Here is a 57,671-nt window from a genome sequence, read left to right on the forward strand (position 1 = left end):
CGCTTTTGAACAAACAGATTGAATAAAGAAGGATCAATTATGAAACGCTTTTCTATTGCAACGACGTTACTTGCACTGTGTGGAATGACAACGACGATGGCGCAAGCAGAGACCACATCCGATCCGGACAGCTACAAGATCTACACCGGCCTGGGTTATGGCCAATACTCTTTCCAGTGGGAAGACAGAGAAAATGACACGTCGTTTGACGAAGATGCCTCCATGCTCAAAGCTTATGTAGGTACGAAAATCAATCCATACTGGAGCTTTGAACTGGCTTACGAAAACTTTGATGAAGCCAGTGACATAGACAGCAGCGCGGAAATAGACGGCGTCTCTTTGTCTACCCTCTTGTCGGCTCCTATCAATGAATACTTTTCTTTGTACGCCAAAGGCGGCTGGCTGGAGTGGGACGCTGAGCTCTATACCGACATCCCGGCTATTGGCCGGATAACCTCTGAGCTCGAAGGAGGCGACTGGCTATATGGTGCGGGTGCAGCATTTCATGTCAGCGACAACGTCAATCTGCGTCTGGAATACGTGCGCTATGAGCTGGAAAACAACATTGAACCGGATATGGATGTGGCTTCCGTTTCAGTAGAGTATCAATTTTAACATAACTGAGAAACGCACTGCACAGTAGTGTAGTCCGAAGCGCTTTAGTGAGCACATAGGCTGTGCCGCTACAGCCAAACACCGGACCAAACTGCGACATAACGAAGATACCGGCCCTGAGCCGGTATCACTATTTCACCTTACGTAAAGGCCAAGCTAAAGCTTGACTTTACACGATAGCTGCGAAGCGTTGCTTCGGTCTTTATTATGCTACGAGTGGACACACATCCATGTGGGGGGCTTCCGGCTACCAAAGTGACCAGAGCCAGGATCTCTAAAATAGCTCATTTCACCTTGCGTAAAGACCAGGCTAAAGCTTGATTTTACACCACAGTTCGCCAAAAAGAGATACTTAATCTCTGGTACGGGTGGGCACACATCCTTGTGGAGGGCTTCCGGCTACCAAAGTAAACAGGGCCAGGATCTCTAAAATGGCTTATTTCACCTTGCGTAAAGACCAAGCTAAAGCTTGACTTTACACGATAGCTGCGAAGCGTAGCTTCGGTCTTTATTAAGCTACGAGTGGACACACATCCATGTGGGGGGCTTCCGGTGACCAAAGTGACCAGGGCCTGGATCTCTAAAAAGGCTTATTTCACCTTGCGCAAAGACCAAGCTAAAGCTTGACTTTACACCACCGTTCGCCAAAAAAGAGATACTTAATCTCTGGTACGAGTGGGCACACCTCCTTGTGGAGGGCTTCCGGCTCACCCGTCCATGGGTGAGCGTTCAGCAAGCTGCGAAGCGTTGCTTCGGTCTTAACTAAGCTACGAGTGGGCACACCTCCTTGTGGAGGGCTTCCGGCTCACCCGTCCATGGGTGAGCGTTCAGCAAGCTGCGAAGCGTAGCTTCGGTCTTGCTGAACCCAAACATCTTTGTGTAAGTAGCCTTGGTAGTTTACTTTGCTTGGGTCGAAGTGGATTTTTTTCGCTGACTTGCGCTGGCTCTGGTAGTCTTTTGTCAGGTTCATAATTGTCGGGGTGAGTTGGATGATGGCGTAGATGTTCACTAGTGTCATCAGGCCCAGGGCCATGTCGGCCAGGCTCCAGACTTGCTGCAAGGTGGCGCTGGCGCCCCATAACACCATGGCCAGGTAAACGCTTGTGTAACCGAGGCGTCCGGCTTTGTTGTCCAGCTTGAACAAGTGCAGGTTGCTTTCTGCATACGCGTAGTTGGCAACCACAGAGGTAAAGGCAAACAAGGTGATGGCGGCGGCTATCAGGTAGTCGCCCACCTCACCAAAATGTGCCTGCATGGCATTCTGGGTCAGGCTGATACCGGCCATTTCGCCACTAACAGGTAGCCCGGATAGCAATACCACCACGGCAGTACAGCTGCACAGTACCAGGGTATCAATAAAAACTCCCAGCATTTGTACATAGCCCTGGGCCACCGGGTGATTGGGCACCGGCGTTGCGCCGGCTGCCGCATGGGGCACACTGCCCGCACCCGCTTCGTTGGAATACAAACCGCGCTGAATGCCATTTTTAATGGCGGCCCCCAAAGCACCAGCACCGGCTTCTGTGAGGCCAAATGCGGACTGGAAAATATCCAGCAACATGGCTGGCACCTGAGTAATATTGAGGACCAGAATCAACAGTGCAGTTGCCACAAACGCCAGGCCCATAAAAGGCACGATCAGCTCGGCAAAACGCGCGATACTGCGCAGGCCACCATACACTATCGAGCCTGCCAGCACGGCGATCACCAGGCCCGTGTAGAGCGGATTAATAGCAAAGGTATTGTTCAGCGCTTCGGCAATGGTATTGGCCTGCATGGCACTGAAACTAAAGCCATAACCGAGGAATAAACACAACGCAAACACCACGGCCAGTTTAGGCTTGCCAAGCCCCGCGCGGATATAATACGCCGGGCCGCCGCGAAATTCGCGATGTTTATCGCGCACTTTATAGAGCTGACCGAGCACACTCTCAGCGAAGCCGGTTGCCATACCCAGCAGGGCTATCACCCACATCCAGAACACCGCGCCGCTGCCACCCAGCGAAATGGCCATCGCCACCCCCGCCAGGTTACCTGTGCCGACTCGCGCTGACAGGCCAGTGCATAATGCGGCAAAAGAGCTGATCCCCGAGCTGTCGCCGCTCATGCTGCCTTTCATCACACTAAACATATGGCCAAAGTGACGAAACTGCACCCATTTCAGCCGCCAGGTAAACCAGCAACCGGCGATCAGCAGCAGGTAAATGAGGATCTGACCCTGCCCCCACAAAAGATTGTTAATCGGGTCAACGATAAATGCCATCATAGTCACCTGCCTGTTGTTATTGTTGTTGTGTTTATTATGTTTATTCAGCCGCTTGCGTTAACGCCGGGACAAGTGCACACCCGCCAGCATACAGCGTACCGAGCCACCCGCCAGCTCAATGGCAGAAACCTCCAGCGGCAGCAAAGTGACACAGGACTCCAGCACCGCAATTTGCTCAGCCGTTAGCGCATCATAGGCTGTTTGCGACAGCGCCAGCACCCGCCCTTCACTTGCGCTCAGTTCCAGTGCATTACCACAAAAAGCGTTGATCTGGGCTTCACTCAGCGCTATCAGTTTTTTACCAGCCAGCTGCAAGCGGTGTTTGATTTCTGCGCGCCGCGCGGGGTCAACTATCATATCGAACCCGCCCAACGCATAGTCACTGCCCACACACAGCAGCACATTGGTGTGATAGACCGGTACGCCGCCCTCACTAAGCGCCTCGAACACCATAGGCTCAAAATTAAAATGACTACAGAACCGCTCCAGCACGTGGGAATCCGTACGTTTTGAGCGGGCGGTGTAGGCAACTCGCTCAATGTGATCCAGCACCATAGCGCCGGTACCTTCCAAAAACAGGTTGTCATATTCCAGGCCAGAGTAATCAATCACATCCTGCACCCGGTACTCGCGCTTTAACAGCTCAATGATGTCGGTGCGTCGCTCGCGGCGGCGGTTTTTCGCGTACATGGGATAGATGGCAATTTGCCCACCCGCATGGGTGGAAAACCAGTTGTTTGGAAACACCGAGTCAGGCGTATCTGTGCCTAAGTCTTCGAACAAATGCACCCGCACGCCGGCCTGCTCCAGCTGCTCAGCCGCCCGCGTTACTTGTTCGTAGGCCAGCTGGCTAACCCCGCCATCGAACTGCTGTGCCTGAGACTGAAAACTGTTGTCGGCGCGGGTTTCTTCATTGGGCAAAAAATGGTGTGGCCGGATCATCACCACGGCACTGGGCGCTTGTGGAAACATAACTGAATACCTCTAATACAAATACGGATAACACGCGCCGTCATGCCGGGCAAGATGGCGTCATTCATACACCTAAACTTGGCTGGTGCACAGGCTAGACGTGCGCGCGCCTGGAATATTTTTTCATCTACCATCGCTCATAAAGAAAACAAACGCAAAAACTATTGCAGTGATTTACTCACTTACCCAAAGCCAATACACTATGCGCTGGATTTACAAACTCAGGAAGTAGTGATGATCACGGTAGGTATCGACTTAGGCACAACCAATAGCGCAATCAGTTACTGGGATGGTGAACAAAGTGTGTTAATTCCCAATTCACTGGGCGACGCTCTAACCCCATCAGTGGTTGGGGTTGACAATAGCGGCGAGGTATTAGTGGGCAAAGCAGCTAAAGAGCGGCTGATCTCGCATCCGCTACACACCACCGCCTTGTTTAAACGTTACATGGGTACCCAACGTACCGTGACTCTGGGTAAGCAACACTATAGCGCCGCCGAGTTATCCTCCCTGGTACTGAAATCGCTTAAAGCAGATGCCGAAGCGCAGCTCGCGCAACCCGTTACACAAGCCGTGATCAGCGTACCGGCCTACTTTAACGACTATCAGCGTAAGGCCACGAAACTGGCCGCAGAGCTGGCCGGATTGGAAGTGCTGCGCCTGATCAACGAACCCACCGCGGCGGCACTGGCCTATGGCCTGCAATCTCAAGAAGACGACACCCATTACCTGATCCTGGATTTGGGCGGCGGGACGTTTGATGTAACCATTTTGGAATACTTCGACAGGGTAATGGAAGTCAAAGCTTCGGCAGGCGACAACCATCTTGGCGGCGAAGATTTTACCGGCTTGCTGATCTCGGATTTTCTGCGCCAGCACCAGCTGCAACCGCAGCAACTCAATGAGCATCAGCAGCAAAACTTAACCCGACTGATTGACGAGTGTAAATGCCGCTTAAGCGGCGAAAAACAACCGCACTTTGAGATAGAGCTGGCCGAGCAAACTCTGCGCTATGAGCTAAGCGAAGACAAAATGCGCGAGATCTGCCAGCCACTGCTCAACCGTTTACTCACGCCCATTGAACGGGCATTTAACGATGCCGGACTAACCCCCTCAGACATTGACCACATTGTCATGGTCGGTGGAGCATCGCGCATGAATATTTATAAGCAGTGCCTTATCAAAGCACTCAAATGCTTTCCGACTACTCAACTTGACCCGGACTTGGTGGTGGCGATGGGCGCCGGCATACAGGCGGGCCTGGTAGACAAAAACGAAGCCCTGGATGACGTAGTACTGACCGATGTCTCGGCGTTTAGCCTGGGGACAGGTACCCACAATGAGCACGACAACGATGGTAAGGTTGGCGACTACTTTACGCCCATTATTGAACGCAATACCGTTTTGCCGTGCAGTAAAGAGCAAGTATTTTATCCTATCCATAAAGCGCAAAAACGCCTGTTGATGACCATTTATCAGGGTGAAAGCCGCTATGTGAAAAACAACATCAAGCTGGGTGAAATTGATGTGCCGCTGCCCAAATCCGACAGCATCGACGACAAAATGGTCCGCGTACGCTTTACTTACGATATCAGCGGCCTGCTGGATGTAGACATTACGGTGGAGCAAACCCAGCACACCATCAGCCAGACCTTTGAACAGTCTTCTTCAATGCTGTCAGACAAAGAAAAGGCCCAGCTGAAAGAGAAAATGCAAAAGCTCAAAGTACACCCCAGAGATCAGCAGCATAACCGCCTGCTAATGGCCAAACTGGAGCGTATTTACGAGCAAAGCCGCGCTCAGTATCGTGAGCAGATAGCCGAGCTCATCAGCGTCTGGGAAGCGGCACTCGCAAGCCAGGACAGCCAACGTATTGAGCAAACATATCAGGAAATTACCCAATTTTTAAAAGAGTTAGGTGAATAAAGTGACAGACAATCCCTGGGACGTACTGGGCATTGAGCCCGGTGCAGACAAAAAGACCATCAAGCGTGCCTATACGAGCAAGCTCAAACAATGTAAACCCGATGAAGATCCTGAAGGGTTTCAGCGACTACGGGCAGCCTATGACGAAGCTTTGGCCCAACTGGAAGAACAACCACAGCAGCGCGTAAAGCTGGGTGCAGAGGAGGCGCCACCGGTTCAGGCCATCGAACAGGTCACCCCACAAAACAACCCACCGGAAGTTTTACCTGATATAACTGTGCAACCTCATAGTGAACCTGTGCAGACACACGTTTCAGCACCCGATGAAGGTGTTCAGCAGATGCAGGCGTTCAAAAAAGAACTGACGGAGCTGCTGGATAATTCCTACCGGCGCAACCAGCAAGGTGCCTGGCAACTGCTGATTGAGCACCCGGCCTGTGTAGATATGCAAAACCGCCGCACGGCCTCTCATCGGGTATTTCATGCCGTGCTGGATTTTCAAAAATCAGCGCGCGCGGAAGTCACCCCGCTGGATATTGAGATCCTGGTGTTTCTGAACCAGCATTTTGACTGGGCTGAAGATCAAGCGCTGGAGCAGCAGGTGGGCCATCCTGACTTTTACAATATGACCCACAAAGAAATGCCAGAGCCAGAAGTACGCATAGAGCCGGTGGGCGACACCAGCAACATCGCCAACCTGTTTATTGGCCTGACCATACTCTGTGCGCTGGGCCTGATCATGATTTCGCTCTAAGCGTCTGGCACCTCATGTGACGACGCAGCTGGCTGAGACGGATCTTCGCTGCTGCGTTTACGCCACCAGCTTGCCAGCACAGAGCCGCTGACATTGTGCCACACAGAAAATAAGGTGCCGGCCAGCGCACTGGCCGGGGCAAAGAACTTCATTGCCAGGGCAACCGCCAGCCCGGAGTTTTGCAGCCCCACTTCCAGCGCAATTGTGCGGCAGCTTTTCTCTGGTAACCCCAATTGCCTGGCCACCAGGTAGCCAAGCGCTAACCCCGTCGTATTATGCAGCACCACAGCCAGCGCCACGGTTGGCCCTATGGTCGGTAAGGTCGCCGCATTCAGTGCCACCACAATGGCGATAATCAGTACAATAGCCGCGACTGAAAACAAAGGCAAAAGTGGCGCCAGGCGTTGTATCGGGGCGCGAAAAAAATGGTTCAGCAGCACACCCAGTACCACCGGGATCAGGACAATTTTAAACAGATTCAGCATCATACCGGTGAGCGGAATATCCACCACCTGACCGGCCAGCAATTCAACCAGTAACGGAGTCAGTACTACGCCAGCAAGGGTGCTGATGGCCGTCATGGAAATAGACAAGGCGACATCGCCTTTAGCCAGAAAACACATTACGTTGCTGGCCGTGCCGCCAGCCACACAGCCCACCAGCACCATGCCTAAGGTCAAATCGGCGTCAAACTGCAACAAGGTGGCTACCAGCAAAGCCACCAGCGGCATCACGCTAAACTGCAACACTAGGCCAACCAGCACCGCTTTGGGTTGTGTTAGTACATGACGAAAGTCCGCCGGGGTCAGAGTCAGCCCCATGGTCAGCATAATAAAGGCAAGTAAAGGAATGATGCAGGCTTTGAGCGCCACAAACGGCTCGGGCGTAAATAGGGCAAAGGCACTGAGCAAAATCGCCCAGAGCGGAAACAGTTGTATGGTTAAACGCAACATATAAGGCGCTCGGTCTGGCAGTTAAGGTGGCTCAGTTATACCGCAATTACCGCGCAAAACAAATCCTGCCTCTGCGCTCGTATTTTTTACCCTGTGTGATAGAGTTAGGTCCAGTATCGTGGATTTATGCGAAGGACTGACATGGCCGAGTACCGCTTTTTATCTTACCGTTTTGATTGCCAGACACACACGCTAAAGCAAGGCAAACAGCCACTGGAGCTGCGCCCGAAAGCCGCCAAAGTGCTGTGTTACCTGCTACAAAATGCCAACACTGTGGTGACCAAACAGGAGATCATCGAAGCCGTCTGGGGCCATACACAGGTTCAGGACCATCGTTTATTTCAGCTGATCAGCGAGCTCAGAAAACTCGCCCCCGAGCAGGATATGATCCGCACCTTCCCTAATCAGGGTTACTGCTGGCAAATCAAAACGACCGTGATTTCATCGTCCTCTTCACGTTCACTGGTTACTATGGCGGCTTCGGTCACGCTTATACTGGGCGCTGTTACCACCGCTTATCTGGGCAACCTGAACCCGCCTGCTGCCACATCGGCCATGCTGCCGGCATTGTCGGCCTATCACAAGGCCATTGTCGCCTTTGAGCAGCAGGATTATGACCATGCACAACAATGGCTAACGTTCAGCCTGCAAGAAAATCCGGATTCCGTTGAAGCACAACTGCTGATGGCCGAAACCTTGCTGCAATTAGATGAAACCGCACAAGCACAGCATTATGCCAGCCAGGTTGTCCAACAAAGCCCCGTTAACAGTTATTACTTTTCGCAGGCAGCTGACGTGCTGAGCCGCCTTTATGCCAGCCAGGCCCGCTTTACCGAAGCGCTGGACTTTGCCATTCAGGGGCAACAAGCAATCGATGAGCAGGCGATTTGCAGCGCGGTGGTCATGCAACAGCGCATAGCCGATTTGATCTTAGCGCAGCCGGCACCTTTGCACTCCCCCACATTGCAAAATACCAGAGTGCAGCTGCTCACAACGCCCGACACACACTCAAAGCAGGCCACGCTGTGCAAGCAGCTGACCCAGCCGGGCCCGACTTCGATGCGCCTATGCCCTGCAAGCCACGAGGTTCAAATCGCTCGAGAGAAGCTAGCTTAACCCACTGATTTTATTGCTTTGATAGAAGATTATAGATAGCTTAAGACGAATTTATAAGCCCTATTTAACAGCACGCGTTATAACCGGTGTAACTTAATCACAACCGGAATAATCACCATGACTTTGTCCTGTACATTTTCTACTTTGCTGCTTGGTACAGCCCTGCTAAGCGCCTCTCCCCTGGCAGCTGACCCCGAGCACCGAACCTCTGCAACACCCGCCAGCCCGATGGAACAAGCAAAAACTAAATTGCGGGCGCTGACGGGCACAGACATTGACTTTGAACTGCACCCCTACTCGGATGACTTTTATCGCCTCAATCTGGGTAATGAACACTTATTGTTATCAAAAGATGGCAATTACCTGTTCAGCGGCCGTGTTATCGATGTGCGCAGCCGGGTGGATCATATTGCTAAAATACAGCAAATCGCCAACCAGCAGAGCATGGCCAACATCCCTTATGAGCAACTGCTTACTTACCCGGCAAACAACGAGCAGTATAGCATTACCGTGTTTACCGATATCGACTGCCCTTATTGTCGTAAGTTTCACAAAGAATTGCCCGCGCTCAATCAGCTCGGCGTCACCGTTCATTATGTGATGCTCCCCAGAGGCCGTGCTGGCAGTCCGGCTTATGAAAAAACGGCGGCAACACTGTGCGCCGAGCGGCCTAATCAGGCCATGGATGCCGCCATGCGCAGCTCGCCTGCACCGCTGCAAAATGCCCAGTGTCAACACTCACTGGATACCCAGGTTGCACTGGCCAGGCAATTTGGCTTTCAGTCCACGCCAACCATTTTGCTGCCAAATGGAGAGGCCTTACCAGGCTACATACCGGCCAGGGAGCTGGTTGCACGACTGGAAAAGCTTTAGCTATTGAGAGCGCAGGATAAATCGGGTTAGTATGACAGCATAACTGGTTTGCACCTTCGCGTGTTGCTCTGAGGATACCATGCTGGATAGTTGTCATACTCGTCGTAAATTTGGCTCTTGTTGTCCGCTGGCAGGGCTGCGTGCAGGCACGTTAATACTGCTGTTGACACTGTCCGGCATGTCGCCTGTGCAGGCTCAAAACAGCTCAGCAACCCCGCCCTCAGACGCAGTGCTGGTCGCACGCCAGCAACTCGCCCATGCTCAAACACTCAGTAAACAAGCAGCCATAGACGCCTATTTGTCACTGCTCGACATGCCCGTGCCCGAAGCGCCCGATATACATCTTCAGGCCCTTGAAGCTTTGTTTTTTTTGTATATACGGCAAGGGGGTTATGAGGCGGCAAAGGCCACCGTAACCCAGTATGCAGAACGTGCGCAGGTCGATAATGGTGCCTATTATCGTATTCAGGCCATACTGATGCGTGGATTTTTAGCCGATCAACAAAGCCATTTTTCTACTGCCGAGCAGCTTTACCGGGACGCTTTGGAGGAAGCTCAGTCAATTGGTCACAACGAACTGATGGCACGAGCCTATGAGCGGATCTCCTCCGTGCTTAGGCGTCAGGATAAATATATCGAGGCACTGCAAATCGCTCAGCGCTCAACCAATGTGTTACGAGATCTAGGTGAAGACTTACTCTACCTCAGTGCTTTACAAAACTTGGGGATTATCCAGGCCATTTTAGGAGATTACACCACCGCTCTGGCGACTTTGACTCAGGTCTTTGAGCTGGCCACTAAACTGGACAACCAGCCGAGCATTGCCGATGCCTTATACGAAACGGGCGAAGTGTATCGAAAAATGGGCAACTTTGAGCAAGCTCTGCCGCATTTTCAGCAAGCACACGAAATAGACATCAGGTTTGGGAACAAACTATACATTGGCAACAGTGCCATGAAGATTGGCTATATCGAACTGGAACGTCAGGAATATGAGACTGCGCTACACTATGCACGCAAAGCGTACGGACTCTACCTGGAAGTTGACTCAAAAACCGGCCAGGCCAGAGTGCTCAACCTGCAAGGTCTAATTGCACTAAAGCAAAATAACCTCACTGAAGCACAAACACATCTGGCGCAGGGGCTGGCACTGGCCAGCCAGCACCAGTTTGAGTCAATCGTGGTCCTGTTGCAGATCAGCACTATCAAGTTGGCGCAGGCACAACAACGCCATGAAGATGCCATCGCACTGAGCGACACGGCACTGGCTGCCGCCACTTCAATGCAGGACAAAAAACATCGACTTGAACTCCATGAGTTGCGCGCAACCTCTTTTGAGGCGCTCGAGTTACATCAGCAGGCACTGGCCGAAACTCAGGCTTACCACACACTGAGCGATGCCCTGGGGCAGAACCAGCATAATCTCACTCTGGCAGCCCTGCAAAGCAAAGTTGAGTTTATGCGCAAGCAGCAGGAAATTGAAAGCCTGAACCTGGACAGAGCGCTTCATCAGGCAGAGCTCAGCCAGAGAGAGTGGCAGCTGCGCGCCTGGTGGTTGGCGTCTGCTGCCTTGTTTATTCTGATTTCGGCACTTGCCTATCGGCAGGTTAAAAAGCGCAAACTGGCGGCGGAGCGGGCAACCCTATTACAAGAAGTCGTGGATAAAAAGAATGCGATGCTGGCGGATGTGTCCCATGAGATCCGCACACCACTGACCGCGTTACAGTTACAGGTTGAGGCATTACAATTCAACATCGCTCAGGATGTAGACGCCTCTTACAACACCATCAATCGTAAGCTGTCGGATATCAACCGCCTTATCTCGGATATTCACCAGCTGGCGATGGCCGACTCACAAAGTTTGCACCTGAATCTGGTGCAATGTAACCTGACCGAAGTGATGGCACTATGGGAGCAGGAATTTGCTCAGTTTACGCACGGCAAAGGCTTTGGCTGGGAAGCACAGATTCAGCTCACTGGTGAAGTCACAGTCAGCTGGGATGTCGATCGCATCAAGCAAGTGCTCACGAACTTGATTGCCAACAGTACGCTATATACGGATAAACCAGGTAAACAGCGGCTAACGGTTTGCCAGCAACGCCAGCACATCCACATTACCCTGGAAGATACCGCACCGGGCGTTGCAGATGAGCACCTGAGCGACATATTCGAACGGCTATTTCGGGTCGAAAAATCTCGCAGCCGACGCACCGGCGGCTCAGGCTTGGGCCTGGCTATTTGCAAAAGCCTGATTGAAGCACATCAGGGCACCATTTGTGCCCAACACAGTGAACTGGGCGGGCTGAAAATGGTGATTGAGTTGCCTATTCAGGTGATAGATTAAAACGCCCTGAGTGGCATAAGAGACATAAGTTAAGGACGATGGCTGAAACTTTTTACTACTATTTAAACGGACTAATCGATTACTTTTTATCTGACTTCAGTCTTCACCCTGAGCCACTATTTGCCTCTTTGCTGGTAAGTCTTATCGTATTATCGGATGCAAAGTATGCTCGAATTAATAAAATAAAGTATTTGTTCAGTGCCCGTATCTGGTTAAGTGACTCAACCCGGCTTGATGTTAAAGTCATGCTACTCAACACCCTGATAGTCTTTTCTTGTGCAAATTTATTATATTATTTTGCCACGCAAATCAGTGTACCTTTGAGCAATTATATGCAAATTCCTGATAGTAAGAGCACTCAGCCTCTTAGTTTATCCAATGCTATCTTGCTTAGCTTATTTGTAGCCTTGTATTTGGACCTGGTCCAATATACCGTACACAGAGCAATGCATACGATCCCTTTACTATGGCGTTTTCATAAACATCATCACTCAGCTACCACACTGACACCGCTAACCACACAACGCTCCCACCCTGTTGCATTAATGATAAACCATGGTGCCAATGCAATCGCAATATACATACTGGGTGTCGCCTGCTTCTATAGTGGTATAGATATCAATGATTTGATCACAGTTATGGAGGTCAATTTATTTTTCTGGATAATTACAATGGCAGGAGGGTTACTGACACATTCACATGTCTGGGTGGACTGGACATGGGGGCTCAATAAATTGGTTGTGAGCCCCGCTTATCATCAAGTCCACCATAGTTGTGCGCAACATCATGTAAACAAAAACTACGCAAATTTTTTTCCAATTTGGGATATTGTTTTTCGCTCAGCCTACTTCCCCCAAGCCAGAGAAAAGCTGGTATTTGGCATCAAAGCAAACACACAACACACAATACGAGAGTTTTATTGTCGCTAGCTGATTGAGCTACTTAGCTTTCTCGGTACGAGGTTGAGTATCGGGCCGTGGCTTGATCACCGCTCCCCATTTTTGAGAGCGATTGGACATCGCGTTTTTCACAGTAGCAGGTTTAGCCTCCGTCGTTTGCTGATTGTTGGTGAGTCTGTTGTCATTCGCAGCGAAGAAAGTTATCCCGATAGTCGCTAACAATAAAACCGTCAAGCCAGTGCGTTTAACCTGCATCATTATTTCCTTTTAAAATGTATTTTATGCATCGTTCAAAATGATTATGCCGAAGTTATTGCCTCTATGTGGACTAACCAGTAAGGCTTCCTCTTTAAGCTTTACTGGGTTGAAAATGGTGATTAAGTTGCCTCAGCCGGTTAGCTAAGGCACCTGCGCCCGGTCATGGCTGCCATAATCGCGCGCCACCGCAGCTACGCGAATGCGATAATGCTCAAAGATGTGCTCCCGCCCCTGTTGCTGGGCTGCTCGATGTTCTTCCTGCGTTCGCCATTGCTGCACCGCCGTCTCATCCCGCCAGAACGAGAGTGACAGTAACCGACCGGAGTCGCTCAGGCTTTGATACCTTTCTATGGATATAAATCCGTCTATTTCTTGTAGCCTGGATTTAAGATCCGCCGCAACATCCAGATAAACCTGCCGCTTGTCTCTGTGCGGGGTCACTTCAAAAATAACGGCTATCACTGTGCGTTCACTCCCTGCAAAAACGTCTGCGGCACACAAGATAAAAAGCTGCGTTTTTCCTGCAAAATAAAGTGCTCTTTAAGCGCAAAGTTAAAATTATCCCGGCCTTGCTGATCTGCCTTGAGCCGAACCCGATACGCCTCATATTCGGCCAGGCTGGCAAAATTGATCAAGCCATAAGCCACAAAATTGGTGCCTTCGTGTGGCAAAAAGTAGCCAATCAGCTCTCCTCCACACCTTGGGATGATCTCCCCTCAATTGCGGGCATATTGCTCAAACAGCGCCAGTTTGCTCGGGTCTAACTGATATTCGATAAAACAAGTGATCATAGTACATTGTCTCCGTTAGTGTTTTTAGGCACTATACAGACCACCCAATAGCTATGCTTCGGCCTGTATCGAACTATTCCTATGCACGAACCCGACATCACCCTGATTGCCAGCTTAATTGGCGAGCCCGCCAGAGCCCGTATGCTCATCGCTCTCATGTCGGGTAAAGCGCTGACAGCAACGGAGCTGTCATTAGAAGCGGATATTACCGCTCAGACTGCCAGCAGCCATTTGGCGAAATTGGTTGAAGGCTCGCTACTGTCGGTCAGAAAACAAGGCAGGCACAAATACTTCCAGCTTAAAAGCCAGAAGGTTGCAGGGTTAATCGAGCAACTCCTGACGCTCAGTAGTGAAATAACACTGAAAACACATACAGGGCCAGCGGACCCCTACTTACGACAAGCACGCGTCTGTTATGACCATATTGCAGGTGAGCTGGGTATACAGCTTTATGACGCGCTGGCTGAAGCTAACTACATAGAAGACAAACAAGCTGAAACCCTGCTGACTCCAAAGGGGATCGCCTTTTTTGAGCAACTGGGTGTCTGCGTTCAAACGCTTAGGAAAAAAAAGCGCCCGCTCTGTAAATCGTGCCTGGACTGGAGTGAACGGCGCAACCATCTGGCAGGTAGCCTGGGACACTGGATTTTAAATGATGCACTTGAGCGAGGGTGGCTGCAAAGAGTACCGGACTCCCGGGCACTTATCCTGGATAAAACCCGCGGCAACCTCTTTGCAAAAACCTATGGTATTGCGTTTACAGGCAATACTGAGAAATGATTTTATACACCTGATTGATGTTATCGCCCGCTTTAAACTCTTTGGTCAGCGGCTCGGGCTCTGAGCCAATCCAAATTTTCAGCTCCGCGTCGAGATCGAAATGACCCGCCGACTCTTTGCTAAATTTGGTGATTTTACCGTACGGAATGCTCAGCATTTCGACTTTCGAGCCGGTGACTCCCTGCTTGTCTATCAGGATCAGGCGTTTGTTCGTAAACACAAACATATCCCGGATCACTTTGTACGCCTGCGCTACACTTTCCCCTTCAATCAGGGTGTCGTTGAGTAGCTTATCCAGCTCATCGCTGTCTACTTCGCTGGCATTGCCTAGTAACCCACTTAATAGTCCCATCTGGTTGCTCCTTTTTATTTAATCAGCCACAAGCTTAGTAATATAACCGCTGTTTGTCGAAAGCCTTATCTTATTGCTCGCCTAAGCTGCCATAAGGTAAGGCTCTCGGCCCTGGTGTTTGTCCTTACGACGGTAGCTGCCTTTGCCTTTTTTGCTTTTCTCTACTTTGCTTCTAAACAGTGGGCTGGTTACCAATGCTTTTAAAGCGTTGTCTTTTATGTCGCCCCGTAAATGTTCGTGGGACTGGCTGCGTTTGCTTGCCATACTCTTTTTGCTCCTGAATTTAGTTTAAATAACCACCAGTTGTGGCGCGCTGATTATTGATGTATTCCCCCTCGTACGCAAGTCAATTTTTTACTTTTTTCGTAAAAATTTTCTTGTTCATTTCGCCTTCAGCTCAAGATTGTAACTCTCTATGCGCTATACTTTTTTCTTAACCGTAGAGTCGCACTAAAAAACCCTATGCGCAGCATTAAAACCTCAAACGGCATTACCCTGAGCTATCAGGATTGTGGTAACCGACATGCACCCGCCATTATTTTGATCATGGGGCTGGGCGCACAAATGACGGTGTGGCCCGATGAGCTGTATTTTGGTCTGGTAGACAAAGGCTTCAGAGTGATCCGCTTCGATAACCGCGACAGCGGCTTGTCGAGCCATCTGGACGACTACGGCACCCCTAACCTGTTTAAAACCTGGTTACGCCGCAAGGTCCCCTTTGGTATGCAAGCGCCCTACTCGCTCGAAGATATGGCAGACGATGTACTGGCACTGATGAAGGCACTGAAAATTAAAAAAGCTCACCTGGTTGGCGCGTCTATGGGTGGCATGATAGCGCAGACTTTGGCCGCCAAGCAGCGCAAAAAAGTGCTCAGCCTGACCTCGATTATGTCTAATTCCAACAGCCAGTTAATTTCAGGAAAAAGCCTGGGTGTGCTGATCAAACTGGCACGTATCACGCCCCGCGATAACTGTCGACAGGCCGCGATTTCATATAATGTCAGACTTAATCAGCTGATTGGCAGCCCCGCCTATCCGCGAGACGAACACACTCTGCGAGAGCAGGCCACCATGCATATCAGCCGGGCCCATAATCCGGCTGGGTTTAAACGCCAGCTGGCCGCCATCACCGCGAGCGGCGACCGACGCCACCTGTTAACCCGGATCAAGGCGCCAACCTTAGTGATCCACGGCACCCACGACCCGATTTTTCCGCTTACAGCAGGTGAGCAAACCGCCGCCGAGATCCGCAAGGCACGGCTAAAAGTGGTAGAGGGCCTGGGGCACGACTTTCCGCCCATACTGATGGGCAAAATGGCCAAGTGGATTGCCAAACACGTAAAAAAGGCCGAACTCAAACGACTAAAAAAGAAGCGTAAGAAAAAAGCCGATACACAAAAAGATGTACAACTATCCGTGCAAGAGAAAACGCCCTAACCATTGAATGTGCGCTTTGGTGCAATATTCACTTTTCTTCTGAGCGATTTTCCCGGTATGCTTACAACACATCAGACCAGTTAAAATCATCAACATGAAAACACCTATTACCGACTTACTGGGCATAGAAAAACCCATCATTTTACCCGGCATGAGCTGGATCTCAGTTCCTGAACTGGTTGCAGCGGTATCCAATGCCGGCGGCCTGGGGATCTTAGCCACCGGACCGTTAACGCAGGAACAAACCCGTCAGGCCATAGCCAAAATTCGCACCCTCACCGACAAGCCCTTTGGCGTTGGGATCACCCTGCTGATGCCTGGCGCAAAAGAAAACGCCAAAGTCGCGCTGGCTGAGCAAGTGCCAGTGATTAACTTTTCGCTGGGTAAAGGCGACTGGATAGTGGAAGGCGTAAAACGTTACGGCGGCAAAACCATCGCCACAGTCGTGACCGAAAAACATGCGCTGGCCGCGCAAAAAAGTGGCGCTGATGCCCTGCTGGTGACCGGCCACGAAGCCGCCGCACATGGCGGAGAGGTCACATCCCTGTGCTTAGTGCCCAACATTGTTGAGCTGGTCGACATTCCAGTGATTGCGGCAGGTGGATTTTCCGATGGCAAAGGCCTGCTGGCGGCACTGGCGCTGGGGGCCGATGCCGTTGCCATGGGCTCTCGTCTGGCAACCAGCACACAAAGCCCGGTCCACCAGAATGTAAAGCAGGCGGTGGTCGATAAAAAGGTCGCCGACACCATTTATTCTAAGAACTTCGATGGCCTCTACGCTCGGGTAATGAAGACTCCGATGGCAGAGAAAGCCACCCGCCGCCCGATGAATCCCATCGTGGCCGTTTTTAAGTCCTTTAAAGCTTCAAAAATGGTCGATATGCCGCTGTGGAAATTACTGCTGGGCTTACTGGCTCAGTTCGACAAAATCCGTATGCTGACCCTCTTTGGCGCCGCTACCGAAAAACTGGAAGCCGCCACCATCAGAGGCGACCTGGAACACGGCGTCCAGTTTATTGGCCAGTCACAGGGGATGATCCGCGACATCGAACCCGTAGAGGTCTTGATCGACCGAATCATGGCTGAAGCGAAAGCCGAGCACGCCCGGGTAAGCAAGCTACTGGCAGAATGATTTGCAATAACTGCGCGTATCGTGGTTTTAGCAAGCAAAGTCACAGGGTGATTTTAAATGGCTGTCTGTGTAATAATCGACTGTAATTAAAACACTTATATAAACCAGGCACCGAGATGCAACAGGTAATCGACATCCAGTGGTGGCAGCTGGGCTTGTTTAGCCTGACCCTGCTGCTGCCCTTTGCTATCAACGCGCTGTATCAGCTCAATATTGGTAAAGAAGCCGTGATTGGGCTGATCCGCATGGTCGTACAGTTATTACTGGTCGGCCTGTATCTGGAATATCTGTTTACCCTCAATAATCTCTGGGTGAACCTCGCCTGGTTATTGGTGATGCTACTCATCGGCAGTAGCGCTATTCTCAGTAAAGCCCGCCTGCCCAGGCGTCCGCTCTTTGTGGCCGTGTTTACCGGGTTGTGTGCCGGGCTCTTACCCCTGTTAAGCTTTGTCACCCTGGTGATTATCCAGCCAACGCCCTATTACCATGCTCAGTACCTGATCCCGCTGGCAGGCATGTTGCTAGGCAACAGCCTCAATGCCAACATCGTTTGCCTGCAACACTTCTTCGATGCCTTTAAAACCCGCTGGCCTGAATATGAAGCCGCACTGTCGCTGGGGGCACAGGTACGCGATGCCACTTTACCCTTTGTACAAAACGCGCTGCAAAAAGCACTTGCGCCCATTCTGGCGACCATGGCCACCACCGGCCTGGTGTCGTTACCTGGCATGATGACCGGCCAGATCCTCGGCGGCGCCAGCCCCATGGTTGCCATCAAATACCAGGTGATGATCATGATAGCCGTCTGGGTCATGATGAGTGTGTCTATCACCGTATGCTTGTTTATTGCCGTGCGTCGAGTGATTAGCCCGCAGGGAAAACTGAATTCAGGGTGTCTGGAGCAAGGAACGACCTAACATGGCTAAATCGCTATCGATACACTAAAGTGTTGCCAACTTAATTGCAAAATCTCATTATGAGTTCTTACTTCTGTTAAAGACCGCGGTTGGTCTAGTTCGAAAACCGTCCTTCCTGACGGTATTTTAGCCTTTGGTATAGTTTTTTCTAGGTTGATTTGAAGACACCCATTTAGTTGTTTTTGCTTCTCTGAAGCAAAAACAACTCAACTTGCGCTCTTTATTAGGGCGTTTTATTTTCAGGAAACCAGCCATGAAGCCACAAGAAATAGGAAAAGCCTACAATCAAATTACCCACCTCTGGGAGCGTGAGGAGTTTGATATGACCAATGGCATTGCACAACACCAGAGGGCGATTAGTTTTGTTAAACATCGCGGCAATGCGCTGGATATTGGCTGTGGTTGTACAGGTCGTTTTATCGAGTTACTGGTCAATGAAGGCTTTAAGCCAACTGGTTTAGATATTTCAGAAGAGATGCTCGCTCTGGCAAGGCGTAAGCATCCTGATATTTCTTTTTTGCAGGGTGATATTTGCACCTACATGTTGCCAGATAAATATGACTTTATAACAGCATGGGACAGCATCTGGCATATACCTTTGTCGGAGCAAAAACCGGTGCTCGCTAAGATCATCAACAGTCTCAACCCTGGAGGTGTATTTATATTTTCATTTGGTGGCACAACACAAGCCGGTTGTCACACAAATACTGCTATGGGGCCAGAGGTTTACTATTCGTCACTTGGCGTCTCTGGATTCTTACAATTGCTCTTAGACATGGGCTGTATTATTAGACATTTAGAGTTCGACCAATATCCAGAGGTTCACACTTATCTGATCGTCGAAAAAGCCTGATATGTACATAAACTTAGGACGAAAAAGTACATAGAAGCACATTTAGCCTAGGCTAAGCCCAAACTTATTCACAGATTCATTCATTGGTAAAAGTGACGCAGCTAGAAAATAAAACTATATATTACAATTTGTTATTTACGGCTTTTAACCGAGCATAAATCTATTTAAGTTAAAAAATAGCTTTTTGATAGGACACCTCAGTTCTCAGCGCTCTATGCTGATTAGTAAATAACAAACTAATCCCAGGTGTTTTATGTCACATAATTCCAGACGTCACTTTATTAAAAACCTTGCCGCGGGAACGCTGGCAGGTGCATTTGCAGGCACTGCACAAGCACAAACGCTACTGACTCCCAGAGAAATGGAGGGACCTTATTACCCCATTACCCCACAAAAAGACCAAGATGCTGATCTCACTCGGGTGGCCGGTAAGTCAGGAGTGGCCCAGGGAACGCATATAGAAATAGCCGGACAAGTATTTGACCATGAAGGAAATACCGTTGAAGATGTCACGTTAGACCTGTGGCAGGCCAATGCCTTTGGAAAGTACCATCATCCTCACGATACCAGCGACGCCCCTGTCGATGAACACTTCCAGGCATGGGCCATAATTCAAAGTGGTAAACAAGGGCGATTTCGTTTCAAAACCGTATTTCCCGGCGCCTACCCGCTCAATGCCGCTAGCCAGCGCACGCCCCACATTCACCTGAAAGCATCCAAGCTGGGTTACGACTCCTTACTGACTCAGTTGTACTTTCCGGATCATCCATTAAATCAGAAAGATGGGCTGTTTATGCGTAAAAGCGCACAAGAGCAGGCGCTGATGACGGTCAGACGAACTGAGCGAGAAAATCACTACCTGTACAACCTGATATTACAAAAAATTCCACTGTGAGCCTGCTTGAGGGCAATCTATCACTCTTATACTTAACGATGAGCCCACATAATCTGTGGGCTCACTGACTTAATTCTCACAGCGAAACAAAGCAACCGTGAGCTATGCTAAATAGTACAGAGCTTTTGCAGCTTTCATTTTATCAGTATGTTAGGATTATCTCCCTGATTAATTGTGTAAATGCGCTTTAAGTCAATGAAAGCAAAATTATTTGTGCTGAAAATGCCGTTCGAGGATGGACCCGGGAAAATGTGGATTTGTTCACATTGTGCGTTAATAGAAGGTGCGCTATCGGCCAATCCGCATTGGAAAAGTGCTATCGATATTCACCGTATCGACTTTCCAAAACCGCGCAGTGAAGTTGTTGCGATTTTGGGTGAAGAGAGGCAGTGGCTGCCTGTATTGGTTTTGGATGAAAACCATACAATCACTGACCCCATAGAGATAATCAACTATCTTGCTGAACAGTTTGGTGGTGCCAGCGTACACCCCTAAGCCATTTAAAAACGTGGACCAGTCGGACATTTTTATATGCAATACGCAAAACCTGCCAAGCTCATATATTGCGCGACTGTTTTATAAGGGATCCCTGATGGAAAAAGTACTCGTTAGCGCCTGCCTGCTTGGCAACAAAGTTCGCTACAATGCCAGTTGTTTGTCGATCCCCGAATCCGATTTACATTGGCTGCAATCCAATATGAAGCTGGTTGTGCTTTGCCCCGAAGTATCGGCAGGGTTACCCACACCAAGAGCCCCAGCGGAGATCATCGCAGGGCAAGGCCTGGACGTGCTCAACGGCTCAGCCAGAGTCGTTGAAAGTACGGGGGTCGATGTCACCACGCCATTTATTAAAGGAGCAGAAAACGCATTGCTGCTGTGTCAGCAACAGCAAATAAAATATGCGGTACTTGCTCAGGGAAGCCCTTCATGCGGCAGTACACAAATTTACGACGGCACATTCAGTGGGGTCAAAATCGATGGCGCAGGGGTAACCGCAGCATTACTGGCGCGCAGCGGAATTAAAGTGTTCAGCCAGCATGCTATATCTCAACTGCGAAATTTACTGCAAATGCAGGGTATATAGGGCAGCCAACCAAACAGTAGCGCAACACCAAAAGCCCCAATAAATAACAATTACAAAACCAAGCCCCCAAAATCATTACATTTAATATATCTTATTTTCAGGGACACGCTTACAATAGGTAAAAAATACTGCCAAGCCAGTACCCTACGGATAGCTGCGAAGCAGCAATCAAACAACAAAAGCCTTTGGAGTACCCAGTGACATACAGACGTATTTTCCCTGCAGCAGCCTTGCTCTCCCTTATTTTGAGTGGGTGTGGTGGTGGCAGTAACAACGCAAATAACACAAACCAACCAGCTCCCCCTGCACCAGAAGAAACCTTTACTCTGACTACCAATGTTAGCGGCTCTGGCACAATCACTCCCGCGACACAATCGGTGAGCAAAGGTGATTATGTCGATTTAGTGCTCGAACCTGACGAAGGCTATTACACAGACTCAGCCACAGGATGTGGCGGCACACTGGATGGCAACCTCTATATCATTGAAAACATGCAGGCTGCATGTACTGTTGAAATTCAGTTTAAACCCCGCACCAAACTCAACGAGCTGGATATGGACCCGGTACTCGCGCAATGTTTAGCCCGCGACAATGAGCACCAGTACATTGACGACGTGATTCATTTATACTGCGAAGAGCCTATCAATAACGCTGACATCATCAAGCACTTTAGAAAGCTTCAGTCTTTAGAAGTTTCTAGCGACAGTTTGACAAATCTGGATATCTCAGAAAATTTAGAGTTGCGTGTAGTAACAATCACAGGCCCAATGCTTGAGGCACTTGATGTATCAAACAACACAAAACTTAGATTCCTGCACGTAAACGATAGTCAACTTCAGTCATTAGATATATCCAAAAACCTTGCCCTGAGCACTCTGAGAGTAACCAGTGGGCAACTTAAAATACTGGATATCTCTAAGAACAAAAAACTTTTTGATCTATCAGTGCACTCTTCTCAATTACAAGCGCTGGATGTGTCAAACCATCCGGACCTAACCTATCTGTCGGTAACCAGTCAGGAGCTATCGAATCTCGATCTCAGTACGAACATAAACCTTGAGAGTTTGAGTCTTCGCGATACGTTATTAACAGCCCTGGATCTCTCTGATCATGCCAAGCTAAACTATCTGTCGCTAGACAGTGTGGCAGTTAGTCAACTCGACCTGTCGCACAATCCTGCGCTTAGCAGCCTCACGCTTAGCAACGTCCCACTGACCAGCCTGGATCTCACTGATGCAACACAACTGAACTATTTATGGGTATCCAATAATCAACTTACTGAAATTGACCTTAGCAAAAATGCCGCGCTGGAAAGCGTCACCCTCGCCGGTAACGCGCTAAAAAGCATTAATTTGAACAACAACTCGCTTTTACACTCACTAACCCTTAGCGATAATGCACTAACACAGATTAATTTAGACAATAACCCGCTTTTACACTCACTAACCATTAGCGACAGTGCACTAACACACATTAATTTGAATAATAATCCGAAATTACAATCACTTAACCTACAGGGCAATGCATTAACCACCATTGATCTGTCCAATAATACGGCTCTGACCCATTTACAGCTTGCTTATAATCAACTCTCCGCCCTGGATTTGTCTGGATTATCTAACCTCGTTGAACTCAATGTACAAAACAACCAGCTGAGTGAGTTAGATATCTCACACAACCCCATGCTTGGCGCACTTCACCTGTCAAACAATCAGCTAACACAACTGAGCTTTCCGGTGAATGATGCACTGAGTGAACTGTCAGTTTCTGGTAATGGCTTTACCCAACTGGACTTTTCAAACCTTACTGCACTGACAAAGCTATCTGTGTCGGGTACCCAGCTGACAAGCATCACAGTAAAACAAAATACGGGCCTAAAAGAGCTCGAGGTATTTGCAGATAGTTTGCAGAACCTGGATGTGTCAAAAAACACCGCGCTGACTCACTTTGCAATCGAAAGCAACACCCTCATAGCACTGGACGTCAGTAACAACACGGCACTGCAAACACTGAAAATATATGACTCACAACTCGATACTCTGGATATCTCTAAACAGACTTCACTGACGGAGCTGTTTGCCCATGCATGGAGCATACAAAGCCTGGATATTAGTCATAATCCGTTACTTGAAAAGTTATCAGTTAAAAGTGACAAGCTCACCACGCTCGACTTGTCCAATAACGCACAGCTTGAACAGCTGACCGTGTATGCAAAGCAGCTACCTCAGCTGGATGTCTCTATCACCCCTAACCTGAAAGAGCTCAGGGTAAGCAGTTATTACCTGGACAACCTGGCCCTATCCACATTGCCACAACTGGAGTTTCTGGGGTTGAGCTCAGTGCCAATCACAACGCTGGATTTGTCCACTAACCCTAAACTCATAGACGTATGGTTTCAGGATGTACCGCTTCACAGCTTGAACCTGTCAGGCGTACCTGAATTAGAAGAACTGTCTATCTGGTGGGCACAACTTACCAGCCTTGACCTTTCACATAATACCAAGCTGCGCAGTCTGGAAGTCAGCCTAACCCCACTGAGCAACATCGATTTATCTGCCAATGCACTATTAGAATTCGCCTATTTATCTGATAATCAACTCACCCAGCTGGACATTACTAACAATCCCAGGCTGAATACGCTGAGTGCGAGCAATAACCAGCTGGCAACATTACGTATTGCAGATCTACCCGAATTGCAGGGCCTATATCTGAGAGACAATTCGCTCACAACACTATCAGTTACAAACACACCCTCGCTTTCTGAGCTTTACGCCTCCGGTAACCAGCTCACATCGCTCAACGTGTCAGGTATCGAGGCGCTCGAAAGCCTCGTTATATACAACAATCAATTCAAAGAGCTGGATCTATCTGCGCTTTCAAAACTACAAAAATTGGATGTAAGTGCAAACCAACTCACAATGCTGGCGCTATCAAAGCTGTCAGAGCTGGAAGAATTAGACATAACTTCAAATCAATTCAAATCGCTGGACTTATCTGAGTTATCAGCACTGGAAGAATTGAGCGCAAGTTCAAACCAACTCACAACACTAGACCTGAGTAACAACCCTGCACTTAGCTCAGTGCTTGTAAACTACAACCAATTGTCCTCTGTGACGCTGGGCCGTCATGATGCACTCACGGAGCTGCGGGCAGTATACAATCAGCTGAAAGAACTTAATCTTTCATCGACCCCGGCACTCATTACCCTGGAAGTAGACGGCAACCTGCTGACGCAACTGGATACCACTGCAAATCCGGCAATCGAGTCAATGAGTGCCAACTACAACCAGTTGACCCGGCTTAATCTGGCAGCCAACTCGGCCTTACAAAGCCTGTCGGTTTACAAAAACCAACTAAGTACGTTAGATGTCTCAGGTCAAACTGCACTCACCTACGTTGACGTGAGAGAGAATAATATCGCTCAGCTTAATATCGCCCAAAGTGCTGCATTGCATACCCTGATGGCCGAAAACAACCAACTAACAGGGCTGGACACTTCGAGTAATAATGCACTAGTGGATTTAAATCTGACGAGTAACCGGATCACATCTCTCGATTTAACCAATAACAGTCAGTTGAACTACCTCTACTTGTACGACAACGCCTTGTCACACATCGATGTCAGTACTATTGAGCAACTATTTACATTGATTATCGACCGTGGCGTAACCTGTACTGGCGACATGTGTTCAATAGCCTATTATCCCTAACCTACAACACAGTTACTGGCACACTTGGTGTGCCAGTAATCCAAATGGTAAACACGCAACCAGCCACCTCGATTCATTACCGTACAGTGGTATTCTGAAGCCATCCGCAAAATTGTTTTATGTCGCACAATGCCGGGCGTCACATTATTAAACACTTAGCGCGGATATTTGCAGATGGCAGCGAAGCGCTCTGAGCAAGAAAACCACTACTTTTACAACCTCATACCACAAAAAACCACAGTAAGCCGCGTTATGGGTAATTTACCAACCTCCTGATTAACGATGCGCTCCTGTAGCCATTGAACTTATTCCGCAAGGCGAATATTCGACAACCAAAAAACCGGCTAACAAGCTGATCTGGTTTTACTTTTCACCTTGCCACTGCTGAATAAATACTCTAGGAAAAAACAACAAAAACAGAATAAAGGATTATTAAAAACAAAAAATATACACATTTCTTCCTTATTTCATTTCTACACTCATGTTGGAATCGCAATTTTTCATTCCACACAATAATGACCTTGCCGGCCACATGCCGCGCGGGCAATACAAACTCTCAGTTACGTTACAAACAGCAGTGTGCAGGCGCTACCCTCCCAGACCCTGCTGTTAAGGATTTTACCTATGAAAACAAGGTTATTCGCTATATGGTTACTGCCTCTGAGCTTAATCTCAGGGTTAGTTCAGGCAAACGCCGACATGCTCCCCACCCCACAACAGTTCACAGCAAAAGTACACAGCAGCAATCAAGTCGCTCTAAGCTGGCAGGCACCCCAGGATACCAGCAATATCAAAGGCTATCGTATCTACCGGGATGGCAAACGCATCGCCCGCACCACACTCACCTTTTACCAGGACGACAGTGCGATAGCAGGTACTCAATACAGCTACTTTGTTCAAGCCTTTGCCAAGGGCAAAGATAAAAACAAGCTCATCAGTGAGCCGTCAAACATCGAAACGGTGACGACGCTGGCGAGTGATAGCAACGATGGCATGCGCAATGGCTCAGTAATTAATATTGGCATTGCTCGTTTAGTCGATTTGTGCGGTACCAACGACCTCAATGCCGTGACGGATGAGCAGCTCGATACCTGCATGGGCAAAGTCATTGAACATTATGAGTTGCAGCAGGGGCTGGAAGATATGCAGGCCTATGTTGCCCGCTATCGTCGACAGGAAGACCCGAAACTGATTGAGCTGGGTAAACGACTATTCTTTAGTAAGGCGCTGAGTCAAAACTATGATACCTCCTGCGCTTCTTGCCACCATCCTGCACAAGGTTGTGGAAGCGATGGCCTGTCTTTATCCATCGGCGTCAATGCCGAGAACCCAGATGTCATCGGACTGGGACGCACCGACGGCAGTACTATCCCTTCTGTTGGACGCAGCTCACCACAGATCTGCAACACGGCCCTGTGGGTCAACAGCATGTTCTGGGATCAAAGGGTAAAACTGCGTCAGAGCAACCGTGAAAGTGAAGTAGGCCTGGTATCCACGGCCCCGATTATGACCCCAGAAGATGACGTAACCCGACTGATGAACAGCCAGGTTGCCAATACAGATCCCTTGCGTCTGTTAATGGCTCAGGCTCATTTCCCTGTCACCGCAGCCGCTGAAATGGGTGACCCAACCAGCTTTGAATCCCCACAAGTCTATCGTGAATTTATCGCAACCCGACTGGCCGATGAGTGGAAAAGCCATTTTGTTGCGGCCTATGGTGACGAGCAGATTGACTTCTTACGTATCGCCAGAGCACTCGCCGCTTATCAGGCCTCATTCCTGTTTATCGACAACCCGTTTTTCAATTATATTCAGGGCGACAACACCCGAATGACTGACACAGAAAAACGCGGCGCGCTGCTTTTTTACACGTCAGCCGGCTGTGCGAACTGCCACGATGGTGTGATGTTTACCCCGGAAAAAACCCGAGGTCCACTCTACCCGCAAATTGGCCCCAATGCGGTAGCCGATGGCAATGCCAAAAACCAGTTCCGCATGCCTAGCCTGCTGAATGTGGGGATCACTGCACCGTATGGAGATAAGGGCGTGTTTGCCACACTGGAGCGCGTTATCGAACACTACAATGACGTAACCGGTTCCCTGGAAAGCTTTTATCACAATGTTGAAACCTGCCAGCTACCACAATTTCAGCACCTGACAACTGAGCAGTGCCGCGAGATTGTTGGTGGAGGCGAAGAATTTGTTCTGGCGCTTAACGCCGAGAACAGAGCAAATTCAGACAGAGGCGATGATGCCATCATCAAACACTTCACCAGTGATGAAATACACTATCTGGCCACCTTCTTGCGCTCACTCACCGATCCTAATGCGGTGGCTGGCAGCAATGCCATTGATGTACTTATTCCACCACGCGATGGCGGACCAGATGGCCATCAGTTTGATGCCACAGACAAAAACGGCAACCCGCTTTAACTCGACCCAACCAAAAAGGGCTGCACAGGCAGCCCTTTTTATTCATACTTTTTCTCAACCCGATAGCGCCTACATATAACTCTCAGCATCATAAAAAAGCTGTTTCAGTGTGCCGCAGTTAATGAACTTGTAGGCCAGCTCCCCTGCGCTGGGCACCCGCTTAGAGGCCCGGAATTTTTGCAGGCAGGCTCCGGTTAAATCAACAAAAATCAGATGATTAAAGCTGGGCCTTTGCTGAATCTTGTGCACGTAAATGCGCTCCGTTTTATTAATTTCAATGACGTCATATTCGTGCCACTGAGAGGCGGGCTCCAGTTTACTGAGCTTGCGGGCAAATAGCTTATCACTGAGCACCAGTTGCCGCTGCGGATATACCAGCCTGCCATCACGTGCGTAGTGGCCTTCATAAACATCTGCCATTATTGTTACTTCTTCGCCTCGCTCAAGCCGTTGTAAGTTAAACGGCTCTGGCTTGATGGTGATCAGTTTTGAATCTCTGATCAGGCTAAGAAAGGCCACATCCGGGTTCTCAAGCCGGTATACAACATGAATATCGTTGGGTAACCCATACGAAGGAAAGTTGCTTGCATAAATCCGTGAGCCCCGATTCATCAATACCATGCCGTGCTCGCCCTTGTATGCCGGGTTCAGCGGCGGTGCTTGCTGTTCATCGGCTGATGCCACACAGGTAAATATCAGTGTGATTAATAGCAGAATCACTTTCATTGTCAGTTTCCTTGCTGTGTTTCCACTGAGTATAGCAAGCAATGCGCAAGTCACCTCGGTACAAGTTGGGCTGAATAACTGAGCGATGGACGCTTTTCTGGCAGAGGCAATCCGCAACAACGCCCTGTCGCCAGGACACAAAAAGGCCGCGCAGACAAAGCTGAGCGGCCAGTTATCAACGTTGCCAAACAGTGATAGGTTATGGCTTAACCGGGATCAGGTTAAAGTTTTCCAGTCTGCCATCCAGATTGCGGAATGCTTCAATCTCTGCAAAGAATGCCTGACCATTGCGTGTCGCAGGGGTAACCACTGAGTAGAATACAAAGTTAAGACCTGCAACAACCTGCTGCTGCGCAGCCAGAATGTCATAATCTACGCCGATCAGCGATTCAATTTGCTCAGCTGCTGCTTGCTCTGCTTCTGTGAACTCACCACGCAGTGCAACACCGTCGAACGAACCAATAGGTGGAACCAGTACAGGGCGGCTCAACACGCGCTCTGAGCTTTCAGTGTACTTGTCATCCAGCGCATGGATCACGATAAGCTCTAGCTTGTTTACTTTTGCCACATCCGGTGCAACAACCGGCTCAACCAGGCAGTAAAACGCATAGTTAATGCCATTAACCACCTGAGACTGGCCAGCCAGTGGCGTGATTTTCACACCATCGCGCTGATTAATGTGCTCAAACGCATTGATAAAATCTTTGCTGAAATCTTTTGCCAGTACCACAGAACCATAGGCACCCAGGTTATGAATTGTCTGAGACATAATTGTTTCCTTATTATTTCCAGTAATCCCGCACCATGCGGGGCTTATTCAACTGGCACTCAGTGTAGATGCGAATGACCCGCTTGTTGGTATCAGTTCAGTATCAGTTTGGTATCAGTTTCGCTGCCCCCAAATCTAAGACATTAGGGTGAAAAAATACTGACAGTGTGTAGCAAAAAATGAACACTTAAAGTCACTGTCATCATTTGGCAAAAGACGCCAATGACTGCTAGCCTTTGCTCTCAAAGTCAGTCAGGAGCACGTCAATGGACGGCAGAGTCAAACTCAATTGTCATCGGCTCAAGGAACTTAGAAAAAGCCTGGGCCTAAGTCAGGAAAAACTAGCTTGCGCATGCCAGGATCAGGCTTTGTGCGTATCAATTGCCACGCTTAAACGCGCCGAATGCGGCAACCGTGTCTACTATCGCACCGCAGGCGATCTGGCACGCTTTTATCAGATCCCCGTTGCCGAGCTGCTCAGCGAACAATCCGGTTAGCCGCGTTCAGCTGCGACCCTCCATCACTCAACCCACTTCAGGCACTGACAAAAATTGCTATATTGGGGCAAATCTTGTACTCTTCCGGCCCGCATTCTTCAGAGTACACAATCATGAGCTTCAGCAGTCTCGGCTTATCTCCCGAAATTAATCAAGCCGTAGCCGATCAGGGCTACTCAACGCCAACCCCCATTCAGGAGCAAGCCATTCCAGCCATCCTGCAGGGGCGAGATATTATGGCAGCAGCCCAAACGGGCACAGGGAAAACCGCAGGCTTTACCCTGCCAATGCTGGAGCTGTTGAGCAACAAGCCAAAAGTTCAGGCCAATCAAGTCAGGGCTTTGATCCTGACACCCACGCGCGAGCTGGCCGATCAGGTCTGGCAAAGTGTTGAGCTGTATAGTAAACACCTGACTTTATCCTGCCAGGTTGTGTATGGCGGCGTGAAGATCAACCCGCAAATGATGAAACTGCGCAAAGGTGCCGATGTCCTGGTTGCCACACCTGGCCGACTGCTCGATTTGTACCAGCAAAATGCGGTGAAATTTGACCAGCTGGACATTTTTGTACTCGATGAAGCAGACCGAATGCTGGACATGGGGTTTATCCACGACATTAAACGTCTGATCAAACTGCTGCCTCAGCGCCGTCAGAACCTGCTGTTTTCGGCTACCTTCTCTGATGATATTCGCGCACTGGCGAAAGGACTTATCCAGGATCCTGTCGAAATATCGGTGGCTCCGGCGAACAGCACCGCCAAAAGCGTCACCCAATGGGTGTATCCGGTCGATAAAAGTCGTCGCACCGCCTTGCTCAAACACCTGCTGACAAGCCATGGCTGGCAACAGGTGCTGGTCTTTACCCGTACCAAACATGGCGCTAACCGACTGGTCCGAGACCTGGAAAAGGCTAAGATCAATGCCGCGGCCATTCATGGCAATAAAAGCCAGAGCGCACGTATGAAGGCACTTGCCGGGTTTAAGAGCGGCGAATTACGGGTGCTAGTCGCCACCGACATCGTCGCGCGCGGCCTGGATATCCAGGAGCTCCCCCATGTTGTTAACTTTGACTTACCTAATGTCTATGAAGACTATGTACACCGAATTGGTCGCACAGGCCGTGCCGGCGCAACCGGCGAAGCGGTTTCTTTTGTCAGCGAAGACGTTACCGGTGACTTATTTGGCATTGAGCGGCTTATTCAGCAAGTGATCCCGCGCGTGGTTGAGCCTGGCTTTGAGCCGCAAAACCCGATGCCGGAATCTAAGCTGGATACACGCCCCAGTAAACCAAAAAAACCCAAAAAGCCTAAGAAACCGAAAACGTCGGCCACTGAGCAGACGGCACAAAACAAACCGGCAAACAAGCCAAAAAATGGCCAAAAACTGCAATCAGGCAATGACAAACAAGGCGCGCCAAAGCGCCGCAGAAGACGTCCGGCTAATGGCCAGTCAAAACCAGCAACGCAGAATAAGCACAAAACGAACTCACAGCAGTCATAGAGCACCTGCTGTCCAGTTCAAATCAAGACATGCTACATCAACAGGCAGGGCTCTCCACCAAAGAGCCTGCCCGGTTAGCATGTTATACTTAGCCTTTAAATCAAAAAGAAACCAGCTATGAGCACCTCCACGCCTTTTTCCAGCATTAATTTGTCTTCGTCATTACAAGAGAATCTGACATCTCTTGGTTATCACACCATGACCGATATTCAGGCACAGACACTGCCCGAGATTTTGGCCGGTAAAGACGTTATCGGACAGGGAAAAACCGGCTCAGGCAAAACCGCCGCATTTGCGCTTGGCCTGCTCCACAACCTGAGGGTGAAGCGCTTTCGCGTTCAGGCGCTGGTTGTTTGCCCCACCCGGGAGCTTGCGGATCAGGTGGCTGTTGAGATCCGCAAGCTGGCTCGGGCCATTCATAACATCAAAGTGTTGACCTTGTGCGGCGGCGCTCCGATGGGCCCCCAAATTGGCTCGCTGGAGCATGGTGCTCATATCGTTGTGGGTACACCCGGACGCATTGAAGAACATTTGCGTAAAGGTCGTCTGTGTTTAGACGAGGTCAATACCTTTGTACTGGATGAAGCCGATCGGATGCTGGAAATGGGCTTTGAAGAAGCGCTGGAGTGCATCGTGTCGCACTGCCCTGAGCAGCGACAAAACCTGCTGTTTAGCGCCACCTACCCGGCCAAAATCGAGCAGCTGGTCGGCCATATAATGCGCGATCCGGTCAAAATTGAAGTGGTGGCTCAGCATGATCACAGCACCATAGAGCAACACTTTTTTGAGGTGGCCGACAATGACGAGCGAGACGCCACTCTGCACAAATTACTGCGCCAGCATCAACCCGATGCCGCCGTGGTATTTTGTAATACCAAAGCACAATGTCAGGATGTTAGCGACATGCTGCAAGACCATGGCTTTGACTGTGCGGCACTGCATGGCGATCTGGACCAAAAAGACCGCGATAAAACCCTGGTACGTTTTGCCAATCGCAGTTTAACTGTGCTGGTTGCAACGGATGTGGCAGCACGTGGGATAGACGTCGACCATGTTGATATGGTGATCAACTACCACATTGCCCACGACCCGGAAGTGCACGTCCATCGTATCGGTCGCACCGGTCGGGCAGGTAATACCGGCGTTGCCTGCTCACTGATGAGCTATAAAGAATCTCACAAAGTGAATATGCTCGAAGACTACCTAAACCTGCGTATCGAGCCGACGCCGCCGCCTGGCGAACAGGTACTCTCAAACCAGGTGCATCGTGCGCCTATGGTCACAATACAAATTGACGGTGGTAAAAAGGCCAAGCTGCGTCCTGGCGACATTTTGGGTGCGCTTACGGCCAATCAAGCCTTGCGCGGCGATCAGATTGGCAAGATTAAAGTCACCGCCATGTCTTCCTATGTGGCGGTAGAGCGCAAATACGCCAATCAGGCGGTGAAAGTGATCGGCGAAGGAAAAATGAAAGGTCGTAATTTCCGCGCCCGTAAGCTGACCCGCTAACACGCAACATCCTTAGAGGTTGCAGCAGCGCCGATCCGGCACTGCTGCAAGGCGCCTAATCCTGCCCCAACTACAAAGACACTATTGCGAATTATTTTCATTTACTATTTTCATTACAGTTTTGTTATGATATAACACATGCATTCAATGAATTGGAGAAGAAAATGAAGCCAGATATCCATCCTGATTACCACTTAGTTGCCTTTCACGACACCTCAGTAGACAAGTATTTTATTGTGGGCTCCACCATCAAAACTGACCGTACGGTAGAGGTGGACGGCGTGACTTATCCATACGTACCAATCGATGTATCGAGCGAGTCTCACCCTTTTTATACCGGTAAGCAAAAACTGGTTGCCAGTGATGGTCGGGTGGCACAGTTTAACCGCCGCTTTAAAAATCTGGCCGGTAAAAAAGGATAATCGCCATGAAAGTACTCAGCTCACTGAAAAGTGCCAAATCTCGCCCGGGTTGCCAGGTGGTTAAACGCCGTGGCCGGGTATATGTGATCTGCAAAGATAACCCACGCTTTAAAGCGGTTCAGGGTAAGAAGAAAAAGCGCTAAGCGATATAAATAGTGCCGCCGGTTGTTATTCAACCGGCTATTTAGAATGTATTTCTTTTCACACAGCAGAGCAGATTGTCACACGTTATAGCTGCCTGGCATTACGCCATAACTGCTCGCCAATGTTATCCACCAGCGTAAACTGATTGAGCCTGGCATCACCCAGTCTGACTTGCTCGTTATCCTGGCTGCTTTGTTCTATCAGGGCTTTAAAATCAATGATGTCGGTAATTCATGAGCGCAATGTGCAGCGTCAGGGCGCACCATCCGACAGCACCTAAGCTGCAACGCTGACACCCGACTTTGCACGCTCAAAGTAAAAGTTTGTAAACATTAACGGGACATTAAATCTAAACTAACAACTGCGGTCTAGGCTCTAAGAGAAACAATAAAAAAGGACCTATCATTATGATAAAAACTGCACATCAACGTATACCTTCTGACGTCACAGTCGATATGAACCCTATGCTGGATATTGTATTTATTTTGCTGATATTTTTTATTGTCACGGCCAGCTTTATGCGAGAAACCGCGCTGCCGCTCAATCGAACCGAGCAAGCTGTGACTTCGCTTGTGCCTATCCTGACACCGGTATTTTCAATCGATGCCAAAAATCAGGTCTACCTGAACAATCGGCAAATCGATCTCGACAGTGTGAGTATTAACGTCGCCCGCCTGGGTGCACAGGGAGAGATCACCAGTATTAGTCTGCGTGCTCACCCAAACAGCCAGCATGCCACGCTGGTAAGCGTACTCGATGCAATTAAAGCCCAGACCAGCGCCCCGGTTTCTTTAGGTGAAACACTGAAGTAATACCCGTGACCCGGCAGCCTGCCGGGTCAAGATCACTGTTTTACGACCTGAACATAGTTGAACCACTTTTGCTGTATTGCTGTCAGCTGGCCGTTAGCGCTTATCTCTGAAAACGCCGCTCGATAGCGCTCTACCAGGTTTGGATCAGACTGGATGTTAAAGGCAATACTGAGATTGGTGTTGAGCTCCTTGAGCTCGGCAACCTTACTCAGCGCATTAAAATCCACACCCGCCTTATTGGCGCGCTGCCAAATGGTTTCTTCAGTGCCAACCACCAGATCCAGACGATCTTTTTCCAGCATTTGTAGTAACTGCTCTTCATAACTGAGCGGCTTCAGATCGGAAAACTGTTGCTTTGCCAGATAATGGGCCACGTTGGAGCCCCTCAACACGGCTACCCTATGCTGTTTGAGCAGCATCAGAGAATCTGATTGCACGGGAAAACGCCGTTTCAGGCCCCATAAGAAGATGGGCTCGGTTTGCACTTCGCCTATCCAATGAAAAAGTGGGCTTCGCGCCTGAGTATGCACGATAGAGTAGATGAGCACGTTTTCGGTCGTCACAGCGGTCTGATAAGCCCGTGCCCAGGGCATCACCCTAATTTCGGGCGTGTCGCCCACCTGCTGGCACAGGGCATAGACGACCTCTGTCATAAAGCCGCCCAATGAGCCATCGTCATTTTTGATTTGGTAGGGATACAGATACTCAGTCACGACCTGAATGGTTGCGCCACTGGCAGGCCGTATGGTGGCGAGCCACAACACCATACACAAGAGTAAACACAGTTTCACAACGCCCCCGGTACCACATGCGCCCAACTGTTAGTTTAGGGGTTCACCCCATTATTGCAAATTACAAAACAGTCTATACTAACCCTGATGTAAAATTAACGGACTTTCTTCCAAATCTCTCGTTCGACAAACTGGCCATTTTCGTACAGCTCATGGTGCCATAAATCACCTTCTACTTTGTAGCTAAAGGCCATGGTTCTGCCCAGTAATGATGTGACGTTGCCGTACTCATAGGTTTCGATAAACTGATCGCCCTTTAACACATAAGTGCCACCCCCCGCATATTTAAACTTACCCTGACTCTGGGTGATATAGCTATGGTGTGTCGGGGTGATCAATTTCACCGAGGTTAATTGCGGTGCTTTGGCAGATACTATGCCCTCTGCTGTGGCGTACTGTCCTTCAACAAACTCCCAGCTGCCCAGTAACGGGTTTGCCAATGCCGTGCCACTCACCAGGGCAGTTAAGATCAGAGGTTTCATATAAATTCCTTTAATAGCGTCATGTTGTTACGAGTCTTACATATCTGGGATGGAAAAACAGTTGAGAATCTCTCATTTGCACTGTTCCCATAAACACGATTTTATAGAACTTTTGTTGTTCTGTATTTCAGGGAAATGATCACTATGATGGCTCGATTCAAGACTTTGCTGTGTGGCGTATTTATAAGCTTACTGCTGGTCCCTGCTGGCCAGGCGCAACCCTTTGACCAGACGCCCATTTTGATGCCTATGCCCACCTCCTTGGTGCAGTCGGCGCAAACGCTGGCATTAAACAAGCCGCTGACACTCTCGCTCAACGGCTTGTCGCCACAGCGCAGCGCGTTTATTAAAGCCTACTATCAGCAACAATTCGCCGATTTCGGGTATCAGGTATCGCCTGTCACCACTGAAGCGGCTTTGCCTATCGTCGTAACCGTCGGGGACTTACAGGCCCCCGCTCATCGTCTCCCACAGCTTAACCAGAATGAACAGTATCAGCTGAGTATCAGCAAAACAGGCATAGTCATTAGCGCGCCTGCTGATTTTGGTGCACTCCATGCGCTGGCAACGCTCAGCCAGTTATTATATTTCGCCCGTGACAGCCTCGAACTGGCGCTGTTGCAGATAGAAGATAGCCCCCGCTTTCCCTGGCGTGGACTGCTGCTCGACAGCGTCCGTCATTTTATTTCCGTCGCAGCGATTAAACGCCAGCTGCGCGGCATGGCTGCGGCCAAGCTGAATGTGTTTCACTGGCACCTGACAGACGATCAGGGCTGGCGTTTTGCCTCAAAAGCGTATCCAAAACTACATAAGCTCGCCTCAGACGGTCAGTACTATACGCAGGCAGAGATCAAAGACGTGGTTCAGTACGCGAGTCTTCTGGGGATCCGGGTGGTGCCGGAGTTTGATGTGCCCGGGCATGCCTCTGCCATTGCGGTTGCCTATCCGGAGTTAATGACTCAGGTTAAGCCCTATCAGATGGAAGATGGCTGGGGGGTGTTTGAACCGCTGCTCGACCCAAGCAAACCCCAAGTATATGACTTTATAGACGCCATGGTTGCTGAGCTTGCCACACTTTTTCCGGACCCTTACTTGCACATAGGCGGAGACGAAGTCCACCCAAAACACTGGCAGGAAAGTAAACGGGTGCAGGCCTATATGGGCAAACACCAGCTCGCCACAAGCGCCGACTTACAAGCACATTTCAACGCTAAGGTGCAGGCTATCTTGCGCCGTCACAACAAAAAAATGATGGGCTGGGATGAGATTTTCCACCCTGCACTGGACAAAGATGTGATGATCCAGTCGTGGCGCGGCAAGGCCAGTCTGAGCCAGATCGCCGCCCAAGGCTATCCCGCGCTGTTGTCAGCCGGTTTTTACATCGACCAGCCACAGCCGACTGACTTCCATTATCGCAATGAACCATTTGATACCGGTTTGCAGCGCGCGCATCCACTTGAAGAGAGTGAGCGCATTCAGGCCTGGGACTTCACTATGCCCCGGCTCAAAGGCAGTGCAGTGACAGGCAAACTGGTGCTGGTGTCTGAGCAAAATACGCTGCGCCAGGCCTATATCCAACTCAACGACCAGCCATTTAAGCAGGCGCAACTCGATAGCCACTTAATACCCTATGATGCCGGTATGTCGCGGCTCAACGCCACCATCGACAGCTGGATGGGTCCGACCCGGGCACAGCTCACACTGAATTCTGAGTCAGGGTTGTCGGGCCGGATCCTTATCGGTAACGCCGTTTATCCGGTAACGGGAAGTTTGGATCCCCATTTTACTCATGCTGACTTGACCAATATGCCATTCCTGAGCGCGATGGGTGCACAGGCGCAGCGCAATATTCTCGGTGGCGAAGCGACCCTCTGGAGTGAGTTGGTGACTGAACAAAACCTGGATGTGCGCAGCTGGCCACGTTTGTTTGCCATCGCAGAGCGACTTTGGTCTGAGCGTACTCGGACAGACGCAGAGCACATGTACCACAGGCTGTTACCTGTCTCAGACTTTGCCGATGCCATTAGCCTGCATCATAAAAAGCAGTTCAGACACGGGCTCAGTACCGTGCTGGCAAAGCACAACAGTCCGGACAACCTGGCATTGCTGACGCGCTTTGCGGAGCAACTAGAGCCTGCCAGCTATTACACGCGCCATCATATAAAATATCAGCAAGGCTTGTATCATCAAAATGCACCACTGACTCAGCTGGTCGACTTTCTGCCGGTAGAAAGCCCGGCTCTGATTTCCCTGCACCTACTGCTCAAACAGTTTGAGCAAGGGCAAATTGAGGCATTACGAGCCATTCATAGAGCCCTTAGTGTCTGGCAGGCGGACTATCCGCAACTCGAAAAGATCCTCGCGAATACGACACATGTGCAAACGCTAATGCCAAGTATGATTGTGGCCCGTGAAATCAATACGCTCAGCCTATCAATTGTTACACGCTGCCTGGACAACAACCCCTTCAAACAAGCAGAAAGCGAAAAACTTTCAAGCTCTCTTTGGCACCTGCAAACACAGTCTAATGAGCTTGTTGTCGCCTCAGGGCTATTTGCTGAACGATTATTAGCTCTGTGCCGAGACCCAGTTTAAACGTCGGATAACGAAACGTACTATCAAATAAAGCGAACAAAAGTGTGTTAGCATTGTGCTCATTAACAAGCACTTAGGCCTTGATACATGAAATTAAAACTTACTATCTTATTGTTTTTCAGTTCGCTGTTTTTCTTGTCTGGCTGTACAGCAAGCGGACCTGTGTTTACACAAATTGAGTCGCCAAAACCCGGCATGTCAAAAGTGTATTTACTTCGCCGTAGCGCATTTGCCGGCAAAGCATACTGCCCTAGCCTTAAATATAACAATACACCTATTGGCTGTCTTAAAGACAATGGCTACCTGGTCGTTGATGCGCGACCTGGTGAGGCATATATAGGAGGAGGAGATTTCAGGTTATTGTTTGAAGCTGAAGCAGGCAAAACCTATTTCTTTGAATACGGCTATGAACCGCTCCCAGGCTATAGCAGTTATACAGCTTTTGTAGAAGAGGTGGACAGCACATATGCGATGCGTATTCTGCCCACTCTCAATCTTTCTCTGTAAGCAAGATAGTTATCTAAGCGCTGTGATGCACTCTTACAAGCAGAGCTGACAAACACTTTACGCTAAATCGGCTAGCACTCAGCCACTTGCACAGGCTCAGACATCGCGCCCTGCACCAGGGTTCTGAGCCAGCTATTTTTGTCATCCATGCTGCGCTTACTCAGCCACAGCATGGCAATATCAAAATCCGGCACCGGCAGCGGTGGTGCAAAGTATGTCAGACCAGCCTCCTCGCATGCCAGCTGGGCCATTTTTAACGGCACTATGGCCACCAGACGGCGCCCGATGAGCAGGCGCTGTATCGTCAGGAAGTTACGACTTGCAACCGTGACCCGACGCGTCAGCCCGGTGCTGGCAAGTAACTGATCCACCTGAGTCTTGAGTCGACCGTCCGGGCTCACCAGCGCATGCTCGATCTGAGCGAAGGTGGCCAGACTCAGGGGGATCTCTGCGGCAAATACGCCCGGATCGGCCAGGCAAACATGGCGCTCGGTATACAGCACCTGGCGCTCAAAGGCGTCTCCCGGCTCTGTGATACTGCCAATCACCAGATCCAGCTTTTCCTGCTCACTCAGCGCTATATAGTTGCTGCGATTGACATTCACAAAGCTGACCTGGGCATGGGGTGCCTCGGCGCGAATACGGTCGTAAATCAAAGGAGCGAAGTTCAGCTCGGCATAATCTGTCAGGCCAATGCGACACACTCCCTGGTACTGGGCAGGGACAAATTGTGGCGTGTGCAGTAAGTTGTCCGACACCATATCCAGCAGCTGCTCTATCACAGGCGCGACCTGGTTTGCGTAATCGGTGGGTTCCATGATGTGCCCCTTGCGCTCAAACAGCACATCGTCCAGTAACCGGCGAAGTCGCGCCAGCGAATGGCTCATTGCTGACTGACTGACACACGCCTGCTCGGCCGCCACACTGACACTGCGACAACGATACAAATAGGCAAAGGCCACCAGTAAGTTTAAATCTATCTGCCGCCACGGTACATCATCAAAGCGCATTACGTGAATCCTATATTATTCATAGTTACAATCAAAACTATTAATTTGAATCATTCTACGTCATTTTTTACCCTAGCGGCAGTCGTGATAACAGAGCATCGATACTATGTTTGCTATTTTTAAAACCTTCTTTTTGCTGGGCTGGATTAGCTTTGGCGGCCCGGCTGCGCACATCGGCTATTTTCGGCAAACCTTTGTGGAAAAGCGCAAGTGGCTGGATGATGCAGACTATGCCCAACTGGTGGCGCTGAGCCAGTTTTTACCCGGCCCCGGGTCGAGCCAGGTTGGTTTTGCACTCGGCTATAAGCGTGGAGGGCTGGGCGGCGCCTGTGCAGCCTTTGTCGGCTTTACCTTACCCTCAGTCATTATCATGGTGGCCCTTGCCCTGATGGCCAGTCAGGTAACCGACACCAGTGTCTTTCAAAACCTGGTGCATGGGCTGAAATTACTGGCCATTGTAGTTGTCGCCGATGCCGCCTGGGGGATGTACAAAAACTTTTGCCAAAGCCGCCTTACCGTCAGCCTGTGCCTGGGAACGGCTATCGCCTTGCTGCTGTTGCCTGGCATTGCCACCCAAATGGCGGTGCTGTTGTTGGCGGCGCTGATTGGCGTACTTTATCTAAAGGGACAAGCGCAGCCGAACGCAGACAGCACAGCGTTTAAAGCAAGCTGGCTGCCTTTACTGATCTTTGTTGGGTTATTTATAGCCCTGCCATTTGTTGCCCACCTGAACCCTTCCACCGCCCTGTTTAATGATTTTTATCAGGCTGGCAGCTTAGTATTCGGTGGCGGTCATGTGGTGCTGCCGCTGCTGCAAAATATTGTCGGTGACAGCCTCACTCAGGATACCTTTTTGACCGGTTACGCCGCCGCTCAGGCTGTACCCGGCCCGATGTTTACGTTTGCCACTTATCTGGGCTATGCATTGATGCCGGCAAACCCCATCGCTGGCGCCTTGATTGCAACCCTGGCTGTATTTTTACCCGGTTTCTTACTGCTGCTGGGGGTGCTAAAAAACTGGCAACTGCTCGCCAGCCGCCCTGCTGTGGCGGGTGCCCTGAGCGGTGTCAATGCCGCCGTGGTTGGTCTGCTGGTTGCCGCTCTGTATCAGCCGGTATTTACCAGCGCAGCCACCAGTGCGCAGGATATTGCACTGGTGCTGGTCGGTTTTTACCTGCTTAAGCACCTTAAGCTACACATCGTCTGGCTGGTCGCCACCTTTATGCTGGCCGGTGTGATTATGGGACTTATCTGACACTCAACAGCCAGGTGGCCTCAGTGCCACCTGCACCAACTTCCTGTTTAGCTTGCATTGAGGTTGAACTATCTCCTCTGTGCAACTAACTTTTAAGCGCATCACTGCACACGCTCTGCAACTCTTTTAACCTTTAACCGAGGTCGGTGTATGGACAGCTTTCTGGAAGAAATCGATATAAATCAATATTTACCTGTTGCCGTTGACTGGGCTACCAATCTGGTGCTGGCTCTGTTAATTCTGCTCATTGGGGTCTGGCTGGCAGGCAAAGCCTACAAGGCCGTTGTTTCTGTGGCGAACCGCTACGACAAACTGGATGATACCTTGTTTAAGTTTTTTGGCAGTGTTGCCAAATATACCGTGCTGGCTTTTGTCGGTATCGCGGTACTCAACCGCTTTGGCGTGCAAACCGCCTCAATCATCGCCCTGCTCGGCGCTGCCGGACTGGCGGTGGGGCTGGCCTTACAGGGCACCTTGTCTAACCTCGCAGCTGGCGTCATGTTATTGATTTTCAGGCCTTACAAAGTCAATGACTTTATCGACACCGCAGATCAGTTTGGCAAAGTGACTGAAATCGACATGTTTACCACGATATTGCAGACCTTTGATAACCAGCAAATTGTGATCCCCAACAGTCACATCTGGGGCAGCAAAATAGTGAATCACTCTCACCATGCGGTTCGCGGCGTTGATATGCGCTTTGGCATTGCCTACGACGAAAGCATTGATGATGCTAAGGCCGTGATCCTCTCTGTGTTGCAGGCTCATCCCCATATTTTGTCCGAGCCTGCGCCTTTTGTTGAAGTAGAGTCGCTGAATAATAGCTCTGTGGACTTTCTGGTCAGGCCATTTTGCGATGGCGCACATTATTTTGACATACTGTATTCGGTGCCTGAGCAGGTGAAAAAGGCCCTGGATGACGCCAATATAGAGATCCCCTTCCCCCACCGTAAGGTCATTTTGGTTAACGAAAGCGACACCTGATACCGATATTTCGGGGCCGCTTGCCCTTTAGCGGCCCCTTAGTAACACTTTCTGCGCTGCAATCTTTGGGGGGCGGTTATTCCTTGTCTATAGTTTTAGTGTTAAATGACAACTGACCAGGATGTGATATGGCGCTCTTCGGCTTTTCCGGCACAAAAAAAACTGAATCACAAGTTACCCTACCGCAGACCTTACCCTGGCTGAAGTTAGACAGGCAAGGTGATATCACCGCCACCAGCCAGGCCTTTTTAAGCATGCTGGCTTTTTCTCACAGCGCAGCACCAAAAACACTGGCGTCGCTGTGCAATAACAAACGCGACTACCAAATACTGCATGCAGCACTGCAAAACGCCCAGCAAGATGGCGCGCAGATCTGCGCCATGCACAATACCGAGGGCACACTGTATTATGTCTCCGTGCAGATCTGTCCGGCAGACCATGCGCAATGCTTTGCCATACTTCAGGACGTGACTGCCCAGTACCATCCGCTGCTGGATAGTAAACTCACCACACAGGCGCTGTCCAACGCGCAGGCTCAGCTTGAGCTGGACCTGCAAGGCACTATGCTCAGTGCCAATGAGGCGTTTTTAGCCCTAGTCGGGACAGCAAAAGAGCAGGTGATTAACCGCCCGTGCCAGCAATTTATCACCAATGAGCAATTGAGTGCAGCCAGCTGGGACACGCTCAGTGCAGGCCAGGCCGTTGAGTGTGATTTACAATGGCAAAGCGATGAACACATGTCATTCTGGTTGCATGCCTGGCTAGTGCCAGTGCGCGACGCCGAGCAGCGTATCGCAAAAGTGGTTTTATTAGCCTGTGACATGTCGAAACAGCACCAGACTTTGCTCAATCTGCACAGTCAGATTAATGGCATACAGCAGGCTCAGGCTGTGATTGAGTTTACCCTCGATGGCACCATAGTGACCGCAAACCAGAATTTTCTCGATGTGATGGGCTACCAGCTTGACGAGATCCAGGGTCAGCATCACCGTTTATTTGTCACCGCCGAAGAGGCCGCCAGTGATGAGTACGCCGCATTCTGGCAGGCGCTGGGCCGTGGCGAGTTGCAGTCCGGGGAGTTTAAACGCATCAACAAACATGGCGAGGCGGTGTGGATCCAGGCGCACTATACTCCGCTTTTTGATGAACATGGGCGACTCTGTAAGATCATGAAGTTCGCCTCGGATATCAGCGCAGAAAAACTCAAAGCCTTTGAAGCACAAGGGCAAATCGACGCCATTAACCGCTCAGGCGCCGTGATCCAATTCGACTTAGAGGGCAACATTTTAGATGCCAACGACAACTTTCTTGCTGCCATGGGATACAGCAAAGCTGAAATTGTCGGCCAACATCACAGCATCTTCGTTGAGTCCAAATATGCCCAAAGCGACGAATATCAGCAGTTCTGGGCTAATTTAAGAGCTGGCCGGTTTAATGCGGGCGAGTTCTGCCGCATTCGCAAAGGAGGCAAAGAGATCTGGATCAGTGCAACCTACAACCTGATCCGCGATGATGAAGGTAACCCGCTTAAAGTGGTCAAATATGCCATGGACATTACACGCCAGAAGGAAATCGCGGCTGATCTGGAAGGCCAGGTACAGGCCATCCACAAATCTCAGGCGGTGATTGAGTTTGACATGGACGGCACCATATTGTGGGCCAACGAATTATTTCTGACCACCATGGGCTACACACTCGATGAAGTCAAAGGCCAGCATCACCGTATCTTTGCCACCGAAGAGCAGGCACAAAGCGACGAATATCAACAATTCTGGGCGCAGCTGAATCGCGGCCAGTTCGATGCGGGGCAATATATGCGCATCGCCAAAAGTGGCCAGAAAGTGTGGATCCAGGCAACCTATAACCCCATTCTCGACCAACATGGCCGGCCAGTCAAAGTCGTTAAATATGCCACGGATATAACGGCCCAGAAACAAGCCGTGCAGCATATTCAGGAGGCCATTTTTGCGCTGGAGCAAGGCGATTTAACCCACCGTATCAACGCAGATCTGGGCGCCGATTTCTCTGTGTTAACGCAGGCAATGAATGGCCTGTTTGATAAGCTCAGCGAGCTGGTTCAGACCATCAATAACGGCGCGGCACAGGTGTTTGACATAGCCAGGCAGATAGCCACCAATAATGATGAGCTCAATAGCCGGGTGGAAAGCCAGGCCGCCAGCCTGGAAGAAACGGCCGCCACCATGGAGCAATTAACGGCAACAGTTAAAAACAATGCGATCAGCGCAACCACCGCATCTGAGCGCGCAGCCATAGTGCGCGAAAAAGCGCTCAGTGGTAAGCACACCATCGAAGATGCCATCAGTGCCGTTGGCAACATTGAAGACTACAGCCGTAAAATCGCCGATATCGTGGGGGTGATAGATGAAATTGCCTTTCAGACTAACCTGCTGGCACTCAATGCATCCGTTGAAGCTGCAAGGGCCGGTGAAGCTGGCAGAGGATTTGCGGTGGTGGCCAGCGAGGTGCGTAACCTGGCGCAGCGCAGTGCCAGTGCGGCTAAAGAGATCAAAGACTTGATCAAGAACAGTGTGGATGCCGTCACAGAAGGCAGCAAGCTGGTCTATGATTCTGGCACCACCTTCGACGAACTGACCCAGTCAATCTCGCAGGTTAGCGAAATGGTTGCCAACATTGACGATGCCAGCAAAGAGCAGGCATCCGGTATCGCGGCCGTTTGCTCGACCATAGCGCAGATGGATGGTATTACCCAGCAAAACGTCTCTTTGGTCGAGACCACCTCCAGGTCGGGTAAAACCATGGAGGATCAGGCTCGGGTATTGACCGATCAGGTGGCCTTTTTTCAGCTGGAAGAAAGCCATTTACCTTAGTGACTGATATGCACCAATAAAGCGGTGCATCCCTTTAAGTTAAGTGCTTGGTAACAGCGCCAAAGCCTGGCTCAGAATGATGTAAACTCTGCAGCCAAAGGCATTATCACGCCAGAGCTTTGGGCACACAGGCCCACCCTGCGCGCCTGCTCAGACGTCGAGTTTTAGTGCGCTTTATTCGGCCCCTGACGGACCAGATCTTTGCCGTTATCGAACACTTCCTGAGTCACCCAGCGGCCCAGGATCAGCTGATGATTATCGTCCAGTACTGCAACGAAGGGGCGACCATTGCTGTTATTGGTTGCCAGTGCCACACCCGCAGCGTTGTTCAGGCCCAGCCCGCCAGTCTCTACCAATCTCAAAAAGGCTTCCAGTTCATCCAGTGTGCTGATCAGTTCTTTATCGTCAATCATGTTGTGTACTCGGTTGTCGCTAAAAGCGCGTAGCATATCAGGTCTGGCGCCCTCTGCACCAGTACCACAAGCCGACTTACTCGCTTAGCCTTGTTTAGTGACGTCATCCTGGCTTTGCTCACCCGCTTTATCAGCCTGCATGGCTGCTCTGATGGCCTCTTCAGTCTGAATAAACAGCTTACGATAGTCATGATCATATTGCTGACCTTCACTACCATGTTGCCAGGTATCATAGAGCTGCTCGGAGGCTGCTTTTTCAGTTTCGCGAAAGGCACGTTTTTTCTGCTCGGCGACCTCAGGGGCAAAGCCCAGACAGGTGAGTGCCCGGGCACCCAGGTGCAGCGCAGAATGGTAGGTTTCACTGACAATCACATCGGCACCAGCGTGTTTTAGCTCATAATGGTGGCCCCTGTCGAATGCTCTGGCCAGTACTTTTACGCCGGGGTGGCTCTGCTTAACAGCGTGTACCAGTGCCTTCGCGCTTTCCCTGTCATCAATGGCGACAACCAGCAGCGCCGCTTGTTCAATTCCGGCAGTGTGCAACAACTCCGGCCGGGTGGCATCACCAAAGTAGGCCTTAACCTGTATTCGGCGCATTGACTCAACCTGAGTGGCATCCAGGTCCATCACCACGGTATGGACGCCGTTGGCTATCAGCAAACGATTGACAATCTGACCGAAACGACCAATACCCGCAATGATCACCTGCCCTTGTTCATCAATATCATCGAAAGCCTGCTGATTGCTTGTGTGCTGATACCGCGGCAAAATCACTTTGTCGTAAAGAATAAACAAGGTCGGTGTCAGAAACATCGACAGGGCCACAACCAGTTGCAGCAAGCTGACTGTTTCGGGTGGGATGACATGATTTTGCAGTGCATAACTTAACAGCACAAAACCAAATTCACCGGCCTGAGACAGACTCAGGGCAAACAGCCAGCGGTCACTGTTGCGAATTTTAAACAACATAGCCAGTCCCCACAGCACAGCGGCCTTAACCAGCATCACAGTGAGCGTCAGAGCCAGGATCAAAAGGACGTGCTCAGACAGTATAGTGAAGTTGATACCCGCGCCTACCGTAATAAAAAACAATCCCAGCAACAGGCCTTTAAAGGGCTCAATATTGGATTCAAGCTCATGACGAAACTCGCTGTTAGCCAGCACCACCCCGGCCAGAAAAGTCCCCAGAGCTGGAGAAAGCCCAACCAGGCTCATCAAGGTCGCGATACCAATGACGAGCAACAAAGCCGTTGCAACGAATATCTCCCTAAGTCCGGAGTTAGCAACGTAATGGAACAAGGGACGGCTCAGATAATGGCCAACCACGACCACGCCGGCGATACTGGCAAAAATGGCACCCGCATAGGCCCAGGTTGGCAAACCGGCAACCAGGCTCAGAGATTCGTGGTGCTGCGCGGTGGTTTGCATATCCCGGGCCGCTTCCACTAACTCGGGCAAGGCCAGCATGGGAATAAAGGCCAGTATGGGAATAACCGCAATATCCTGCATCAGTAAAACAGAAAATGCATTTTGTCCGCCCTCGGTTTTCGTCAGTCCTTTTTCGTTTAATGTTTGCAGCACAATCGCCGTAGACGACAAGGAGAACACCAGGCCGATTGCGAGCGCAACTGACAAAGGCTGGTCTAAAAGCCAGGCAATAAGTGCCAGCAAGAGTGCACTCACCACTACCTGTAACCCGCCAAGCCCTAACAACCGGTGACGCATTTTCCAGAGCATCTGAGGGTGCAGCTCCAGCCCCACCAGGAACAACATCATTACGACGCCGAACTCTGCAAAATGCTGAATTGTCGCGGTTTCCTTGCCTACCATACCTGCCACAGGGCCAATTAAAACCCCGGCGATCAGATACCCAAGTACCGAACCCAGCCCTAACCGTTTTGCCAGCGGTACCATCACGACGGCAGCGGCCAGATAGATAAAAGCCTGAATAAAATAGCCGGTCATGAGATGTCCCCCTCCCCAGTCAGGCAAAGCTGCTCAGAGATCGCATTCGCTCGTTGTTGATTAGTTTTTTTCATTTTCAGGTATCTCAGATTAACGCACAGACCTTCTAAACTTTAGTACGAAACGGATGACTGTGCCGACAGAAGGCGCTCGTGAAGTAGCAATGGCGCCTTACCCAAACGTTAACCCCGCTTTAACTGTCAGCAAAGTAGTGTGATTAAAAAAAGGACACTTGTTATGACTCACCCGACCGATGCCGCAAAGTTTGATTACACCGCTCGTGCCTTGCACTGGATCTCAGCCAGCGTGATCCTGTGGGCGTTATTGTCGGGCTTTTATATGGCGGTATTTGAGCTGGACAACCCGACAAAAACCACGCTCAGTCGGTTTAATGTCGCTTTAACCTTTGTCTATTGCCCCGTATTTATCTGGCGTGTGGTGCACAGGGTAATGTGCCCGCCTCCCGCTCAGATTATCGCACTCAAGCCACATCAGGCGCGGCTGGCAAGCACCGCACATATTGCCATTTACCTGCTCACCGCCCTTGTACTGTGCTCGGGCGTGCTGATGATGAAGCACCCGTTTAGCATCTTTGGCTGGATTTTAGTACCGCCCCTACTTTCAGACGCCCAGACGCTGGATTGGTTTGCCCGGCTCCACCTGATCAGCAATATATTGCTACTGTTGATAGTGACACTACATATTCTGGCCGTGATAAAGCACCAGCTTGCTGGCCGGCCAATATTGCAAAGAATGTTGTAAGGATAACAGACCGGTCGTTGTACCAGGGTGGATAGCTTTCAGCCACATCGTGTCCCTGTATAGGTATGCTCTCAAGACAATTGATGTTAATCTGTTCAAAGTGGCAGTTTTTAAGGATAAACGTTATGCACACTTCTCCTCGTTTTCATTATATAGACAATCTGCGTAGCCTGGCCCTTTTACTGGGTGTGGTATTTCATGCCGCGCTGGCCTACGGCCCTTACTTTTCAAATATCTGGTTTACCGCCGACTCGACAAATCATGTCGCCTTCGATTACTTTGCTATCTGGTCACACTTATTCAGAATGCCACTGTTTTTTGCTATTGCCGGATTTTGTGCCGCGCTGTTGATCAGTAAACGCGGTGGTAATGGCTTCGTGACCAACCGGCTTAAGCGAGTATTGCTGCCATTTGTGCTGTTCTACCCCTTGACCATGCTGGTGCTGTTCCATGCGCTTGGCTGGGGAGCAGACATCATGCACGAAAGCCCCGCCCTGTTTACGGTTTTTGAGGCTGTCAAAGAGCCGGTTATCTCAACGATGCACTTATGGTTTTTGTGGAATCTGACCCAGTTCTGTTTGCTGTTCTGGCTGCTGCAAAAACACACTGGCCTGTATCAGTCGATATTAGCCGTGGTGGTAAGGCCCGCTTTTTTGCTTGTCGCTTTACCCATTTTGCTTACCGTGGCCCTGTATCATCAGCTGGTGCCGTTCCCGGCGCCAGATAAGCTTTACCCACAATTGTGGTCCTATGGCTTTTACGGTGTGTTGTTTTTAATCGGTGCCGGGCTTTATCACCATCATACCAAAGTAGTGCAGTATGCCCGTTATTTTGCGCCTTTGCTGATAGTGGCGTGCCTGTCGTTAGTGCCTTATTTTTATCTGATGCCACCCCCGCCTTCTTTAGACGCGGTGATCCAAGCGGCAAATACCGGCGTCACGACCCCTGAGCATATCGATATCTACGTTGTTATCGCTCAGTCGATTGCAATTGTCAGCTGGACCGGGGTTGCCTTTTTAGCAGGCTATAAGTGGCTAAATCGATTCAGCCAACTGAACAAGTATATATCGGATGCTTCTTACTGGATCTACCTCATCCATGTACCGGTACTAATGTATATCCAGTTCCCGCTAAGCAATACGGCGCTGTCGCCCTGGCTTAAAGTGTTCATTGCCATATCTGCAACCATGACACTGGGCCTGGTGAGCTACCAGCTGCTGGTCAGGCACACCTGGCTGGGGGTCTTATTAAATGGTAAAAAAGTCAAAACTGCGGCCGTTCAACATCAGACAACCACAGCATCATAGCAGTAAATAAGAAAGCAGCACGATATATCCACCGTGCTGCTTTTTATCACTTAGAGTTTATCCAGATTAACACGTAAAGTCTCTAGATGTGCTGTGATATCCGGGTCAACCTGCTTCGATGCGCTGCCCCCCAGATGCTTGGCAAAGAACTGCTCCATCGCCACAATCGAGGCCAGTTTATTATCCGGTTTCAAGAAACCATGTCCTTCATCCTTAGCCAGAAGATACTCAAGAGGATGGTTTTTAGCAGCCAGAGCCCGGGCAATATTGTCCGACTCACTCTGTGTCACGCGGGGGTCGTTTGCCCCTTGCACCAGCATCAAAGGTGCCTTGATTTGGTCCACAAAGTTAATTGGTGAGCGTGAGTGCATATCGGCTCTGTCTTTCGCCACTTCTGGATCTCCCACTGACACATACCAGGTACCCAGATAAGGGCGATAATGCGCAGGGAAAGACTCCATCAAGGTGATCAAGCTGGACGGGCCAACATAAGAAATCACCGCCTTGTACACATCCGGGGTAAAGGTCGCGCCAGCCAGTGCTGCATAGCCGCCATAAGAGGCACCCATAATGCCAACGCGCTGTTTATCAGCAATGCCCTGCTCAACCAAATAGTTGACGCCATCAGTCAGGTCCTGTTGCATCGTGCCTGTGCCCCAGTTTTTCTCGGCCAGCTGAACAAAGCGCTTGCCAAACCCGAGTGAGCCGCGAAAGTTAGGTTGTAATACGGCATAACCACGGTTAGCAAAATAATGGGCTACGGGCACAAAGTAATCGCTGCTGTAACCCCAGTGATCGCGCACCCAGGGCCCACCATGCGGCAGTACTATGGTTGGCAAATTCTTTTTAACATGTTTGGGCAAAGTCAGATAAGCCTGAATTTCAACGCCATCAGAGGCCTTATAGGTAATCGACTTTCTGTCTCCCAGCAGCGCAGGGTCAAACTCAGGCACGTCATTGAGCATCCCTGTCAGGGTGTTCTGAGCCGGCGAATAGGTATACTTCTCATCGGGTCTGTCTGCATAGGACACAGTCACCATCCACTGCCCTTCTTTATTCACTTCTTCCACTTTAATTTCAACGTCTTCAGTGAAGTAGCTTTCAATGTGCGCCAATGCCTTGGCCGCCTCGTCTGTCATAGCGTAATTACGCAGTCTCCCCCCGTAATAGGACGCTATCAGGAGCTGTCCTTGCTCATCGAATACCACATGATGAAGATCAGACTCTCCCAATGGATCCCTGTGCTCAGTCACAATCGTTTTGTCTGTCAGATTGACCCGCAGCAGCTCCAGTTTATCGCGCCCCTCAATACTGGCCGCGATATAGGCCGTATTGGTCGCTTCATCAAAGCTGATAATATCCAGCAATTCACCGCTTTGTGTTCTCAGTACGCTTTGCCACGCTTTTCCGTCGAACTGATACAAGCTGAAGGAATTGTCATCATTCATGCCTGCGCCAAGGATAACCTTGCCAGTGCTGCTAAGCTGAGCATCAGACAGATTGAGGTCATTGATCTGAGTCTGCTTAAGGTGACCTGTGTCCATCGCCAGATGGAAGAAGTCTCTGCGCGCCGCAACAAGGTGGTTTGCAGCCACAATCAATGTATTAGCATCGTGCTGCGACTGCTCCAGCAATTTGTAATCCACCTTATCATTATGTGTCAGGCGGGTCATTGCACTGATTGCCGGGTTTTGGCTGTTTAACGCTAGTTTATATAGCTGGCGATTCTCATTGCCCTGATGGTCTTTGCTAAAAATGATCTCATTTTTGCGTGCTGACCAGATAAAGCTGTCAACTGAATCCGTCAGGGTCGTTACAGCAATAGGCGTTGCATCGGGCGTATCGGCTGCAACTAAAAACAAATTCTGCGCGCCATTGTGCATTTTCAAGAACGCAATCCATTTGCCATCGGGAGAGAGTGTTACTGCACTTTTATCGCTACCGCCGAACAAGCTTGCGACATCGACAAAAGCCGGAGCCTGAACCAATGCGCTTTGCTGGAAAGCCGGTTGCGCACCCTGTTGTGCAGAGCTTTGCGCACACCCCGACAGCATCGCTGTGCTCAGAATGGCACTTAAGGCAACACTTACTTTCAGTCTGGTTAATTGTTTTTTATTCTTCATCATGTCACTCCTTCCATTTGTTGAAAACATCATTACACGACTTTTTATTATTGTAAAACGATAATTTATTTTATTTTTACAGAAATTAGTTTCTGTATGGTATGATTAGTGTCAATAACAACATCAAAAGAAGAGAGCTTTATGGTCAAATCGACAGACAAAATTCAGCGCTGGTGCGGCGCCTTTCGTGCAGCGGTATTGGGGATCAGTGGCATGGTATTTTCGTTCCTTGCATATCAGCTGGCTATCAATGGACAGGTGCGTTATGTCGAAGGTGAATCATTTGATTTACTTTGGCAAAGTGAACAGGCAAGCAATGGCGTGTTGTTTGGTCTGAGTGTGCCATTACTGGTAGGCATGTTACTGAGCGTTTACTGGATCATTCGGCTCCTGAAACTCTTTAGCAACGGGCAGTTTTTCCATCACAGCTGTTATATCTGCTATCAGGGCTTTATCTGGACCAAAATTGCCTTGGTACTCTATTCGTCTGGCCTGACTTTTTCACTGGATTATTGGTATCACACGCTCTACCACTCCAATCAGGTGGTACTGAAAATCCCCTTTGGTGAACTTATGACGCTCGGACTATTTGCTGTGGTGGCCTACCTGCTAAAAGCAGCAAAAGAGATAGAAGATGAAAACAAGGAGTTTATTTAAGCCATGGAAATTGTTGTCAACTTAGATGTGGTGATGGCAATGCGCAAAGTGTCATCCAAAGAACTCGCCAAAGCCATTGGGATCACTGAAGCCAACTTGTCTTTGCTAAAACGCGGTAAGGTGAAAGGGGTGCGCTTTGAAACGCTGGCACAGATCTGCCACTACTTAGACTGTCAGCCCGGCGATCTGCTGGCCTTTAAACCAGATGGAGAGTAACAACATAGGGTTGCAAGATGCACTGCAACCCTAAACCTCACAAAGATGAGTTAGAACTGAGCCACAAACTGCAAGCTGGTTTCTTCACCGGCATCACGATCTATGTATTCAGCTCTTAGGTAGTAGCTGTCGTTAAAGAAGTACTTACCTTCCAGTGCTAAATCTGAGTCATAAGAGCCCACGCCCACAGCAATGTTGCGGTTAAAGTAGAAGTTAACCAGAGCATTGTTATACGAGAAATCTGAGGAACCCAAATCGACCTCATGATGGGATACATCAACGCTGATGTAGCGCTCTGCATCCAGGTGCATAAAGTAGCGGCCTGAAACCGTATAGTTGTCCATTTCATCATCGGTATCAATTGTGACACCTAAATAGTCAGTATCATTAAGCTGATGATTATACTGAGCTTTTAACCAGGTGCTGTCGGCACCCAGATCAAATTCATTGCGACGAACACTGAGCTTCAGCTTGTCGTTATACAGATAACCGATCCCGTAAGTATAATGGTCGTCTATTTCACCCAGGTCGCTGACCTGACCAACCACGAATACTTCTTTGCTAAAGTATCCCTCACCGGCAAAAGAGAAGCGGTTCATATATTCGTCGTTGTAGTAACTCAGGCCAACATTGCTGTCGGTATCCAGGTAACCATAGTCATCCCAAACACCTGAACTCTGCTGTGGTGCAAAGAAGTAACGACTGCTCAGCATCAACGCATCGTTATCAAAAGTGCGGTCCTGATCGGTATAGGTTGCACTGTTAAACCATTGCTTGGTCTCAGTAGCGTGAGCGGATGTGGCGGTAACAGCGGCGAGTGCCGCAAGTGTGAGTAGCTTTTTCATAAAAACCCTTTATTTCCATATAGTAAAGCGGTAATGCTCACAACTTCGTGAGCGCGGCGGATGGTATAAGAACGAAACTGAACGCGCAATGACTTTTATAGAAATCAGCCTGATAAAACCACCTAAAATCAAAATCGATGCACCATTGATAATTACATCAAAAAAGGTACAACCTTCTTTTATTCACACTTATTTAAAGGATTATTTATGTTAAAGAAAGCAATTACCTTTGCGTTAGCCCTGACAATGTTCAACGCAATGGCGGGCATGACGAATCACAATGGCGAGATTGCAAATATGAGGACCTGGGTATCAGGTTCGGACACATATGGTGTCTGGGTGAGTCTGAAAAACAACCCTAGTATTTGCTCTGGCGGCTTTTTCCTGCCCGATACTTCAGACAATAAACAGCTGGTATATAGCACACTGCTCGCGGCACACCTTTCTGGTAAAGCCATTATGATCCAGGCGGCAGATAGCGCCTACAAAATTGGCGATCGCTGCCGCATTAACTACGTCATGCTTTAACAGCACTGATCCCAGGTGCCTATCGCGACTCAAGCAAGGCACCTCATACTTCCCGGCTACCTGAGTAAAGCAATCCCGTCCAAACTCATTATTCCTCCATATTTTTGCGATATACTCAACATTGGGTAAGAATAGAGTAGGAAATACAATGCGCCATTTTACACGTGCCATGTTAGCCGGTGCGATGCTAACCTTGCTGTCTGGTTGTCAGCTAGGCAGTAACGACGAAGTACAAAGCAATATTGCCATCACCAAAGTCTCCACAGGTCCGCTTGAAACACTAGAGCCAAATACCGCTGTGAAGGTTTACTATGAGGTCGACATCCTCGGCTTTAAAGACATTGATGTTGATGTACACTTTTATATGGTTCATGCCGCCGAGCTGGATACCAGCAACGGTGAAGAAGCCGAAATTGAAGAAGTACACAAAGTGGGCGCACTGGAGCTGACTCAGGTCAGTGAAGGCAGCCACAGCTTTGAAACCGAGATCACCATTCCGGATACCCTGCTGGGTGGCCACTATCACTTAATCGCACAGATTGACCCTCATGATGACCATGTGGAAGACGTAGAAGAAGACAACCATCCATCGGTTGATCATGCGCCTTTTGCTGATGGCGAATTTCCATTTGCAGACGTACATGTCCGTGTTTTAGAAAGCCATGATTACAAACTACTGGATGCACAGTTTGGTCAGCAGGCTTTGATCCTGGATGTGCCTGACAATACCGATGGCACCAGTGACCATCATTCCGACTTAGTTGGCTACCTGAGCGCAGATTACGAAGGTTCGAACCTGGGTAGTACCGCTATCACAGCAGAAGTGTTGGTAAACGGCAACTGGCAAGCAACCCATTTCTGGAATGCCGAAAATACCGCGTACGAGGCGCAACTCACCCATAACTTTACTGCCGGCTTGCACGATGAGCACATTGGTTTTGACATTGCCCTGGATGACGCCCTGCTTAGCCAGATTTATCAGGGTTATGACGCAACTGTGGGGCAGTCTTTGCAAGTTCGTTTTACCTTAACGGATCTGGCGCAAAATGCAGAAACTATCACAGACAACAATGTGATCGAAACTGAGATCCCTTTGTACTTCTTTACTGGTGAGAGCACGGATACAGAGCAAAGCCTGGCAAAGCGTGATGCCCAGTATTCAGTGGGTCTGGCGAATATCAAGCTTGAGAAAGAATTTGATAAATCTTACGGTAACAAGTCTAAGTTCAGTGTTGGCGTTGATTTAAGCGGCCAGCTGTTTATTGTGCCGACCGGCGATCCGGGCGGGCGCATTGCAGGTGAAGGCGTGGTCGAGGCTTACTTCTTCAACGCACAAAACACCCTGTTCAGTATTTCCTACGATGGCAGCGCTTATGTCAGTGGCCAAAACACCGGCTACGCGTCTGAAATGATCATCTTTAATAACGTTGCGTTTGAAGATGAGAAATACACCACTAAGTACGAAAAGTCCTGGGAAAAGTCCTGGGAAGAAGAAAAAGTGCTGGCAAAGGCCCGCTTTACCATAGGTCCGGTGCCTATGAGTGTTGAAGCCGGTGTTACCGGTAACCTGGGTTTTGAGCTGACAGTCGGCTACAACGCAGAGCTCTATGCTGAAGGTGACCTGTTCCATGTCGACTTTGGCGCCTTCGGCCGTGGCGGTGTGAACCTGGGCCTGGTCTCAGCCGGTATCCAGGCGATTTTGACCTTAATCGACAACACTTTTGCCATGGAGTCCAATGCAGGCTTTGCTCTGGTTTCAACCAGTAATAAAGCACCGCACATTTATTACGGTATTGAACTGAAGAACGACCTTGACGTGATCTCAGGTAAATTTGGTTTATACGCCGAAACCATTGGCGTAAAGTGGTGTAAAAAGTGGGGGATCCCTTACCCGTGTGGTAAGAAAACTCACCGTTACGACCTGTGGCTATACCAAACGCCAAGCGTGTATAACAAATCCTGGACTTTATATTCCAAAGAGGACGAAATCGAACTATGACCTTGTGTCGATTGACTCTGCTTGCAGCGCCCTGGGTGGCGCTGACAAGCGCTCAGGTAATGGCTGGCACACTCTGCCAGCCACAATACCAGTTTGATATCCAAACCCAGACTTCCTTTGATTACATTAAGCTGCAAAGTGCCCCGCAAATGTCGACTGTGCACTTGCAGGGCAAGCTGTCGCTTAAAGCCGCGCAAAAAGGCGACGAGAAAAACTGGTGGGCCATCAAGGCCGATCAGGTTGCTGCCGTTCAGGGTAAAACGCGTATTCCGCTGCCCAGTTATGAACATGCTTTTGCCTTGAAATTAACGGACAAGGGGCTTATCAGCGACTTCTACTTTGCCGCTGAGCTCGACCAGCAAACCCAGGACAAGCTCAAAGGGCTGGCTTATTATCTGCAGTATCAACGTGATATCAGTCAGGTAAGCAAAGAGCCCGATACCCTTGGACAATACCAGCCGGCATACCAGCAAGCCGATAAGCAACTAAAAATGGTCAAACAACACTACAGCGACTTTGACCGCACTGTGCTGAGCACCTTTAATCGCATTGAGGTGCTCGATTCAGCCCACCTGATCACCCCGGATAGCTGTTTTTTAGCACACCGTGAAGGCAATGAAGTGCTGGCGCTGAGCGGGACCGACCTGCGTTTTGGCTCCCGGCAAAACTATACGCTGACACGTGTTGCCCAGACTTTTAACACCCCCTTGTACGAACTGGACGACGACCTGACACGCTGGCAGCACACCCAGGTTGAACTCAGTGAAGCCGAAAAAGCGCGCCTAGCCGCCGAGTTGCAACAGCTGATCACAGGCCAGGACATCACCCAAATCGATGCTCATACCCTGTCTATTTTGCTAAAAAAATACGATGCTGTGATTGGCACCCTGGGTCCATTAATGCTCTCTGGTACGCTGAACGACAAAGCTCAGATGCGGCTGTTTAATGCACTCGGGCAGCTGGACTCAGCAACCAGCCAGCATTTACTCAGCAGTCTGTTGCAAGCCGAGAAGCAACCACTCACTCAGTTCCGTGCACTGCGTGCTCTGACCCAGGGCAATGCGCCGCTGTCACAGCAAGCCACGGATATGCTGCTGGAGATGCTGGTCAATGGGTTTAGCACGTTAGATGCGGAAGTTGAATCCAGTTTCTATATGACATTGGGCATTTTACTCAACAATCGCGACACCTCTGACACTGCCGCGCAAATAAGCCTGGCTATCACAGAGCAGATCACGCTTGGCGAGAGCGAAGGAAAAACCGCCAATCTGCTGAGCGCACTGGGGAACAGTCGCAACCCGCAGCATGAGCCATTGCTCGCAGCTCACCTGTCTGACAACAGCGCCCGTATTGAGAAAGCTTCTATCCGTGCGCTGGGCATGATGAAAACCGACACGGCCTATCAAAACCTGGAACAGCACTTCTTCAAGTCGCCTGAGCGGAATAAAAAAGCGCTGCTCAGTGCCCTGGGGAATTATCAGATGAGTGCGAAAACCAGTGATACCGTGCTGAATATGGCGGTTAGTGATCAGGACGACGCCGTTCGCCTGGCCGCTATCAAAGCCTTAGCGACCCAAAAGCAAAAAGACGGTATAAAGCCCGTACTGCGTCAGGCACTGCAAAACGAAACCTCACGGCGTAATTTTAAGGCCATCATTAAACTGCTACACAGCGAAGAAGAAAAGACCCAATAGCGCCTCAGAGTGATGATAAACCCCACATTTTAAAGTGGGGTTTATTTTTTCAGTCGTCAGATGGTATTTATCCGGCGCTATTTGTCTTTATTCAAGGCTTCCACCTCTTTAGTTACTTATATATACTTAAGCACCAAAATAAGTATAGCAACCTATAAAGTCAGGAAATCATCCTATGAGTAACACAAGCCCCGCCCGCCGGGTCTTTGAGCAAAACGAACGCTGCCCGATCCGCAATGTGGTCGCCCAGATAGGCGACAAATGGTCGATTTTAATTCTGTTTGCACTGGTCGATGGCCCCGATCGTTTCAACGCCCTGAAATCACGGATCAAGGGCATATCACAGCGGATGCTGACACAGACCTTGCGCGATATGGAGCGCGATGGCTATGTTAAGCGCACGGTTTATGCTGAGGTTCCCGTTAAGGTCGAATATGAGCTCACCGAGCTGGGACGCGGGCTTGCCAAATCCGCCTGGCAACTGGTGTCCTGGGCCGACGATCACTTCGATGAAATAAGCGCCGCCCGTACTCGGTATGACGAGGCCAATAAGCAGTAATTATTGTGCTTGTCGCAGCCTGAGCGCCGTGACCTGTTCAAAGCCAATCCCCCAGTTGTCAGTGGGGACTTCGTCAATAACCACAAACGTCGTCTGTGGATTTTTACCCAGTACATCGACCATCAGCTGGGTGGCGCCTTTGATCAGTGACTGTTTCTGCGCGTTGGTCACGCCCTCATCGGTGATTTTGATATGGATATAAGGCATAGTTACTCCTGATCTGTGTGTGGTAAATTCGCATACATTTTGTTGACTATCCGCCACTGCCCCTGCTCTTTCAGCAGGCCCAGAAAGTCGATATAGTGATGTTCAAACAGCGGGCATAACACCTTGACCATGGCTTGTTGCCCAAGCAAGTCTATTGCCAATATCTGATAGGCAAATTCATCGCC

55 protein-coding genes (1 of these 55 only partly in view) are annotated in these 57,671 nt (G+C 49.8%); 36 read left to right on the forward strand and 19 right to left on the reverse strand.

Going from position 1 to position 57,671, the window contains the following annotated elements; all coding sequences use genetic code 11:
* The first annotated feature begins 39 nt into the window (after positions 1-39).
* On the forward strand, positions 40-615 hold the full coding sequence (locus TW77_RS03340) for an outer membrane beta-barrel protein (RefSeq protein ID WP_082078813.1): 576 nt from the start codon (positions 40-42) through the stop codon (positions 613-615).
* An 805-nt stretch (positions 616-1,420) separates the two neighbouring features.
* Here TW77_RS03340 and TW77_RS03345 read toward each other — a convergent pair.
* The gene (locus TW77_RS03345) at positions 1,421-2,881 is read right to left on the reverse strand and encodes an alanine/glycine:cation symporter family protein (protein ID WP_046003554.1); all 1,461 of its coding nucleotides are present in this window, start codon (positions 2,879-2,881) and stop codon (positions 1,421-1,423) included.
* A 57-nt stretch (positions 2,882-2,938) separates the two neighbouring features.
* On the reverse strand, positions 2,939-3,853 hold the full coding sequence (gene ctlX / locus TW77_RS03350) for a citrulline utilization hydrolase CtlX (protein ID WP_046003555.1): 915 nt from the start codon (positions 3,851-3,853) through the stop codon (positions 2,939-2,941).
* Between the two features lie 54 nt (positions 3,854-3,907).
* On the opposite strand from ctlX, the gene TW77_RS03355 reads away from it, so the two are divergent.
* Positions 3,908-5,779: a molecular chaperone HscC gene (locus TW77_RS03355; RefSeq protein ID WP_162197939.1), complete on the forward strand. Its 1,872-nt coding sequence runs from the start codon at positions 3,908-3,910 to the stop codon at positions 5,777-5,779.
* A gap of 1 nt (position 5,780) precedes the next feature.
* Positions 5,781-6,533 (forward strand): J domain-containing protein, encoded by a 753-nt coding sequence (locus tag TW77_RS03360; protein ID WP_162197940.1) that lies wholly within the window; start codon positions 5,781-5,783, stop codon positions 6,531-6,533.
* On the opposite strand, the gene TW77_RS03365 is transcribed toward TW77_RS03360, so the two are convergent.
* Entirely contained in the window at positions 6,530-7,486 is a 957-nt protein-coding gene (locus tag TW77_RS03365; RefSeq protein WP_046003557.1) for a bile acid:sodium symporter family protein, read from the reverse strand. The genes TW77_RS03360 and TW77_RS03365 overlap by 4 nt on opposite strands.
* Positions 7,487-7,627: 141 nt before the next feature.
* Here TW77_RS03365 and TW77_RS03370 point away from each other — a divergent pair, with 141 nt between their 5' ends.
* The 4 genes from TW77_RS03370 (at position 7,628) to TW77_RS24095 (ending at position 12,748) form a co-directional block, all read left to right on the forward strand.
* Positions 7,628-8,602 (forward strand): winged helix-turn-helix domain-containing protein, encoded by a 975-nt coding sequence (locus TW77_RS03370; protein ID WP_046003558.1) that lies wholly within the window; start codon positions 7,628-7,630, stop codon positions 8,600-8,602.
* A 117-nt stretch (positions 8,603-8,719) separates the two neighbouring features.
* Positions 8,720-9,475 (forward strand): DsbC family protein, encoded by a 756-nt coding sequence (locus TW77_RS03375; protein ID WP_052713018.1) that lies wholly within the window; start codon positions 8,720-8,722, stop codon positions 9,473-9,475.
* A 79-nt stretch (positions 9,476-9,554) separates the two neighbouring features.
* A complete protein-coding gene (locus TW77_RS24090; protein WP_052713019.1) occupies positions 9,555-11,819 on the forward strand; it encodes a tetratricopeptide repeat protein in 2,265 nt (754 codons plus the stop codon).
* A 38-nt stretch (positions 11,820-11,857) separates the two neighbouring features.
* Complete coding sequence (locus TW77_RS24095) at positions 11,858-12,748, forward strand: sterol desaturase family protein (protein WP_052713020.1); 891 nt, start codon at positions 11,858-11,860, stop codon at positions 12,746-12,748.
* A gap of 9 nt (positions 12,749-12,757) precedes the next feature.
* Here the strand turns inward: TW77_RS24095 and TW77_RS25385 are convergent, their stop codons facing one another.
* The 3 genes from TW77_RS25385 to TW77_RS25725 all read right to left on the reverse strand — a co-directional run bounded on the left by TW77_RS25385 (position 12,758) and on the right by TW77_RS25725 (position 13,686).
* The gene (locus TW77_RS25385; protein ID WP_162197941.1) at positions 12,758-12,976 is read right to left on the reverse strand and encodes a hypothetical protein; all 219 of its coding nucleotides are present in this window, start codon (positions 12,974-12,976) and stop codon (positions 12,758-12,760) included.
* A gap of 141 nt (positions 12,977-13,117) precedes the next feature.
* Positions 13,118-13,438, reverse strand: coding sequence for an antibiotic biosynthesis monooxygenase family protein (locus tag TW77_RS03395; RefSeq protein WP_046003560.1), 321 nt, complete (start codon positions 13,436-13,438; stop codon positions 13,118-13,120).
* The gene (locus TW77_RS25725; RefSeq protein WP_342626722.1) at positions 13,435-13,686 is read right to left on the reverse strand and encodes an NIPSNAP family protein; all 252 of its coding nucleotides are present in this window, start codon (positions 13,684-13,686) and stop codon (positions 13,435-13,437) included. Before TW77_RS25725 ends, TW77_RS03395 begins: the two co-directional genes overlap by 4 nt.
* A gap of 162 nt (positions 13,687-13,848) precedes the next feature.
* Here TW77_RS25725 and TW77_RS03405 point away from each other — a divergent pair, with 162 nt between their 5' ends.
* Entirely contained in the window at positions 13,849-14,547 is a 699-nt protein-coding gene (locus TW77_RS03405; protein WP_046003561.1) for an ArsR/SmtB family transcription factor, read from the forward strand.
* Here TW77_RS03405 and TW77_RS03410 read toward each other — a convergent pair.
* Complete coding sequence (locus tag TW77_RS03410) at positions 14,525-14,899, reverse strand: PH domain-containing protein (RefSeq protein ID WP_046003562.1); 375 nt, start codon at positions 14,897-14,899, stop codon at positions 14,525-14,527. The two genes, TW77_RS03405 and TW77_RS03410, sit on opposite strands and share 23 nt — an antisense overlap.
* Positions 14,900-14,980: 81 nt before the next feature.
* Positions 14,981-15,163 carry an alternative ribosome-rescue factor A gene (locus tag TW77_RS03415; RefSeq protein WP_046003563.1) on the reverse strand — a complete coding sequence of 61 codons (183 nt, stop codon included), beginning with the start codon at positions 15,161-15,163 and terminating at the stop codon, positions 14,981-14,983.
* 198 nt (positions 15,164-15,361) lie between these two features.
* Between TW77_RS03415 and TW77_RS03420 the strand changes: the two genes are divergently transcribed.
* The 9 genes from TW77_RS03420 (at position 15,362) to TW77_RS03460 (ending at position 27,360) form a co-directional block, all read left to right on the forward strand.
* Positions 15,362-16,336, forward strand: a complete 975-nt coding sequence (locus TW77_RS03420; protein ID WP_046003564.1) for an alpha/beta fold hydrolase — start codon at positions 15,362-15,364, stop codon at positions 16,334-16,336.
* 94 nt (positions 16,337-16,430) lie between these two features.
* Complete coding sequence (locus TW77_RS03425) at positions 16,431-17,468, forward strand: NAD(P)H-dependent flavin oxidoreductase (protein ID WP_046003565.1); 1,038 nt, start codon at positions 16,431-16,433, stop codon at positions 17,466-17,468.
* A gap of 116 nt (positions 17,469-17,584) precedes the next feature.
* The gene (locus TW77_RS03430; protein ID WP_046003566.1) at positions 17,585-18,385 is read left to right on the forward strand and encodes an ABC transporter permease; all 801 of its coding nucleotides are present in this window, start codon (positions 17,585-17,587) and stop codon (positions 18,383-18,385) included.
* 253 nt (positions 18,386-18,638) lie between these two features.
* Complete coding sequence (locus TW77_RS03435) at positions 18,639-19,238, forward strand: class I SAM-dependent DNA methyltransferase (RefSeq protein ID WP_046003567.1); 600 nt, start codon at positions 18,639-18,641, stop codon at positions 19,236-19,238.
* Positions 19,239-19,491: 253 nt separating this feature from the next.
* The gene (locus tag TW77_RS03440) at positions 19,492-20,133 is read left to right on the forward strand and encodes a twin-arginine translocation signal domain-containing protein (RefSeq protein ID WP_046003568.1); all 642 of its coding nucleotides are present in this window, start codon (positions 19,492-19,494) and stop codon (positions 20,131-20,133) included.
* Positions 20,134-20,328: 195 nt separating this feature from the next.
* Positions 20,329-20,628, forward strand: coding sequence for a DUF3088 family protein (locus tag TW77_RS03445; protein ID WP_046003697.1), 300 nt, complete (start codon positions 20,329-20,331; stop codon positions 20,626-20,628).
* 97 nt (positions 20,629-20,725) lie between these two features.
* Positions 20,726-21,217: a DUF523 domain-containing protein gene (locus TW77_RS03450; protein ID WP_046003569.1), complete on the forward strand. Its 492-nt coding sequence runs from the start codon at positions 20,726-20,728 to the stop codon at positions 21,215-21,217.
* Between the two features lie 197 nt (positions 21,218-21,414).
* A complete protein-coding gene (locus TW77_RS03455; protein ID WP_046003570.1) occupies positions 21,415-24,927 on the forward strand; it encodes a hypothetical protein in 3,513 nt (1,170 codons plus the stop codon).
* 624 nt (positions 24,928-25,551) lie between these two features.
* Complete coding sequence (locus TW77_RS03460) at positions 25,552-27,360, forward strand: cytochrome c peroxidase (protein WP_046003571.1); 1,809 nt, start codon at positions 25,552-25,554, stop codon at positions 27,358-27,360.
* Positions 27,361-27,429: 69 nt separating this feature from the next.
* Here TW77_RS03460 and TW77_RS03465 read toward each other — a convergent pair whose 3' ends face one another.
* Complete coding sequence (locus TW77_RS03465) at positions 27,430-28,086, reverse strand: hypothetical protein (RefSeq protein WP_046003572.1); 657 nt, start codon at positions 28,084-28,086, stop codon at positions 27,430-27,432.
* A gap of 199 nt (positions 28,087-28,285) precedes the next feature.
* A complete protein-coding gene (locus TW77_RS03470) occupies positions 28,286-28,855 on the reverse strand; it encodes a hypothetical protein (RefSeq protein ID WP_046003573.1) in 570 nt (189 codons plus the stop codon).
* A gap of 266 nt (positions 28,856-29,121) precedes the next feature.
* Here TW77_RS03470 and TW77_RS03475 point away from each other — a divergent pair, with 266 nt between their 5' ends.
* The 6 genes from TW77_RS03475 to TW77_RS03500 all read left to right on the forward strand — a co-directional run bounded on the left by TW77_RS03475 (position 29,122) and on the right by TW77_RS03500 (position 33,738).
* Complete coding sequence (locus tag TW77_RS03475) at positions 29,122-29,352, forward strand: helix-turn-helix domain-containing protein (RefSeq protein WP_046003574.1); 231 nt, start codon at positions 29,122-29,124, stop codon at positions 29,350-29,352.
* Between the two features lie 113 nt (positions 29,353-29,465).
* Entirely contained in the window at positions 29,466-30,851 is a 1,386-nt protein-coding gene (locus TW77_RS03480; RefSeq protein ID WP_046003575.1) for a DEAD/DEAH box helicase, read from the forward strand.
* 117 nt (positions 30,852-30,968) lie between these two features.
* On the forward strand, positions 30,969-32,360 hold the full coding sequence (gene dbpA, locus TW77_RS03485; protein WP_046003576.1) for an ATP-dependent RNA helicase DbpA: 1,392 nt from the start codon (positions 30,969-30,971) through the stop codon (positions 32,358-32,360).
* A gap of 164 nt (positions 32,361-32,524) precedes the next feature.
* Entirely contained in the window at positions 32,525-32,782 is a 258-nt protein-coding gene (locus TW77_RS03490) for a type B 50S ribosomal protein L31 (RefSeq protein WP_010384175.1), read from the forward strand.
* 5 nt (positions 32,783-32,787) lie between these two features.
* Complete coding sequence (gene ykgO / locus TW77_RS03495) at positions 32,788-32,925, forward strand: type B 50S ribosomal protein L36 (RefSeq protein ID WP_046003577.1); 138 nt, start codon at positions 32,788-32,790, stop codon at positions 32,923-32,925.
* Positions 32,926-33,333: 408 nt separating this feature from the next.
* Positions 33,334-33,738, forward strand: a complete 405-nt coding sequence (locus TW77_RS03500; protein WP_046003578.1) for an ExbD/TolR family protein — start codon at positions 33,334-33,336, stop codon at positions 33,736-33,738.
* Positions 33,739-33,770: 32 nt separating this feature from the next.
* Here TW77_RS03500 and TW77_RS03505 read toward each other — a convergent pair whose 3' ends face one another.
* Together TW77_RS03505 and TW77_RS03510 are read right to left on the reverse strand one after the other, a co-directional pair.
* Positions 33,771-34,529, reverse strand: coding sequence for a substrate-binding periplasmic protein (locus TW77_RS03505; RefSeq protein WP_156158593.1), 759 nt, complete (start codon positions 34,527-34,529; stop codon positions 33,771-33,773).
* Between the two features lie 95 nt (positions 34,530-34,624).
* Complete coding sequence (locus TW77_RS03510; protein ID WP_046003580.1) at positions 34,625-35,011, reverse strand: hypothetical protein; 387 nt, start codon at positions 35,009-35,011, stop codon at positions 34,625-34,627.
* A 144-nt stretch (positions 35,012-35,155) separates the two neighbouring features.
* Here TW77_RS03510 and TW77_RS03515 point away from each other — a divergent pair, with 144 nt between their 5' ends.
* Both TW77_RS03515 and TW77_RS03520 read left to right on the forward strand, forming a co-directional pair.
* A complete protein-coding gene (locus TW77_RS03515; RefSeq protein ID WP_052713021.1) occupies positions 35,156-37,606 on the forward strand; it encodes a family 20 glycosylhydrolase in 2,451 nt (816 codons plus the stop codon).
* Between the two features lie 87 nt (positions 37,607-37,693).
* Positions 37,694-38,113, forward strand: coding sequence for a DUF2846 domain-containing protein (locus tag TW77_RS03520; RefSeq protein ID WP_046003582.1), 420 nt, complete (start codon positions 37,694-37,696; stop codon positions 38,111-38,113).
* Between the two features lie 71 nt (positions 38,114-38,184).
* On the opposite strand, the gene TW77_RS03525 is transcribed toward TW77_RS03520, so the two are convergent.
* Entirely contained in the window at positions 38,185-39,123 is a 939-nt protein-coding gene (locus TW77_RS03525) for a LysR family transcriptional regulator (protein WP_046003583.1), read from the reverse strand.
* Positions 39,124-39,229: 106 nt separating this feature from the next.
* Between TW77_RS03525 and chrA the strand changes: the two genes are divergently transcribed.
* The 3 genes from chrA to TW77_RS03540 all read left to right on the forward strand — a co-directional run bounded on the left by chrA (position 39,230) and on the right by TW77_RS03540 (position 44,211).
* Positions 39,230-40,378, forward strand: coding sequence for a chromate efflux transporter (gene chrA / locus TW77_RS03530; protein ID WP_046003584.1), 1,149 nt, complete (start codon positions 39,230-39,232; stop codon positions 40,376-40,378).
* A gap of 150 nt (positions 40,379-40,528) precedes the next feature.
* A complete protein-coding gene (locus TW77_RS03535; protein WP_046003585.1) occupies positions 40,529-41,362 on the forward strand; it encodes a mechanosensitive ion channel family protein in 834 nt (277 codons plus the stop codon).
* 128 nt (positions 41,363-41,490) lie between these two features.
* Positions 41,491-44,211, forward strand: coding sequence for a methyl-accepting chemotaxis protein (locus TW77_RS03540; RefSeq protein WP_052713022.1), 2,721 nt, complete (start codon positions 41,491-41,493; stop codon positions 44,209-44,211).
* Between the two features lie 164 nt (positions 44,212-44,375).
* Here the strand turns inward: TW77_RS03540 and TW77_RS03545 are convergent, their stop codons facing one another.
* Both TW77_RS03545 and TW77_RS03550 read right to left on the reverse strand, forming a co-directional pair.
* Positions 44,376-44,624, reverse strand: coding sequence for a hypothetical protein (locus TW77_RS03545; RefSeq protein ID WP_046003699.1), 249 nt, complete (start codon positions 44,622-44,624; stop codon positions 44,376-44,378).
* 84 nt (positions 44,625-44,708) lie between these two features.
* A complete protein-coding gene (locus tag TW77_RS03550; protein ID WP_046003586.1) occupies positions 44,709-46,589 on the reverse strand; it encodes a monovalent cation:proton antiporter-2 (CPA2) family protein in 1,881 nt (626 codons plus the stop codon).
* A 237-nt stretch (positions 46,590-46,826) separates the two neighbouring features.
* On the opposite strand from TW77_RS03550, the gene TW77_RS03555 reads away from it, so the two are divergent.
* Positions 46,827-47,351: a cytochrome b gene (locus TW77_RS03555; protein ID WP_046003587.1), complete on the forward strand. Its 525-nt coding sequence runs from the start codon at positions 46,827-46,829 to the stop codon at positions 47,349-47,351.
* A 125-nt stretch (positions 47,352-47,476) separates the two neighbouring features.
* Complete coding sequence (locus tag TW77_RS03560) at positions 47,477-48,658, forward strand: acyltransferase family protein (RefSeq protein WP_046003588.1); 1,182 nt, start codon at positions 47,477-47,479, stop codon at positions 48,656-48,658.
* Positions 48,659-48,708: 50 nt separating this feature from the next.
* Here TW77_RS03560 and TW77_RS03565 read toward each other — a convergent pair whose 3' ends face one another.
* Positions 48,709-50,784, reverse strand: a complete 2,076-nt coding sequence (locus TW77_RS03565) for a S9 family peptidase (protein WP_240479455.1) — start codon at positions 50,782-50,784, stop codon at positions 48,709-48,711.
* A gap of 138 nt (positions 50,785-50,922) precedes the next feature.
* On the opposite strand from TW77_RS03565, the gene TW77_RS03570 reads away from it, so the two are divergent.
* A complete protein-coding gene (locus tag TW77_RS03570) occupies positions 50,923-51,438 on the forward strand; it encodes a hypothetical protein (protein WP_046003590.1) in 516 nt (171 codons plus the stop codon).
* A gap of 3 nt (positions 51,439-51,441) precedes the next feature.
* Positions 51,442-51,654 carry a helix-turn-helix domain-containing protein gene (locus tag TW77_RS03575; protein ID WP_046003591.1) on the forward strand — a complete coding sequence of 71 codons (213 nt, stop codon included), beginning with the start codon at positions 51,442-51,444 and terminating at the stop codon, positions 51,652-51,654.
* Positions 51,655-51,704: 50 nt separating this feature from the next.
* Here the strand turns inward: TW77_RS03575 and TW77_RS03580 are convergent, their stop codons facing one another.
* On the reverse strand, positions 51,705-52,499 hold the full coding sequence (locus TW77_RS03580; RefSeq protein WP_046003592.1) for a putative porin: 795 nt from the start codon (positions 52,497-52,499) through the stop codon (positions 51,705-51,707).
* 207 nt (positions 52,500-52,706) lie between these two features.
* On the opposite strand from TW77_RS03580, the gene TW77_RS03585 reads away from it, so the two are divergent.
* The 4 genes from TW77_RS03585 to TW77_RS03600 all read left to right on the forward strand — a co-directional run bounded on the left by TW77_RS03585 (position 52,707) and on the right by TW77_RS03600 (position 57,279).
* Positions 52,707-53,027, forward strand: a complete 321-nt coding sequence (locus tag TW77_RS03585) for a hypothetical protein (protein ID WP_046003593.1) — start codon at positions 52,707-52,709, stop codon at positions 53,025-53,027.
* 148 nt (positions 53,028-53,175) lie between these two features.
* Positions 53,176-55,026, forward strand: a complete 1,851-nt coding sequence (locus TW77_RS03590; RefSeq protein ID WP_046003594.1) for a hypothetical protein — start codon at positions 53,176-53,178, stop codon at positions 55,024-55,026.
* Positions 55,023-56,720 (forward strand): HEAT repeat domain-containing protein, encoded by a 1,698-nt coding sequence (locus tag TW77_RS03595; protein ID WP_046003595.1) that lies wholly within the window; start codon positions 55,023-55,025, stop codon positions 56,718-56,720. Before TW77_RS03590 ends, TW77_RS03595 begins: the two co-directional genes overlap by 4 nt.
* A gap of 175 nt (positions 56,721-56,895) precedes the next feature.
* Complete coding sequence (locus tag TW77_RS03600; RefSeq protein ID WP_046003596.1) at positions 56,896-57,279, forward strand: winged helix-turn-helix transcriptional regulator; 384 nt, start codon at positions 56,896-56,898, stop codon at positions 57,277-57,279.
* On the opposite strand, the gene TW77_RS03605 is transcribed toward TW77_RS03600, so the two are convergent.
* Together TW77_RS03605 and TW77_RS03610 are read right to left on the reverse strand one after the other, a co-directional pair.
* Positions 57,280-57,486 carry a tautomerase family protein gene (locus TW77_RS03605; RefSeq protein WP_046003597.1) on the reverse strand — a complete coding sequence of 69 codons (207 nt, stop codon included), beginning with the start codon at positions 57,484-57,486 and terminating at the stop codon, positions 57,280-57,282. It abuts the gene before it with no gap.
* 2 nt (positions 57,487-57,488) lie between these two features.
* On the reverse strand, positions 57,489-57,671 hold the end of the coding sequence (locus TW77_RS03610; protein WP_046003598.1) for a nuclear transport factor 2 family protein. Its footprint extends 201 nt past the window's final position; only the last 183 of its 384 coding nucleotides appear in the window; the start codon falls outside the window, past its right edge; it ends in the stop codon at positions 57,489-57,491.

The sequence above is a fragment of the Pseudoalteromonas rubra genome (assembly GCF_000967655.1).
Taxonomy (GTDB): domain Bacteria; phylum Pseudomonadota; class Gammaproteobacteria; order Enterobacterales; family Alteromonadaceae; genus Pseudoalteromonas; species Pseudoalteromonas rubra_A.

Bases quoted from the DNA above. Each gene is read 5' to 3' on its own strand.
- TW77_RS03340 (WP_082078813.1), top strand. From the start codon at position 40: ATGAAACGCTTTTCTATTGCAACGACGTTACTTGCACTGTGTGGAATG.
- TW77_RS03345 (WP_046003554.1), bottom strand. From the start codon at position 2,881: ATGATGGCATTTATCGTTGACCCGATTAACAATCTTTTGTGGGGGCAG.
- ctlX (WP_046003555.1), bottom strand. From the start codon at position 3,853: ATGTTTCCACAAGCGCCCAGTGCCGTGGTGATGATCCGGCCACACCAT.
- TW77_RS03355 (WP_162197939.1), top strand. From the start codon at position 3,908: ATGGCGTCATTCATACACCTAAACTTGGCTGGTGCACAGGCTAGACGT.
- TW77_RS03365 (WP_046003557.1), bottom strand. From the start codon at position 7,486: ATGTTGCGTTTAACCATACAACTGTTTCCGCTCTGGGCGATTTTGCTC.
- TW77_RS03370 (WP_046003558.1), top strand. From the start codon at position 7,628: ATGGCCGAGTACCGCTTTTTATCTTACCGTTTTGATTGCCAGACACAC.
- TW77_RS03375 (WP_052713018.1), top strand. From the start codon at position 8,720: ATGACTTTGTCCTGTACATTTTCTACTTTGCTGCTTGGTACAGCCCTG.
- TW77_RS24090 (WP_052713019.1), top strand. From the start codon at position 9,555: ATGCTGGATAGTTGTCATACTCGTCGTAAATTTGGCTCTTGTTGTCCG.
- TW77_RS24095 (WP_052713020.1), top strand. From the start codon at position 11,858: ATGGCTGAAACTTTTTACTACTATTTAAACGGACTAATCGATTACTTT.
- TW77_RS25385 (WP_162197941.1), bottom strand. From the start codon at position 12,976: ATGATGCAGGTTAAACGCACTGGCTTGACGGTTTTATTGTTAGCGACT.
- TW77_RS03405 (WP_046003561.1), top strand. From the start codon at position 13,849: ATGCACGAACCCGACATCACCCTGATTGCCAGCTTAATTGGCGAGCCC.
- TW77_RS03410 (WP_046003562.1), bottom strand. From the start codon at position 14,899: ATGGGACTATTAAGTGGGTTACTAGGCAATGCCAGCGAAGTAGACAGC.
- TW77_RS03415 (WP_046003563.1), bottom strand. From the start codon at position 15,163: ATGGCAAGCAAACGCAGCCAGTCCCACGAACATTTACGGGGCGACATA.
- TW77_RS03420 (WP_046003564.1), top strand. From the start codon at position 15,362: ATGCGCAGCATTAAAACCTCAAACGGCATTACCCTGAGCTATCAGGAT.
- TW77_RS03425 (WP_046003565.1), top strand. From the start codon at position 16,431: ATGAAAACACCTATTACCGACTTACTGGGCATAGAAAAACCCATCATT.
- TW77_RS03430 (WP_046003566.1), top strand. From the start codon at position 17,585: ATGCAACAGGTAATCGACATCCAGTGGTGGCAGCTGGGCTTGTTTAGC.
- TW77_RS03435 (WP_046003567.1), top strand. From the start codon at position 18,639: ATGAAGCCACAAGAAATAGGAAAAGCCTACAATCAAATTACCCACCTC.
- TW77_RS03440 (WP_046003568.1), top strand. From the start codon at position 19,492: ATGTCACATAATTCCAGACGTCACTTTATTAAAAACCTTGCCGCGGGA.
- TW77_RS03445 (WP_046003697.1), top strand. From the start codon at position 20,329: ATGAAAGCAAAATTATTTGTGCTGAAAATGCCGTTCGAGGATGGACCC.
- TW77_RS03450 (WP_046003569.1), top strand. From the start codon at position 20,726: ATGGAAAAAGTACTCGTTAGCGCCTGCCTGCTTGGCAACAAAGTTCGC.
- TW77_RS03460 (WP_046003571.1), top strand. From the start codon at position 25,552: ATGAAAACAAGGTTATTCGCTATATGGTTACTGCCTCTGAGCTTAATC.
- TW77_RS03465 (WP_046003572.1), bottom strand. From the start codon at position 28,086: ATGAAAGTGATTCTGCTATTAATCACACTGATATTTACCTGTGTGGCA.
- TW77_RS03470 (WP_046003573.1), bottom strand. From the start codon at position 28,855: ATGTCTCAGACAATTCATAACCTGGGTGCCTATGGTTCTGTGGTACTG.
- TW77_RS03475 (WP_046003574.1), top strand. From the start codon at position 29,122: ATGGACGGCAGAGTCAAACTCAATTGTCATCGGCTCAAGGAACTTAGA.
- TW77_RS03480 (WP_046003575.1), top strand. From the start codon at position 29,466: ATGAGCTTCAGCAGTCTCGGCTTATCTCCCGAAATTAATCAAGCCGTA.
- dbpA (WP_046003576.1), top strand. From the start codon at position 30,969: ATGAGCACCTCCACGCCTTTTTCCAGCATTAATTTGTCTTCGTCATTA.
- TW77_RS03490 (WP_010384175.1), top strand. From the start codon at position 32,525: ATGAAGCCAGATATCCATCCTGATTACCACTTAGTTGCCTTTCACGAC.
- ykgO (WP_046003577.1), top strand. From the start codon at position 32,788: ATGAAAGTACTCAGCTCACTGAAAAGTGCCAAATCTCGCCCGGGTTGC.
- TW77_RS03500 (WP_046003578.1), top strand. From the start codon at position 33,334: ATGATAAAAACTGCACATCAACGTATACCTTCTGACGTCACAGTCGAT.
- TW77_RS03510 (WP_046003580.1), bottom strand. From the start codon at position 35,011: ATGAAACCTCTGATCTTAACTGCCCTGGTGAGTGGCACGGCATTGGCA.
- TW77_RS03515 (WP_052713021.1), top strand. From the start codon at position 35,156: ATGATGGCTCGATTCAAGACTTTGCTGTGTGGCGTATTTATAAGCTTA.
- TW77_RS03520 (WP_046003582.1), top strand. From the start codon at position 37,694: ATGAAATTAAAACTTACTATCTTATTGTTTTTCAGTTCGCTGTTTTTC.
- TW77_RS03525 (WP_046003583.1), bottom strand. From the start codon at position 39,123: ATGCGCTTTGATGATGTACCGTGGCGGCAGATAGATTTAAACTTACTG.
- chrA (WP_046003584.1), top strand. From the start codon at position 39,230: ATGTTTGCTATTTTTAAAACCTTCTTTTTGCTGGGCTGGATTAGCTTT.
- TW77_RS03535 (WP_046003585.1), top strand. From the start codon at position 40,529: ATGGACAGCTTTCTGGAAGAAATCGATATAAATCAATATTTACCTGTT.
- TW77_RS03540 (WP_052713022.1), top strand. From the start codon at position 41,491: ATGGCGCTCTTCGGCTTTTCCGGCACAAAAAAAACTGAATCACAAGTT.
- TW77_RS03545 (WP_046003699.1), bottom strand. From the start codon at position 44,624: ATGATTGACGATAAAGAACTGATCAGCACACTGGATGAACTGGAAGCC.
- TW77_RS03550 (WP_046003586.1), bottom strand. From the start codon at position 46,589: ATGACCGGCTATTTTATTCAGGCTTTTATCTATCTGGCCGCTGCCGTC.
- TW77_RS03555 (WP_046003587.1), top strand. From the start codon at position 46,827: ATGACTCACCCGACCGATGCCGCAAAGTTTGATTACACCGCTCGTGCC.
- TW77_RS03560 (WP_046003588.1), top strand. From the start codon at position 47,477: ATGCACACTTCTCCTCGTTTTCATTATATAGACAATCTGCGTAGCCTG.
- TW77_RS03565 (WP_240479455.1), bottom strand. From the start codon at position 50,784: ATGATGAAGAATAAAAAACAATTAACCAGACTGAAAGTAAGTGTTGCC.
- TW77_RS03570 (WP_046003590.1), top strand. From the start codon at position 50,923: ATGGTCAAATCGACAGACAAAATTCAGCGCTGGTGCGGCGCCTTTCGT.
- TW77_RS03575 (WP_046003591.1), top strand. From the start codon at position 51,442: ATGGAAATTGTTGTCAACTTAGATGTGGTGATGGCAATGCGCAAAGTG.
- TW77_RS03580 (WP_046003592.1), bottom strand. From the start codon at position 52,499: ATGAAAAAGCTACTCACACTTGCGGCACTCGCCGCTGTTACCGCCACA.
- TW77_RS03585 (WP_046003593.1), top strand. From the start codon at position 52,707: ATGTTAAAGAAAGCAATTACCTTTGCGTTAGCCCTGACAATGTTCAAC.
- TW77_RS03590 (WP_046003594.1), top strand. From the start codon at position 53,176: ATGCGCCATTTTACACGTGCCATGTTAGCCGGTGCGATGCTAACCTTG.
- TW77_RS03595 (WP_046003595.1), top strand. From the start codon at position 55,023: ATGACCTTGTGTCGATTGACTCTGCTTGCAGCGCCCTGGGTGGCGCTG.
- TW77_RS03600 (WP_046003596.1), top strand. From the start codon at position 56,896: ATGAGTAACACAAGCCCCGCCCGCCGGGTCTTTGAGCAAAACGAACGC.
- TW77_RS03605 (WP_046003597.1), bottom strand. From the start codon at position 57,486: ATGCCTTATATCCATATCAAAATCACCGATGAGGGCGTGACCAACGCG.